Origin of the sequence: uncultured Microbulbifer sp. (assembly GCF_947498635.1) — a bacterium.
In the GTDB taxonomy this organism is placed as follows: Bacteria; Pseudomonadota; Gammaproteobacteria; order Pseudomonadales; family Cellvibrionaceae; genus Microbulbifer; species Microbulbifer echini.
In genome coordinates this window covers 57,672-98,872 of record NZ_CANMKV010000017.1, presented here as the reverse complement: position 1 = coordinate 98,872, position 41,201 = coordinate 57,672, and the positions used below count along the sequence as shown (strand labels likewise).

Sequence of the window (41,201 nt, the reverse complement as noted above, 5' to 3'; positions counted from 1 at the left end):
TTAGCAGGGTGTTGCAGAAAAGTAGCGTCGACAGTCGCTTATGCCATGTACCCAACGTTTATCGAGTTGCCTGCAAGCGTGTCGTACGGCCTCAGCAGATCCTACCAAACCTTTAAAGCGACTTTCAAAGTTGTGGTTGAGATAGAGCCAGTGTTTAGGTGAAATACCCAGCCGTTTAAGTATGGGAGGAGTATTTTCGGCAATGGCTCCGCGCTTTCTAGGGGCTAGATGTCGGCCACTCCAGTCCACTAACTCCAAATAGTGATCTAACTGAAAGGGTAAACCCTTTGGCATATTTAGACGTTCGCCACCCACAAACGGCAACAAACTTTTGGGCTGCTCGCCTGAGATTGCTGCGCGAATACGCTGCCGAATGGAGGTGTGATCAGAATCTTCTGGGGTTTTTGCCATATTGGCGCGGATGGGGTTGAGGTCGACATAGGCCATACAGGCGGCAAGGGCCTTTTCATCCAATAAAGCTTGGGATTTAAAGCGTCCTTCCCAGAAGCGACCTGTGCACTTGTCTTCAGCGTTAGCTTGGCGAGCGATAGACTCATTTAAACAGCGCATAAACCAGCTGATATCCGTTAAGCGTTCTCGCCATATCGAAGCGACACCTTCTAGTGCCTTAAACTCGCAGGGATCAAGAGTATCGCCGTTTAGATAGCGCTGGGCCAAATTAGAGGCTCTGAATATTTTTTGCCAGCGATCAATCACCTCGAAAAGAGACCACTTATCAGCAGATTTTTTGTCAATGTAGAGTACCACATGGTAGTGATTGCTCATTACTGCATAGGCGGCAAGATCCAGGGCAAAAACCTCAGACAAATCATGCATACGATTTTCAATCCACTCACGCCGATGCTCATAATCTTTCGCGGATACACTATCCCGACCACAAAGGAATGCTCGCCGTACACAGCGGGATACGCAGTGGTAATAAGGTGTTGCGTCAAGAGATATCTGGGTACTTCGCGGTAGAGTCATTGATTGTAGGCGCATTGATATGTATGAATATCCAGTGTTTTGTGGGTTTGCGCTCTTTTGTCAATGGTGTTGGCGGTTTATACTTTATGTTTGATGGCTGTCCAGTATGTTTCCAGTTTCATTAACCGGCGGCTTCCGAGGCTCTGTCGAGATTCAGAAAATAAGGCTTTCAAACGATGGCATAGTTTCCATGTCTGGCTATCTATTGAGCTATCACTGCGCTGACACCACTCGTAATAGCTACTCTTATTTACCCGCATCACTCGGCAGAACGTCCTAACTGGAAAGCTGCCTTGCTGTTCTTTGATAAAGTTGTACTTTACTTCATTTCTTTCGCAAAGAAGGCACTGGCCTTTTTTAGGATTTCTTTCTCCATCCGCAACTGCTTGTTTTCGTGTCGTAACCGATCCAATTCAGCGCGCTCGCCGGCATCAAGCCTTACACCGCTCTCTTCCTGCTTCAGCTCCTTTATCCAGCGTCGCAGGTTGTTGGCAGTGGTTCCTGCAGCCTCTGCAGCCTTGGAAATCGAATACCCTTGCTCAGAGACTAGGGCTACGGCGTCTTTTTTGAACTCCGGCTTGAATTTCCGGCGTGTAACTTTTGTTGTCATACTTCACCTCGCTTGGCAGTTTTACAATCTTAGCGAAGTGTCCGGAAGTATTAGACCACTACAATTATTGCGATTGATGCTATGGGTTGCCAGAAATCTATCATCCAGAAGATTATAGAGCGTGGCGGTGACTGCGTAATCGCTGTGAAGGTTAACCAGGAAAAACTATACCGACAAATTTGTGCACATTTTAATAATATATTCGATATGCAGCATCACAAGCATGTCAACACCGATTGTGTTGTAGAGGTGAACCGAGGGCGAAAGAATCCCGTAAATGCCTCTCTACTAGCAGTATTGGATGGCTAGAAGGTAAAGAGCAATGGCACGGCCTGAAAAGCGTTATCGCAGTCCAAGCGAAGCGTTCTGCAGCGGAGTGCTCCAGCTGCGAAACACGCCATTATATAAGTAGTTTAGAAGCACACTCAGCAGAACTGAATTATATTATTCGATCTCAATGGGGGGCTGAAAACTCGCTGCACTGGATTTTAGATGTGGTTTTTTGTGAGGATTATAGTCGCTTTAGATCGGGTAACGCACCTGAAAATATGGCGATTTTGAGGCACTCTGCACTAAATCAGTTGCAAGCGGCAAAGCCCGCTTTTAAAAAAGATATGAGCATTAAAAGGCTTCGGAAAAAGGCCGGATGGGATAGCGAGACTTTGGACAGGATAATTACAGCAACGATTTAGGATGATTTATATGGGACAGCCCTGCCTCACTGGCCAACTCCCTCGTCAGGCGGGGGGCGCCACTACGTTCATTACTGGCTATAAAGCGCTGCTGTACCAAACCATCAGGCTGCATTCGGTACTGCTGGCGCTTGGATTGATCGGCCGATCTTGACACCCAGTCGTAAAACCCACTGCGAGATACGCTCAACACCTTGGCCATCACTTTGATGCTGAACTCATGCCTGTGCTTTTGCATGAAGGCGTACCTCATTTCAGGCTCTTTGCAAAGTACGCTGCGGCCTTTTTTAAGATCGCCAGCTCCTCTGCCTGCTCAGCCAGCTGCCGCTTAAGGCGAGCATTCTCTGTGGCCAGCTCTCTCTCGGCATCCCCTCGGCTCTGATGTAACTTAGCCTTGCTTCGCCATCCGTAAATCTGGGAAGGATGTAACCCAAGCTGTTTAGCGGCAACGCTTACCCCAACTTTGACCGCCAGTGCTAGGGCATCTTTTCTATATTCCTCTGAGTATTGTTTACGAGTGGTTTTGGTTGATTTACTTGATCGTGTCATAGGGCACCTCTGCTGCGTAGTTTATCGCTTAAGAGAGTGTCCGTCTTTTGTGGGTAGGATCAGTAGGAACCACTGCCAATAAACTGCGACACTGGATAAAAGAGCTGAAACTGGAAGAGGGTGGAGTAAGGCTGGATATCAACGAGCGCGCTGAACTGGATCGATTGCGACGCAAAAACAAGCCGTTGCGTATGGAGAGGGAAATCCTAAAAAAGGCCAGCGCCTTCTTTGCGAAATAAATGAAATAAAGTACAGATTTATCAAGAAGCAGAAAGGCAGCTTTCCAGTTAGGGTGCTCTGCCGGGTAATGCAGGCAAATAAGAGTAGCTATTACGATTGGTGTTGCCGTAGGGATAGCTCAATAGATAGCCAAACGATGGCAACTAAGCCATCGTTTGAAGGCCTTATTGGAAGAGTTTCGGAATCTGTCGATTAATGAAATTATTACGCAAAGAAGGCCTTTAATTCGGGCGCTGTCGAGTCCGCAAGCTAATTAAAAATCTAGGCTTGGCAGTAAAGCGCAAGAAACGATTTAGACTAACAACAGACAGTAAACATCAACTAGCGGTCGCAGAGAACCTTTTGAATAGGGAATTTTCACCAGGTGCTAAAAATCTAGTTTAGACTACTGATATTACGTATATTTGGACTTTGCAGGGTTGGTTGTACTTGGCGGTAGTGGTTGATCTCTATTCGCGCCAGATTTTTGGTTGGCATCTAAATCGTCAGCTGAAAACAGCTTTAGTAAGTCGTACGTTGATGATGGCTGTTAATTTACGCACGCCCTAAAAGGTCCTCTGCATCACTTTGATCGAGGTAGTCAGTATGCCAGTCATACCTACCAAGCGTTATTACAGCAGCATGTAATGGTGTGCTCAATGAGCGGTAAGGAAAATTGTTGGGACAACGTACCGACTGAACGTTTCTTTAGCAGCTTGAAGCGGAAGTGGTTAACTTGAAATCTCTACTCGACAAGGAAGAATGAAATAACAGGTGTGAGAAAATATATCTCTTACTATAACTCACGCCGAATCCATACAACTCTGGGGAATATAGCTCCCATCGAGTTTGAAAAATGTGCTTAGAGAGATGTCCGGTTAAGGTTGACCACAACACTTTTATTCCTATGTCTTTCGGTCAATCAGCAACCGCACGATAGTTCTCAAGAATATTCTTTTGGGTGTGGTGAGTACGAATCAAGTTGCGATTTATCTGAGCTATACCCGATCAGTAGAGGATAAAGGTCCGGCCACAATTGATGTAGTGGACCTTTTTGATTTAACTGATGATCTTAGTGGTTTTTCGTCTGTGAACATTATCTATGATACTGCTCCAATTCATGGAGCCTTTATAGACGCAAAGGATTGTCCTCAGTAATTTGAGTTTGCTTCTAGGCTAGAATCACCATTTGAGTGTTGGTATTAATGTGCTGAAACTGCAGCAAGCGCCCGAAGTAATCCTGTATTAGGGGGGGAAGCGGGAACTGGGCAGTTAAAGCTTTCAGAATGTCCATAGTTGTAACCATAGAGCAGGTTACAGGCCATTATCCTATGTCCGAGTGTTGTCGGGTGCACAGCGTCACCAGTGGGTACAATATTGCCCTGATCGGTAAGAAAAATCCTCTCGCTGGCCCCTATTCTGGTAAGAGTATTTTTAATTTTTGCATTGTAATAGTCGGTACAGTGATTGGAGGGATCCTGGCCATCCAGGTTGGTCCTGCGAGGTATGGTGGAGATCATAAAGGCGATATTGCTATCAGGTATTCCCTGTGCATTGAGATGGTTGTATATCTTACCCACCAAGGTCGTGTTGTCCCGTATATCTTCGGTGGACACAATACTGGCGACTACTTCATCAAGCCGTTTGGCCGTTGCACTTTCGCCTTCTGGTATTGCGTTACACTGGGTCGCGACGTTCATATTGAGGAAGGTGATATCGTTCGTCCCCAATTGAATGGGCACAATAATGGCATCAGAAGCTGACAGGTTTTGGTTTAATTGGCAGGCTTGGTTACCTAGCCATCCGGAACTATTGCCATTCTCGCGGCACAATTCGGTAACAACTGAATTAAAGTTGGCAATGGACTCTGTGCAGTTGGTAAAACTGTAACCCGTTGGCACCCGGTGCCTGGTAGGGTTGAGGAAGCACTGCATATCACTTGTCGTGGCCCCTGGGATACCGGAATGCCAGTAATTTTCGGTCTTTTTTTCTACACCATTGGGTTCGGTAGGTCCACTGATCGTACCAATGCTTTCTATGGGCTGGCCGTTATAGCTAATGGTCATCACCCGATTGGTATCGCTACTGCTCAATGGGAAACTAGACTGCCCATCTGCAGCCTTGCGAATTTGTTGCCAGATTTGAGAGCGGAAGCCCATAGAGTTATAGGGCAGGGTTGTCATACCGTAGGTGATGGAGTCGCCGATAAACCAAAGCTTGATTTTATCAGCCCCGCCTTGGGTTGGATTACCTGGATTGTTGGGCTGGGTTCCGGCTGTTGGCGGAGTATTCGTGTCGGGTGTACTGGTTTGGGGTGTGCCACTGGTCTGGCAAGCGGTGTTAATGTCAGGTTTAGCATTGACTCCGCGGTATTCTCCGTTGAATCCAAAAGCTCGTGCCTCTCCCGGTGGGATAGTGTCCTGGGCGCTGGCGGTTACAGAGCCTGCATGATCGATGACCTCCGCATTCCAAGAATGCGTTACTTTTTGATCACCGGGCCACTGCCATTGAACCTGCCAAGCCTCTAAGGGCTGGTCACCAGTATTGCGAATCACAACGTTAGCCATAAATCCACTGCCCCAGTCATTTTGAATGGTGTACTCAGCCGTACATTTTTCTGTGGCTTGAGGTTGAGGGATCGGTGTTACCGGCGTGGGCTTTGAATCAGCAATCGGATCCGTTGTGGGAGGTACCGGTGTAGGCACGGTAGGGTTTGTCGGCGGGTTAGTGTCGGGAGTGCTGCCTGTTGAAGATTCAAACCATTTCAGGGCATAAGCGCGAAATTCCGATTCGGAGGGTAGGGTACCCTGTTTGGCTTGATAGTCGCTGAGATAACTCTTGGCATCTTTGAAGAAGTTTTCGTGGGTGTGATAAATCTCTTTTTTATTTCCCTCGTTGTCGATCAGCCAATAACCGACAAATTCGTTAATCCAGCTATCGTACTCATTGCCATACATTTGCCAGTAAAGAATAAAGGGTGCTCCCCACTCTAGTGCGGTTTTAATGACATTGCGTGAAAGCATGTCCTGGGCTTCACCCGAGCGGGTCCCCCAGTCTTTAAACCAGGATTCGCCGTAGCCGTATTCGCCAATAAATACGCGCTTTTCAAAGGGGAGCCCAGGTTTAGGCGGAAGCTTTTCGTCAATAAAATCTAATGCTTTGGTTAACTCTGTGTGTAGGGTGGCAAAATCTGAATGTTTTTCCTGGGTGGTCAAGTCGTAGGCGGAATAGGAAACCAGGTCGACATTAGTATGCGGGAGTACAGCATTGGTGATGCGCTCTTTACCCTGCATCGCCGACTCTACCCGGTTCACTTCGACATAGTGATACAAGTGGATATTGGCGTGGGGGATATTGGCTTTTGCATCATCGATGGCCTTTTGGCGAATATTGAGCCAGTCGATTAGTCCCTGGATACGCAAGGGATCGAGTTTTTCCTGATTATCATCCCGTGTCCCATCGGCTTTTTGCACAAGGTTCCAGTCTCCCTCCCAGTGGCCGATCATAAAAGTTTTACCGGAGCCGTTATATTGGGTTAACAGATATTCTGCCATCGCATAAATCTTATCGTACTGCCATACAATTTCCTCTTGTGACATTCCTTTATTGTCCATCCAGGAACCAGAGTCCTCAACCCAGAACATATAGTGAGAAAAATCCATCTCCAAGACTTCACGGTAAGCTGGGACTTCTTCCAGCATCCGCTTGAATTGGTAGTCCAGTCCTGCGCCCTTCAATTCATCATATAACCCCGTGGAAAGGGCGATCTTAAGGAGGTTTGAGCCCATCGAGCGTATCGCTTTGGCAGACTCCACCAGAGAGCCTTCGCCAGTAAAGTGGTATTTGGGACTAATAGTCTGGGTGCCCAGAATGTAGTTGTAGCTGTCCAGTGCTGATAAGGGGCTATTGGCTTTTGGTGGCTCGCTAGGTGTTGGCGAGGGCGATTGTGGGATATTGCAGCTTGCATTGAGTTCGCTTGGAACCTGCATGCCGCCGGAATAGGTAATGTTGAATCCGAAGGCGCGGGCCTCACCGGCCGGAATATTGGCAAAGTCACCGTTGCCTTCTGCGCTTGCGGCGTTGCCGCTTTGGGTGACTTTAGCGTTCCAGGTATGGCCAATCTCCTGGTCCCCAGGCCACTGCCAGTTAACGGTCCAGCCATTAATGGGCTCTTTGCCGGTGTTACGCACCACCACTGAGGCCATATAACCCTTATCCCATACGCTCTGAACAACCATGCTGACATCACAGTTTGTGGCTGCCATCGCCAGGGGTGCTGAGCCAAGTAAAAGCAAGCTGAGGGAGTAAATACCCGCTCTGATGAATCGTTTGCTCATCTAAAAACCACTATTTATTCATTTTGTACAGTGTTCTAAGGCCCCGCTGCGCCAGGAAAGTTTCTCTCAAGAGGATGTGCCAGTTTTTGACCAGAGAGTCGAATATTCCCGTTGAGTGGGCTTGGGGAGGGTCACGGGATAGTGAGTAAGGAATGAATATTTAGTCATGTTTTTCGATGGCCTGCTTGCGCGCTTTCGCGGACTGGCTGTGAACCAGGCCAAGTTTTCTTGGGGTTCGAGTCATCTTATAAAACCCGATTAAAGAGAAGAGTCATTGCATGAAATTCACCAAATAAAAATAATTTTCATTTTGAGGGGCCTGCATAGGATTGTTTTAACGCTGCCATTTACTGGCTGTTGCAAACTTTGGCGGGCACAGGGCTTTTTGAAACATACCCGCTGAAAATAATCAGGTATGCTGGCACTTTCGTGCCAGCATAAATAATTAACGTTTGATGTGTTCAAGGGTAATAACCCTGCCTTCCATTCTCCACAGGTTGCTGGGAGTGATTGGGGGGAGATAAAAGTGGTGTTGTTGGGGTGTTTCACTTCGCGGCTATCTGTTGGCCAAGCCAGCTTTCCCCGCGCAGTACGAAGGTGACTTTTGAGGATATGACTGGCTTTCCAGTATTTACTGTCATGGGCACTTTACTTAAAAAAATGGAGAAAAAATGAAGATAATAATAATCCGATGTTATACCGCATTTTTTATACTGCTTGGATATGCGCCTTTCGCCTTGAGTGCAGACTGGTTATTGGGGGCGGGCAAGTTTGATATTACTGGCCCGGCCGCGGATGTGGGTATGGTTGGATACGGTGAGACCAGCCAGACCACTAAAGGAATTCATAGTCGCTTATGGTCCCGTGCCTTTGTCACTGCCAACACAGCGGACAGTCAGCGTTTGGTATTTGTTTCCGCCGATTTACAGGGCATTCCTCAGGGGGTTAAGCAGGGGGTGATGGCCAAGCTTAAAAGTAAGTATGGCGACAGTCGCTATACCGATAGCAATGTCATGCTGACAGCTACGCACACTCATGTTGGGCCCGGTGGCTACGACCATTATGTCATGCTTAATATGAGTGCACTTGGTTATGCGGAAGATAACTATAATGCGATCATTGATGGGATTTATCAGTCAATAGTCTTGGCGAATAACGGCCTAGTCGAAGGCGATATTTTTCTGGAGCAGGGTACACTGCTTGATACCAGTATTAACCGCAATCCGGAGCCCTATGTACAAAACCCGGATGCCGGTGATTACCAATACGATACCAATAAGACGATGACTCAGCTCAAGCTGGTCAGTTCAAATAATGATGTGTTGGGTATTATTAATTGGTTTGCGGTACACAATGTCTCACTCGGCACAAGTCAGCGTCAGCTGAGTAGCGATCATAAAGGCGCTGCCAGCTATCTATTTGAGCAGTGGGCAGCGAGCCAAGTAGATACAGCGGGGAATTTTGTTGCCGCTTTTGCCAATAGCAATTTGGGTGATGCTTCCCCCAATATTTGTGGCCCAGGAGATGGCTGTGGTTCTTCCGAATATGGCAGCCTTACCTTGGCGGCGGAAAAGCAAGTCGGCAAGGCAAAGTCTCTCTACGGGGCTTCTGGCACAAAGTTGTCAGCCGATCTCGATTACCGGCATCAATATATTTATTTTCCCGGCTATAGCGTAGCGGGGGAATATACCGGTGTAGGCCAGCAGAATATTTGTGAAGGTGCGGTCGGTTGGTCGTTTACCGCCGGTTCTTCTTGGGATGGCCCTTCTGGGATAGAGGGTATTTTTGAGGGTATGTCTGTTGAAAATGAGGGTACAGACTGGGATCGAAGTGAAAGCCTGTTTGAATCAGTGATTGGTGGCTTTCCACTTTTCGGGCTTATGAATGCATTCTCTGCGGCCGCGGTCTATGAGGATACACAGGATGACCCCTGCCAATATCCCAAACCTACTTTTGTTGAGCGTAAAGTTCTGGGGCAGGAATTGTATACGCCCTACCTACCATTCCAGTTGTTTCGCATCGGGTCCTTTGCTTTGGTTGCCGCGCCTAGTGAAATGACCACCATGGCTGGACGCCGACTGGAAGCACAGGTGCGGTCGGTAATGCAAGACCACGGTATTTCCACGGTGGTCATTGCTGGCTTGGCGAATGCCTATACCGGCTATGTGACCACCCACGAAGAATTTGATAGACAGCATTATGAGGGCGGGCACACAATCTATGGCCCGAACACACTAGCGGCTTACCAGCAAATTTATACTGAAATGGCTCATGCCATGAACAATGACCTGGTTGTGGATGCTGGTCCCACACCGGCGGATTTATCCGATGATCAGGTTATTCCTGTGATTGGGGTCGTCTACGATGACAAGCGGCTGTGGGAGTCTTTCGGCCAGGTTTGGAATGATGTGGGCAACAGTTATTCTGTCGGGGATACGGTGTCTGCAAGCTTCCGTTCCGGTCATCCACGCAATGATTTTAGAACTGGGGACACCTTTATCGAAGTACAGCGTAAGGTGAATGGTAACTGGGAAACTTATCTCACGGATAATGACCTGGATACCCGCTTTATCTGGACGCGGGATACGTCAGTGGATTGCCTGGCTTGCTCGTTTGCTGAGGGACGGTGGGTGATCGGTGAGGATACTCCCGCGGGCACCTACCGTATTAAACACAAAGGAAACTGGAAAAGTGGCTGGACTGGTAAAATTTCCAGCTACAGTGGAAAATCCACTAGTTTTACGGTCAAAAATTAAGCTTGGCTAGGGGGAGGAATTCCGCCTCACGCCGTTCCATTATGACAAGGGTAAGCTATATTTCTTTCTTTCGCAGTGAAATATAAGGACGTTCTAGATTCGTATTGAGCGTACGATAAGGTAAAAGATCGGGATATATCTTTTTTATTATAGGTTTGTTTAATTTATGTGAACAACCATCAGGCCACTTTAGTGGCCTGATGGTTGCGAAATTTTTCATTCAGAGGGTAACTGAAAATACCCACTTTTCTGTTTAAGAGCTAAGTAACCTCTGAATAATTCAGCAATATTAGCGCGATCGCTAAGGTGCCAGATCTTAGGCTCAGCAAGCTGTTAGTAATTTTCGTCCTTTGCAAGATTATCCCCAAAGCCTTTTTCAGTGACAAAATATATAAGTAAGAGGTTGGGAGTCCCTGCTCATAATCCTGTTCTGCCGGGTGGTTATCTTTGTAGTTGAAAGTGGGCTAAGGCCTTTTCAGCAATCTCTCTACCATATTCCTGTACAAAATGACCGGCCTCTTCAATTTTAAGGGGCTCTGGGCAATTTTTGATGATCTTCCTCATAGCTTCCATCACTTTTTCGCCGAGTACAGCATCTCTCATTCCAATTGCCATAAAACTATCGCCATCCCAGGTCTTGGACCAAAAGTCCCTAGCCCTTAACCCCAGTTCAGCACCTTCCATACCTGGATCAACCGGCACTATGGAGGGAAAGCGACGAACACCGGCTTTATAGCGGTTATCGGGATAAGGGGCATCATAAGCCACTATATCGAAGAGGTTGACTTCAGACCTGGCATCGTTGGCAATCAACCCGCCTACTGGAATTTCTGGCACTCCGACAGAGAAGTTACGCCAGTGATAGAAACCCTCAGAAGCACCATCTCCCGCGGCAATAGCGGTATTCATTACCAGCAGCCGTGTGAACCTTTTAGGCATATCCATCGGAAGCGTGAGGCCCAGTAGCCCCCCCCAATCCTGGCAAACCAAAGTGATATTTTTAAGGTCTAGGGATTCGATAAAACGCATTAGGCTGTTGCGGTGAAAATCAAAGGTGTAGACGTTGTCATCCACTGGCTTGTCCGAACGGCCAAAGCCAAAGAGATCCGGTGCAATAACTCTGTGACCGGCTTCAGTAAAAACGGGAATCATTTTTCGGTATAAATAGCTCCAGCTTGGCTCTCCGTGTAGACACAGGAAGGTTGTTTCTGCATCAGGAACTCCCTCATCAATGTAAGCCATGCGCATTGAATCGAAGCCATCCAGACTATTGATATAATTGGGCTGATAGGTAAAGCCTGGCAATACAGAAAAGCGCTCCTCAGGATTCCTTAATCGCTCAATAGACATAGTAACCCTCTCTTGTTTTAAAAGTAGGCAAATGGCCTTGCCTGGTTTTTTATGAATATAGGTGCTTCACATCTGAAATCGAAACTATAGGCCAAAATATAGTCTGTATTCAGTAATGAAGTGTATCAATTGATCATATGGGAAAGAACGGCCAGTTGGAGGTAGCATTTACTGCTTCCTTTCTGAGAGGAGATTAAGTGACGGCAGGAAGCTACAGGCAATTGATGGATAAGCAAAAGTGCCAGATTTTAACTCTAAAGAAAATTGTCGGACTTATATAACTTGGGAGCTATGATAAAACAGTTCAGGGTTCAATCACTAACGATGGGCCACTGGAGCAGCTGATCCTACCTACCAACGACGGACACTCTCTTAAGGGATGAACACCGCTAAAGAGGTACCCAATGGCAAGCCGAAGTAAATCAACCAAAACCATTCGTAAACACTACTCAGAGGAATTGATCCTACCCACTAACGACGGACAGAAGAAGGCTGGTTATACCTGACTGTAATGATAGACCTCTATAGTCGACTGGTTATGTGTTGGGCGATGTCGGAAACGATGACGGATACATTAGTCTGTGACGTCCTTCAGATGGCTCTATGATGACATAAGAAACCTACGAATGTTATCGTACATACTGACAGGAGAATTCAGTATTGCTCTAGAGATTATCAGTCTTTAATTACAGCGTATGATTTTTGATGTGGCATGAGTGTTAAGGGTAATTTAAACATAAGATATCGGGTTAATCTCCTGATCGCTGGTGCCTGCCAGATGCTTAATAATGCGAAAAAAGTGGTCTTTTTTCATGCTTCAAGTGATTGTATTGGCTATGTTTGCTGATTAATTTTAGCTTCCCAGTTTTTATTTCTATGATATTGCAATAAAACTAATCTATTTATTTAATGGGAATAGCGCGTTGGATTAATGCTAGCTGTCTTTTATGTAAGTCGGGTTAGATCTCATAAAAATCAGAGGGCTTTTTCTAAGCCCATATCCGAAAATAGATTATGGGTTATATTTTAGTGTGTTGGCTTGTTGTGCAAGAAATTCAGCTGTTTCTTTAGGTATATTTCCAATAGGTGGGGCATTTAACTGTGGTGATTTGAGCAGGTGGGAAACAAAGATTGCTGCAGATAGATATACACCATTCTGATTAGGGTGGCTTCCGTCAGGATCGTACAGATCAATAGCTTTATCTGTGGAGGTGATTTCCTCCCAAGCAAGACCAACTGGTATGATTTCTGAAGAAGTGGACAGAGCTATATTTTGATAGCCCTCTAGCAGGCGAGCTTGCATTTTGCTACGAGTGTCATCCGGAATATTTTGAATGTCACCATATTTTCGCCCCCAGGTGAGAAAAAGGAGGGGAATAGCTCCTGTCTCTCTGATTTCATTGACAAGTTTTATGGCATAGGGATAAATATCTTCACGCCTTTGCTCTTCTGAGAAGGACGGTAGCTGGCTTTGCTCCTGAAGTACTACATAATCCCATGTTCTCTCATGAATAGCTTTTAGACTCTCTTCAGACTTTGAGTGCTTGTGTAAGGTCCAGCCTCCTGGAGTTATGGATCGATAGGTGATTTTCAAGTTATTATTTTCAGCAATTGATTGAATCACCTCTGGCAGCGGTCTTGTGTAGCTATTGCCAATGAAAAGTATAGAAAGATCCTTTTTGGATCCCTGGTCGATCTGTTTTTTTGATGCTGCTAAAAAATAGCCCCCGACGATGGACAGAATTATAAATAAAAATATTTGAGCTTTCATATGGTTTTTGAGTTTTCTCATTATTTGGATTCGGCTCTGAAGAATATTATTTGTCGAGGGGGGAGGGGAATCGTTTTCAGATAAATTTGATTTTTTTCTAAAATAAAAATATGAAGTGATTATCAAAAGAACTGATTTGTAGTGGTCTAAACCCTCTGGAGACCTCGCCAAGTTGATAAACCTACCAGCCCAGACGAAGTATGACAACATAAAATAAATGTCGGCACTTCTATCTCGAGTTCAATATAGATGCCGTGTCGCTAGTTGTGTGCGAGATGTTTACGATATCTCAGGCTGTCGAGGCCGCTGGCGCCAAAGTAAATAATCTGCGTGGCTGGAAGAAAGAGCAGAGGCTGGGAAGGTAGAATTTGATTCAATTTTGATAAATACGCTGAGCTGGCTTGGCTTATAAGAACAGTCAAATAGCTGAGGATAGAGAGGGAAGACCTAATAAAAACCAGTATTTTCTTGTGCAAGATAAATGAAATAAAGTTTTCTTCATTCAGAAAAACTGCTTTCCTCTCAATGCTCCCTTCAGAATGATACAAGAAATTAAGAGTAACTACTATGGTTTGCGTCACGGTAGAGATAAGTCTTTGGATAGCCAAACATGGGAGTTGTGCCTGCTCGGCGGCCTTATTTCCAGAGCCTGGCAAAGCTTTAGAAACCGTCGGCTAATCAAGTTGCTAAACAAAGAAGGATTTAAAATTGGATGCTATCGAGTCTGTAAGCAAGCGAAAAATCTGGGTTTGATAGTAAGGAACAATGCGTGTTTCACACTGATGATCGGCAGTTAATGCCAGTTACCAGTCATGGAAAATTCCTTAAACCGGAAGTTTTTTATAACAACTGATAACCAAGTTTGGGAAACTGATATTACGTATATTTGGAGCTTGTAGGGTAGTTTATATCAATGGTGATAATCAACCTCTATTCGCATCAGTTTGCTGGCCGGTACTCAGATCGCTAGATGGAATCCGTATTGCTGAGTCGTACATTGATGATAGTCATAGTTCCACGTACACAACAAAGAGGCATAATTTATCACTCAGACCGAGGCAGTAAGTATGGAAGCCATAACTACTAAGGCTAATGAAGTAGAATACTGGGTGGCGTGCTCAATGAGTTGAAAAGGGAATTTTGGGGAGAAAGCACCGATTGAGTGTTTGTTTATTAGTCAAAATGGGAACGGTTAACCGAAAATTAATATCTGAGAAAAGAAGGTTCATAAATAGATATGAGAACCACTACCACTACCGCTTACGACACCACAGGTCGAATCTATAAGATGATGGTGATGAAACCCCCATCGAATTTGAGAAATGCGCTTAACTATGGCGTCTAGTTAGTTTGAGGACAACATCTTAGATGTGCTTTGTTCGGTCAGGTCCTGGACTTGAAAGTGCCCTAAGTGCTCATCAGTTACCCCTTGTTACTCGTAGTCACTCGGGTCAATTGACCTGATAGGTCTGATTATCTGGCTGGAGTGTTGGATGTTGTATAGTGCGCCCACAGCTGTCGTCCTGATCGGACGCTTATCAGATCATTATTAAGGTAGTAAGACGAGATGGAATATCAACCCTCGAAAAGTCCAGTATTACAACTTTGGAAGAAATTCGGAGGCTCGGCATTGGGGCGCTGGTCGGTTTCTAAGGTTGTCGCTTTCAAGGCGCCCTATTTCAGGTCTATCAAACCCTGCTTTGCCGAAGTGTCCCCTGGGCGTGTGGAAGTATTGTTGAAAAAGCGCTGGAGCGTAACGAATCATATCGGCACCGTACATGCGATTGCAATGTGTAATGCCGCTGAACTTGCCGGCGGAGTTTGTCTGGATGTCTCCCTGGATCGCCGCTTTCGCTGGATTCCAGTGGGTATGGAGGTTAAGTATCTGAAGATGGCAAAAACCAATCTGCGCGCGGTATGTGAGTATCCTGATTTTGTATCCATTGAAGGGGGGGATGTGGTGATGCCGGTGGGTGCCTTCGATACCAATGGGGAAGAGGTATTTCATGCGGATATTACTATGCGAGTATCCCAGCGCCCCGCGGCTCAGTAACCGCTGTTTGTCTGGTGAGCTTGCGATTGTCAAAAAATGCTGAATCAGAGAGTTACTTTAGCCCTCGTCGGTATTATGTCCACCGTTCAATGATATCTGGACCAAGCCATTATTGGGGTGGGTGGGCATAATTTATACAGCTTTTGAAGCCATATTAATGGATGTGCAGTGATCGCCAAAGTCGTAAAATAGTCAAACGCAGAGAAGTGATCGATCAACAGCCTGGAGGCGTTATGGATTTAGTTTGGACCTTGAATCAATCGTCAACCCCGTTTGGTTCTACTACAGGAGAAGGCCGTGAGCATGAGATACACTATGCGGAGAGCACGGCACTGACGAATGATGCGATCTATCAGGACCTTGCCGCGAGCCTGAATCTGGCCATCTCGTTGCTAGATAAAAATGTCAATGACAGCTCCCGCTATTTCTTAATTCATTGGGAATCTCAAGAGGCGACCCTAACCTTATCGGTCACAGATGATTGTAAGAAGAAGGATTCCAGGGCAGTTACTTGCTGTCACTTTGCGGAATTGGAGAAGAGGATGCTAGACACGCAATATTCCTCTGAAGAAGAAAAGCAACACTTTCTGGCCGAGTTTTCTGAAAATCTCAGATTCTGGTGTAAGGAGTTTCTATCTACAGACCAAGGATTTAGTCACTTTTCTTTAGTTGCACTTTTCACGGATACAACCAGGGATAGTGCGGTTATTTTATAGTAGCCGATTTCATTGTATTCTAAATAGAGGTGGGTATTTTTTACTACATGGAGGTAAAAATAGCCCCCACTCTCAAACTAAGTTTCTTTATAGGCGTAAGCCGTGTTGCTTGCACCAAGTGAGGCTTGGCTCTGGGAGTGTCACAAGTATTGTCTTTTCCTATATATTCGGTTGATATTCAGTATACCAATTATTAGTCTCCCAAACCTTTATCTTTTCAAATTTAACTTCAAAGGTCGGATTGATATTGGTCATTTTATTATTAATGCTCTCGTACCAAGCTTTGGCAAGGTTTTCTGAGCTAGGTTTGAAAGGAGTGATGCACAACTTACCGATTTTTGAATTTTTTATAAGAAATTGTTTTCTTTTCTGTTCTTCACCAATTACTTCGGTGTAATCAGTGGGATTGATGATTTGTTTTAGGAAGGGGTCCTGATAGTCAATGATCGTGGCATGATCACAAAAATCCAGAATCTCAGCCTTGAATATGCCTTTTAAGAAAGACATATCCAGTGGCGGGTCCTGATATTTTACTTTACATGTGCATTCCACTCGATATCTATATCCAACAAAGCCTTCTTCGAGTCGGTTCTCTTCTATATAGGTATAGTTTACTTTCTTGGTGATATTGAGATCGACGCAGTATGTGATGTTGAAATATTGAACCATATCAATAATCTCTTTATGAGTAGGCTTTCTGCTGGTTAGAGATTAGTACATTAGGGACACTATCAGTTATTGATACAGGTTAAACTTTAGGAATTTGGCGTATTAATAGCTTCGGAAGGCAGTACATGTCAGGATGTCTTTTCATATAGTGAGTAATTATTCTGTAGATGAAAAACAGTGATTAGTGGATCTGCCACCGCAAGAATAATAGGTCCTTTGGAGGTGCGTGAGCTTAACTTGCCTGCTGAGCCCACTCAATATCATCGTGTGAGCGGGGATGGATATAGCAGTCAATATACCAATCATAGGGATGATCGCTAAGAAGAAAATCAAAATTAAAGCAAGTGCTGATATACCTAGCCTGTCGCTATACTTTTGCGCCCAGTTACTATTAGAAGTGCAGAGAAAGACAATGGCCTCGAGAAAAGAAACTAAACCAGGGACTCCAGCCCAGCAGAAAAGTAGCAAAAAATCCCTCACCACGGTCCCAAGTAAAATCCATGTATACTGAATATTCCCAGGAATATGGCTAAGTTGTAATTTTCTTAATGAGGGCCATATTTACAAGGGACCTGATTGAATCCGGTAAGATTTAAGATGCGAGGCAATACTGATCTCTGTGGAAGTTTTCTGCAAGAGGCGGTAGCTTCAGATTGATTCCATGCTATGTCAGTCGTTAGGTAAGGCTTGAGCTGCCCGTCCAGCTTTAGCTTAAGCGCGACGTCCACTTTGCCCAGTGATCACTGCCGAGCCAATCAGATGGGCTAAGCGTAGGGCTTCCGGAACATTGCCGTTATCGGTAGCTTGCACCAATACCCCTGCGGCAATCTTTGGAGGGCAGCCGTGTACCTGGAAGTGAAAATCATTGTGGGTGTAAATCTTACCAGCTCTGTAAAGGGTTTCCCTGCGCATTTGGTAATCGGGGAGGTGCCGTAGGGCTTTGTCTATAGCGATCATATTCGGTGGCTTGCGCATTACAGCAATACAAGGACGCTGTAAGGCTTCAGCCAGTTTAGGTAGGTCAATAATATTGAAGCCTCCTACGGCGACACCATCCGTGAGCACCACATTTATTTGGTGGTAAAATTTGCTACCTTGAACTAATTGCGCAATAACCCCCGTGGCTTCCATACCATCTTTTCGAATTTCACCCCACAGCATTCCTTCGAAACGGGTATCCGTGCAGACAATGCCGCTGATTTTTACTGGCGAGCCTCGCTCTTTTTGAAAGGGGGCATCGTCAAATCCAATAATACGGAGCTTTTTTTTCAGGCGTAGCAGCTCTTCGAGAGATTTCATCAATTATTTTTTTAGCTGCTGGAAAAGGTAAGGAAAGAGTTGCAGTTTTTCCTCCTGGCTTAGGGACTCAACCCGGCGGATATTATTTTCTGGAATAGTTTCTGGATCAGGGTAGAGGCCAATCATATTTTCCAGGTTTTCCTCCCGCAGAAGGTGCAGGATTGGGTAGGGCGCACGATTGGTCAGGTTTTCTGCATCCTCCGGCGTTGTTCCTGCGAACTGATAGTGTGGATGGAAGCTGGCTAGCTGGTAGGTGCCGATGTAACTGTTGCGTTCCATAATCCATTCAGCTTGGTCCAGAAACTGGTTGTAGTCAGAAAAGTCGTGCAAATGTTTGGGGATAATCAGTAGGGTAGTCAGTAGCTCGTTTTCCGGGGTGGTATCGAGTAACTGAAATTCAGCGAGGAGATCCTCGAGCAGGGTCTTATCCTCATTTGCGGTACTAACCCTGTAGCGGATCTGGCCTGCGCGCAGGGGTTTGCGCGCAAAAGGGCAGAGGTTTAAACCCACCACTACATCGGTGAGCCACTGTTCCACTGCCTGTGTAACTTCTTGTTCCATGAATCGGTTTACCACATCAGATCATCGGGAATCTGGAAGTCTGCGTAGGGATCGTCTTCATCCACTGCGACGGAAATCTCTGCGGGTTTTACGATGATATCGGCATTGCGCTCAGCAATTTTGTCGGCGATCACCCGTGGTACCAGCTCAAAGCGCTCACCCTGGGCGACAATGACCAGGCGACCGGCTATCAAGTGATCACGCAGTTTTTCGCTTACATAGAGGGTTTTGATCTTTTTATCGAAGGTAAAGTTGTAAGCGGTATCACCGGAGTAGGGCTGTCGGTTATTGCTCACCAGCTGTTTGATCTGTGCGGCGATGGCCTTTTGCTGAGCTGCCGCTTCGCGCTCTGCATTCAGGGCGCGGTCCCGAGCTGTTTTCTCAGCGCGGGCCTGTTGGGCGGCCAGCTTGGTTTCATCAACTTGTGGTTGTGCCGATTTCTTTGCAACTTTTTTCTGCTTACGTTTTTCCTTATCGATTTCTTTAGCTTTCTTTTTGTCGACGAGTCCCGCTTGCAGCAGTTGGTCTTGCAGTGAGGCCATGGTGTATTTCCTGCAACAGTAAGTTGGATTAAGTGCCGCCAGTCTATTTAGTGGCCGCATGGTCAAATAGTAATCAGGGAGATGCCCCAATAGTTAATAAAGGGCATTTTACCTGAAGATAACCCCAGAGCTGTCACAGAATTTGATTTAGGGCGTCCAGGGCCTGCCGGAGGTGGCTGTGGCAATAATCTCATCGGGCTCTTTGCCATCGCTCAGCATCTGTGCGCCACCGGGAATGACCAGTGCCGAACCCGTAGCAATCGCTACACGCTTACCGCTGGGCGTATCAATATTGCACGAAGATACGCGAAGCTGGCGGCCGCGGTGGAGTACTTGGGCCTCGAGGATGAGCTCCCCGCTATTGAGCTTGGCTGGCCTGGCAAAGCGAATATGCATATCGAGGGTGGCGAAAATTGATCCCGCCGGCAGGGTGGAGTAAACCGCGCCGCCCATGGTGAAGTCTGCTGCCCAGGCCAATAGCCCTCCGTAAATGGACAGGGTGCCGTTGGAGAACCATGGGGAGGAAGGCATCGTCGAGATACAGCGGCCATTTTCTATCTCGATCGCACGGTAACCGGTGAGCATCCAGACGGGGTGAATACGGCCTTCCCCGATTGTGGTGCGCTGAAGCTCTATGGGTACTTGTTCTGGTAGATGCTGCATGTCGCAAAAGTAGGGTTTTGGTGGTGGTCGCAGGTAGGGGTCTGGAGGGTCCGTAGGTCCTAGATCTGGTAAAGGTAACTCCTGGTCAGGGTTGACTGGAAAGTCAGAAATTAGGCAGCGTGTGCTGCCATAGGCCAAGGTTCTGCCATCCTGGTCATTGATTTGAATACTGGAGAGCCCAACCTGACTGCCTGAGTGCACGGTGGTAGCCCTGCCAACGATATTTTGTGTGCTGCTAGTAATGGGCCGAATAAAGCACATATTCAATTCTGAAGTACTGAGTACCTTACCGGCGGGAAGGGTAGTCCAAATTGCGGAGGCGAGGGGCGCGTCGGCAAACATCGCGTAGATACCACCCCAGTAAATCCCAGTGCCATCTGCTAACCAGGGTGTAATGGGCATAGAGTAAGTGGCTTTACCCAGCCCTGCTTCCGTTGGCTGCATACCTGTGAGCCGCCAAAAGGGCGGGCCCGGCAAGCTTCCGCGAATGTATCGCTTGAAGGTCTGTAGACCAGGCTGTTGTAGTGCTCGCAGGTCACAAATGGCACCGCGATGAACTTCATCGGTGATATTGGTCATCCCCCGCCTCCAAACTCATGTATAGCAAGACTAATGTGTGGAAGAGGCGTAGACGAGAAATTGTGTGGTTGGCTTAGTGGCAAGTGGTTCAGGCTTGCCACTGTGTGGGGGGGGAGGGCACTATTCTGGTGAAAAATCTGGCAGAGTCAAAGTGAGGGTGGTTTTTTCTAGCGGGCGCTCCTCGATAAACTGATTAATGGTGTTCTGTATCTCGGGAGAGGCCATAAATAAATTGTGGCCAGCATTATTGACGGTTACCAGGGTGGCATTTTTCAGCCCTGAGATCACCTCGCGCTGGCTCTCTATGTAAGTTCTACCGTCTAGAGTGCCGCTCAATAGTAAAACGGGGGTATCACTACGGGGGTTGCTGCGAAAGGTATCACCCAGATCCAGCTCCTCGGCTAAGCCATCGTAATGGTAGGAAAAGTTGAGGTAGTTACCCAGCAAGGCATTTTCAGCCTGGGCCTTCACCTTTAACTTACGTTGCTTGCTTATACCTGAGGCAATATCCATTGCAGTGGGCATGGCGCTTAGGGTGATCGGGGACCCTGGATTTAAGAATCCAGCGGGAAAGTAGCGTCTGGGCGCTTGCTCAAAAGCGGGCGTCTGCCCCAAATCAATCGCGCGGTAGAAGTGCAATAAATGGGCTGCACTCTTTGGGTCAGCGATAAAAGCGGAAGCGATTTGCTGCATGTCCCTGCGTTGCAATAGGTAATCCAGATTGCCCCCCTCTCGCTGAGGAATCTGAATTTTAATTGGATTTTGTTCCAGCTTGTTATGCACTCTTTTTATCAGTGCCTTGATATCCGGGTAGGCAGCTTTGGCGGCAGGCTGTTGATCTACGGCTAGTTGCAGGCGTTCCAAGTAAGACTCAGTACGAGCTGGTAACTTAATGGTTTGGTCAAGGCCTTCTGCGCTGGATAGAATAATCCGGTCGATAGCGCCTTCCATTTGTCTCAGAGCGGCCAATGCCAGGTGGCTCCCATAGGAAGTGCCCCAGAGTACTATTTTTTCTGAATCGAGGTGTTGTCGCAGGGCCTCTAAGTCCCAGGCATTTTCCCGAGTGTTATAGCCTGCGAGATCCACGCCTTCCTCTTTCCAAAAAGAAAGACATTCCTGCAGGGCCTTGCGATGTTTTTCGATGTACTGCGTATCAGAGATTTTTTCCAGTGGTGGAATAATCTGGTGGGATTCACAGTTAGGTAGATCGTTGGAGCGACCGGTGCCTCGCTGGTCAAGGGCTATCACATCGCCGTACTCTCGCAGAGCCATAAACATCTCGAAGCGATAGTTAATCGCCATAATACCGGACCCACCGGGTCCGCCAGCTAGATAGACGATAGGTGGACCGGGTTTTTTACCGGTTGCAGGAAAGCGTACATAGTGAATTGTAAGGTGACGACTTTCCTGGAGACTGCGGTTTTCGGGCACTTGAAAAGAGCCCTTGTAGCCCTTCGCGGTCTGATTACTCCAGGTTATAAAGGTGAAAGGTTCCTCATTATGTGCCGGTTGTGCCTGAGATACTCCTGTGCTCATGAAGAGGTTGCAAAGTAAAAAGCCAGAAATCAGGTGATGTCTACGGAATAAATGCATAGATAGCTGCCCTTCCTTTGAGCGATTTTTTTGTATTTTAATTGAGGGTAATATCTGAAGAGTCCGTTGACAATATGGCGGGAAATTTATTTAGTGGAATCGGTATAGCCGAACACTTGAGGTGCTTAAATAAAGATAACAACAAAGATACCCCTATCGCATTAGGCCCAGAGAAAGCAGACCCTAGGGGGGGCTATAACCGGTAAAGTTTCGGTCAGAGTAATACCATTGCTTGTGTTAGCAAGTAATAAAAGGAAGTTCGGCTCTTTGGTGTTGGGGATGGTGCCACCACTTGACTGTTCTAAATTCATCATAAGAGGGGTGAGGAGACTTCCTGCTTGTGAATGGCGCTAATTTCTTCAGGAACATCGCTCTGTGAAAGCCAAGCGCTAGAAGTTACTTGAAAATGTCAGCGTTTGTTCCCTAACATTTTTATATGATGTTATTGAAAGTCAAGTTATCACAAAAAATCAAAATAATAGTAAGTATATAGAAATTATTTTTTGCGTGTCTTCAGGTTTCAGCAGCAGATCGTCATCTGTACCAATTTCTGGCTGGAGAATCAAGATTAATGGAAGAAAATGAAGCTAGTGTCCCTAGGTCAGCAGTTTAAGAGTTGCCTATCTCATTTATCGGGTAGTTGTAGTGATTGTTTTATTTGAATGGTCAGTAAAGGAGAAAAATATTTGCTTACTGGTGATTTCGGGGCTTTATATTAAAGTGACGTTCTGGGTCTGAATCTTCTTGCCTACTACTAGCGATACTTTTGTGAGTTCTGATCCCTGCTGCAAGAAAGGCGTACTATTCTGCTTGAATAAGCAATCTAAGCGTTTATCAATTTCCGTGGTGCGGTTATTCTGATTTTATTGATCTTTCCCAGGGTTGGTATTTTTGTAGCGTTGGTAGTTGAAGAAAATCCAGTTTAATTATGACCGAGCGGTTTTTGTCCTTTGCTTGTTATTTTCCACAAGTATTACTGATAAGAATAATAAATACTTTTATCTCTTGCCCTTGATTTAGTTATCTGTCCGGATTTTCGGCTTGTCTTGGCTTGTTAAGTTGAGCCAAGAGGGGGTCGAACAACTGCCGAACTATGTGTGTTTCACTATGGATAAATTATGCCAAAGGAATATCTCTCTCTGGGTGGATGAGTATCTCCCTGGGTTGAGACGATACTTTGCCTGCCGGGCTCATCCTGCTGATGTCGATGACCTGGTACAAGAGGTTTTTGCTCACCTATATTGGCACCTGGGACGCTCTGGAGTCGAAGTTAAAAATCCAAGGAATTACATCTACACGGTTGCTAAAAATCTACTGGTCAGCCATAGCCGTTACCAGAAAGCGCGATGTAGAGCCTATCACGATTCACTTTCGAGTGATTTTGATATTCCCGATATGATTACGCCTGAGCGCACAGTGATAGGTATTCAGGATTGCCGGTGTGTATTTAAAGCGATTTTGGGGTTGCCTCCACGTGCACGAACAGCGTTCAAATTTCATCGCTTTGAAGGTATGACCTATCAGGACATTGCTGAGCGTATGGAAATTTCCAAAGAGTCTGTAAAGGAGCTCATTCAGCGGGCGTTGATAAAAGTTAGGCGGGCACTGGAAGAAGCGTCATAGGCTTTCAAACAGTAAAAATTTCGCGGGAAAAAATAATCGATCTGTCTGGATAGAGTTTCTCTAGGTATATTTGCCCTGAAACAGTGCGCACTGGAAGGGTGGGGTAGTGCTCATGCTTTTTATTGCCGGTGTAAAAGTTATACCTTTTGATGGCTAACTCTATTGTGGAGCTGTGTTGTTCTTCTTGTGGGGTGTTGGTTTTTCTTTTCAAATTGAAAATATTGTGTTGTGTGCTTGAACTACACTGCCTAAGAGTTTTTGTATTCTCTTGCGATCATTTATTTATGACTGCTACAGGATCCCGGAAGGAGGGCTTTCCTAGTTTTGGTTTGCTTTAGAGAAGGAAGGGGTGAGGACTCTAATCTTAAGTGTAAGTTTTGGTCACTGTGTTTGGTTATTTTTAACCGTTCGAGTATAAGAATATTTTTGGTTTTGATGTTTAAGGAGGGGTCTATGTAAATAAAGATTTCTTTGCAAAGTTGAGGGGGATCCCCCCGATTATGCTGTTAATGCGTCTTTAACTTGGTTAGGCCTGAGATAAGGTGGTGTTTGGCTGACTTAAAAATAATAGAGAAAATAATATAGAGAGACTCAGTATGATGATGAGCCTTTGTAAGCAGGAAAAATTGATTGCACAAGCAATTCGTACCACTAATCCAGTCAATAATCATACCCCTTGGTATAGCGTTGCGATTGCCTGTCTGGTAATGACAGCTACGCCATTGACGGCCATATCCCAGGATGAGCAAAACGACGAGAAGGGTAATCGTTCAAGACAAGCCATTGAAGAGGTGACTGTAACAGCCCAGAAGATAGAGCAGAGCATTCAGGATGTTCCTATTGCAGTCTCTGCCCTTTCTGGAGACAACATGGATGCCTTAAAGATTGAGCGCGGAGAAGAGTTGCTGCGTGCAGTGCCGAATGTTAATTTTTCAAAATCTAACTTTAGTACTTATAACTTCTCCATTCGTGGCGTTGGTACCAAAGCAGTTTCTGCCGCCACCGATCCCGCAGTGGCAGTGAGCTTCAATAATGCACCTTTGATTCGTAACCGCCTGTTTGAGCAGGAATTTTTTGATGTGCAGAGGGTGGAAGTGCTGCGTGGCCCTCAAGGTACACTGTATGGCCGTAATGCCACAGCCGGTGTGGTTAATATGTTACCGATCATGCCGGAGGATGAATTCGCATCGGAAATTAAGGCGGAGATAGGCAGCTTTAATTCCAAACGTACCAGTGGCATGTTTAATCTGCCCCTGGGGGAAGCAATGGCATTTCGCTTGTCCGGAGCTTTGACCAAGCGCGATGGTTTCGATACCAATACTTATACCGGTAACGATGTCAACGACCGCGACCTCTATTCCACTCGTGCCATTTTTGAGTGGGAGCCTAGTGAGACTTTTAGTGCAAATTTTATTTGGCAGCACTTCGAGGAGGATGACAAGCGTTCGCGTACGGGTAAACAACTTTGTAGCACCGATCCAGGACCGTCGACAATAGGTGATACTGAGCTAACAGAAATCACCTCTATATTCTTCAGTCAGGGCTGTTTGCCTGCGTCAATTTACAGTGATGACGCTTATAATACACCGAATGGAAGGGGATTTGCATTTGTGCTGGTTCCCCAGTTTATATATTTAGACACTGGGGAGCCTGTCATTAATTATTACGGCAATCCCTACGGAAATGCAGAGCAGTCCAGAGATTTGCGTGAAATTGCCACTAGTTATGATCCGGTTTTCCGTGCTGAGAATGATTTGGTGCAGTTAAATCTTGAGTGGGAGATTGGCAATTCTTTCACTTTGTTCTCCCAGTCAACTTATGCAAAGGATGATTACTACTCCTCTCAGGATTACAATCGATATATATCCGATCCTATTTTTAATGACTCTGCAGAATTTGTTCCTACACCTGGAGGAATTTATACTGATCCACAGTTAGGTCCCTCGGATGGGATATTGGCGGTGGATGTCAGTCGTTCCGATAATAAACAGTGGAGCCAAGAGTTCCGATTGCAAACCTCTTTTGATGGCCCCTGGAATTTTTCTGTGGGCGCTAATTACTTAGATTTTAAAACCCAGGATGATTACTTCGTTTTTAATAATATGTTCAGCCTGATCGCTGAATATTTTTATAATGGTACAAGAGATCCTGATACAGGTTTATTAGTCTCTGAAAAATGTGTTGACCCGGAAGTTGGTGCAGGCGACATGGATTGTATCTATGTAGATCCAAATTCGCTCGAGAATATTGATGAGGAGGGACACAACTATTTTCTTAGCCGTAACCTGGTAGAAACTAGCTCATGGGCTTTATTCGGTGAGGCTTATTGGCAGATTACCGAAGATGTAAAACTCACTACAGGTTTGCGCTATACCGATGACCGCAAGCGTTCAACGCCGGTACCCAGTCAGTTACTGTTAGGGACAAGTTTTGATAGTGAAACAGGCGAGATAATATCAGGTCGGCGCTCTGGTGGGCTTGTCCATAGAGGGTATCCAGAGGGAGATCAGGTTACTCAGGAGTGGCAGGAATATACGGGTCGTGCCGTGCTCGACTGGCATACGGAGACGCCCTTTACGGATGACACTATGTTTTATCTATCCTTTGCCCATGGGTATAAGGGGGGTGGTACAAACCCTCCTCGAGCAAAGATTGATTCGACTGTAGTTCAGTACCAACCCCTTGAGGATTCATTCGAGCCAGAATTTGTAAATGCGATTGAAATTGGTACTAAGAACGTAATGCTAGATGGAAGTCTGACATTCAATGCAAACGCTTTCTATTATGATTATAGTGACTATCAGGTTTCCCAGATTGTTGACCGTATTTCATTAAATGAAAATTTTGATGCAGAGAACATGGGTCTTGAGTTTGAACTGGCCTGGCAGTTTACAGATAGTACCAGGGTGGATATGAATATAGGGTACTTGAAGACCCGTATTGCAGATGGAGAGAAGTCTATTGATGTGATGAATCGTACCCAAGGAAATGAAGACTGGATGTTGGTAAGGCCCAGTATTCAAGTTCCTTCAAACTGTATTGCACCCGTAGATTTGGTTGAAACAATTGCTGCTTCTGGCAATGTACTTGCGATTTGGTCGCTTTGTGCAGGTTCAGCCCTGTATGGCTCATTTACCCCAGAGATAGAGGGCTTTGCACGTTGGGATATTCTCTATGGGGTAGATCCCTACAACCCGCTTACCGATGCTCCAAATGGAGGACGTGGCTTTGCCGCTGATTTGAGTGGTAATGAACTACCAAATGCACCCCGTTTTACGTTCAACTTTGGTGTTGAGCATGTTATTCCTATCGAAGATTGGGATCTAACTTTGCGTGCAGATTACTATCGCCAATCGGAGAGTTATGCGCGGGTTTACAATACGGAGTATGACCGCTTGAAAGCATGGAGCAATCTCAATGCCTCAGTGAGTTTGAGTAACCCCAATTCTGAGCTGTATATGCAGCTGTACGTGAAAAATATCTTTGATGATGCACCTATCACGGATATGTTTACCAATAGTGATGATTCTGGTCTTACCACCAATGTCTTTACTTTAGAGCCGCGTATTTTGGGCTTTAGTATCAGTAAGGGGTTCTAAATTTTACTCACTAGAGTATTGCAAATTTTAATATTTATTTTCTCAAGTAAGCCACAGTAAGTTAGTGGGATAAGATTTCCACTGCTAACTTACTGTGGTGCTGTCGCACCTCCTGATAACCACCATTTTTGCTAGCAGTGTTCAATTTTATTCTCGGTTAAATAAAGTTGCTTGTGTAAACGCTCACAACCTTATAAGAGTGCTTAGATGCTATAAATAGAGAGAGCAAATATAGCCAGAAGAAAGGAGGTCGATTGTAGCTCAGGAGTGGGTACCGGCTTAAACCCAAATACCACCAGTGTTGCTAGTGGTATTTGGGGCTATCTATTTAGCTAGGGTTGGTTTAGGGCACAGTATAGGATGATTGGGGGTTAGTTGAGATGACACCGTTAATTTCACAATCGCTGCCTGATCCTACACTTGAAATTACAGCATTATTAAAAGTAATTCTTCCATTTGACTGATTAAAAGAACCTGTTAGGTCTCCAGCACAATCACCAGTTACTGCCTTTACTGACACATTTTTCAGGACCACGGTGTTATTGGCATTTCCTATCAGATCATATGGTAGGTTATTAAAAGTCACTCTATTGCACATGTTGAGGAAGCCACCGGACAGAGACAAGCTTCCTACCGAGGCATCTGCCCCCGTTGAATTCACACTACCAGATAATGAGCAGTTGAGGGAAATCCCTTTTTTAACGGTTAATGTGCCGACATTAGCAAGACCAATGGCACCTGCTGGTGACCAGGTTTCTGCACTCGCCAACCCGGAAAACCCTAGAGAGGCGAGACAGATAGAAGCAGCGGTAAGGATCTTTTTCATAATAATAGTATTCCTAATATCTCTGTAAATTATTAATGCAGGCGTACTACTTGTCTTGGACATTTTGTACGCCGCCCTAAGAAACATTCTTCATCGCTGGGAGATAGAGCAACTTAGACGTCCGTATTAAGGAGGTCGACTAAGTATCAATACCTTCCATTACTAAAGACGAAATGAGACGTTTGTTGGGGGGAGAGGTAGAGCCTAAATAGACGCAATTTTAGTTATGGGGCGAATATCTCATCCTCAAAAACAATCGATTATGCGTTTTTTTTCACTGGTTCGCCTTAATGTCCCCATGACTCGGCTTTTACTGGCACAAAAAAATAATTTACAGAGGTACCCAAAATCTGAACTGTTTCTGGTGTCGTTACCGGTAATGTCCGGTGAGAAGGTTAGTATCCTATTTTCTATAGCACCTATTTCATAAGTGTTGCTGCAATTCTAGCTTGGGTTAACCCTGCAAGGTATTGTGCGATTAAGGCAGCTCCCTTGCCACTTTTCAGATAGCAGATAGCAGATAGCAGATAGCAGATAGCAGATAGCAGATAGCAGATAGCAGATAGCAGATAGCAGATACTAGGTGCGGAGAAGTGCTTTTGGTTTACTTGGTTCCAGCATTTTAAGGCCTTTAAATACCACTATCGCCGAAAGCGGGTACAGCTAAGAATTTCTTTATCATAAGTTTTTTCTATGAATAGAATGCAGTCGGTAAGGTTTCTGAGACGTGAGTTTGCAGCGTCTAATGGCTACGGCTGGTGATCGCTTTTTGGAGGTTGGGTCCTCCTTCCCCGTTTGCACCAGTTAAAGCGCTATTTAACTTGAAATCTGTTTTAGGAAGTTACAGAGCAGGAGTGGATGATAAAGTGCCATCACGCTACGCCTTAGTTAGAACCCTCGAGTTAATTGAAGGATGGTGGGTAATAATTCACTGTGCTCGAAGATCCTATGAGGCATAGATATCGATCCCAATCATATAGGGATGTCTTCACTGCGTGTTTCAAGAGCCCTGTATGTATTGCTTCCGGCCCAGTCGATATAGGTTAAATCAGGTTGGGTAGGCCCGCAGGTGCTCTAGGTGGGGGGCTACTCAAGGCGAGACCCCTACCGCTGCTTTGGACTTTTGCAGGTTGTTTTAAGGTATCCAGGATGGATTTTGTTGGGTTTTTGCTCTCCCGGCTCTGGATTCATATTGCTATACTCCGCGCCCCTGAAAGCCCCCTATCTTTATACGGAGAACTTGATGTCTGATTCACAGTGCGATATTGGCTTTATCGGCGCCGGTGTGATGGGTAAGAACCTGATCATGAACCTGGCGGATAACGGCTACAGGGTCTGTGCTTTCGACCTGGATCACAATCGGCTCAATGCACTGCTGGAGCAGGACAAGAAAGAACGCGGCGAACAGCCCGCGCGGGTGGAAACTTGTAATTCGTACACCGAGCTGTTGGCAAAGGTAAAAGCACCGCACCTGATTATTCTGTCAGTGCCGGCGGGGGCGCCCGTGGATGATGTCTGTGGCAAGCTGCTGGATGCGGGCCTAAAAGCCGATGATATCGTGGTGGATACTGGCAATAGCTTATGGACCGATTCAGTTGAGCGTGCCAAACGCTATGAAGGCAAACTGATTTTCTTTACCACGGCCGTATCCGGTGGCGAGGTGGGGGCGCGCTTCGGGCCGTCATTAATGCCTAGCGGAGATCGCTACGCCTGGAGCCGGATCGAGCCTGTTTGGCATGCCATCGCAGCCAAGGTAGACAAGGCCAGCGGCCAGCCCATTGAGCGTTTTGAGCCGGGTAATCCTGTGCGTGAAGGGGAGCCCTGCGCCGCTTATATTGGTCCAATCGGCTCCGGTCACTACGTAAAGATGGTGCACAACGGCATCGAGTATGCCGATATGCAGATGATCTGCGAGGCTTATCATGTCATGCGCAGTGCACTGGCGATGTCTCCGGCAGAAATTGCCGAGGTGTTTTGCGAGTGGAATCGAGGGCCGCTGAATAGCTACCTGATTAGTATCAGTGCGGAAGTCCTGTCTACCCTGGATTCGGTCACTGAGCAGCCGCTGGTGGATGTAATCCTGGATCGTGCCGGCCAAAAAGGTACCGGGTTGTGGACGGCAATAAGCAGTCTCGAGGTTGGCTGCCCTGCGCCGAGTATTGCCGAGGCGGTCTATGCCCGTTCACTATCTACTCGCAAAGCCCTACGAACTCGCGCGGCACAAAAACTGAAAGGCCCGGAAATTTCCCCGGTGGCTGCGGAGCAGCGCGAGGAAGTGATTCAGCAGCTACATGATGCGCTGTACTGCGCCAAGATTTGTGTGTATGCACAGGGATTTGATTTGATGAAGCTGGCTGCACGGGAGCAGGGCTGGCAGCTGAACTTCTCTGAGATTGCCCGTATCTGGCGTGCCGGCTGTATTATCCGAGCGGTATTTCTGCAGTCGATTAGCGATGCTTATGAACGCGATGCCAAGCTCTCCAATCTGTTGCTGGATGACTTCTTTACCCAGCAAATAGCTGAGCACCAGGCTAACTGGCGTCAGGCGGTGGCGAGTGCGACGCTGAATGGTATACCGGTGCCGGCGCTATCCTCTGCATTGAGCTACTACGATGCTTTCCGCACAGAATCACTGCCGGCGAATTTGTTGCAGGGGCAACGGGATTTCTTTGGTGCCCACACATTCTCCCGAGTGGACCAGCCAGAGCAGCGCAAGTATCACGTCCAGTGGAGTGAGCCGGGTCGCCCCATTACTGAAATATAAGGCTCTGATCAAGCCGGGTTCCCCGGCCCCGATCTGGGAGAATCCCCGCAGGGAGAGTTGATATAGTGCTCTCCCTGGCGGGCTTACCTGGCACATCGTGCCGGGTAAGTGATCAAAACACCACTTCTTCCACTTCTCGTGCCAAGTTATCGACTTCTGCACGGGAGGCTTTGGCCACGATTTCCTCTACGCTGACTGACTCAGTGTTTACTCCACCGAAAGCAGCAAGTAAGTCCTTGAGCAGGGCAGAGATTTCCAGGGTCATTACGGCAAAATCCGCATCGAAGCGCAGAGCTGCGTTATCCGCATCGGCGCTGTCAGCCTTTTCCAGCAACTCATCGCTGAATTTTACCCGCTTCAGGGATAGCTGGTCGTCGACCAGGAATTCCACTCCTCCGCGCCAGACGAGGCCCAGTTTGTGTACCTGCATTCCAGCCACCAAGTGGTTGTGGATTTCTTCCGCACACAGATCCTGGTTTTTACAGCGAATCACACTGCCGCTGTCTTTAGGGTCACGCAGTTCACATTCGTGGCCAAATTCGAACTGTGCGGGGGCCTCGGGTGCGGTAAGCCAATGGGTCATGGTGTGCTGTGGCAGATTCTTGGCAGAAAGCGGTATTACCGCAAGGCTGCTGATCGCTTCGCGCAGATTTTCCAGTAATTCCTCCGCGGCAGAGGCTGAGGAAGCATCCACTACTACCCAGCCATCCTGCGGGGCGATGTAGGCGTAGTGCAGTCGCGAACGGGCGAAGGCTTTTGGGCGCATCTCTAGTAGCACTTCATCCTTGAGGTTTTGCCGCTCCTTGCGGCCAACCTGGCGGGCTTCCTTTTCGGAGATGGCTTGGGCAAGCTCCTCCACTTTTTCATTCACGACCGTTGCAGGCAGTACCTTTTCCTGCTTTTTTGCACAGATCATTAAGTGGCCATTGGTGGCGTGCACCAGTTGGCTGCCATGGCGCCCCAATGGAGGGACCCAGCCGTAGCGGGCGGAATCCTGGCTACCACAGGGTACAAAAGCCTGTGTCTCCAGCAATTCGTTCAATTTTTCGGCGTCCAGGCTAAATTCTTTGGTTAAGCGGTAAATACGAAGGTTTTTAAACCACATACATCAGGCCATTTATATTCAGTTGCGTGTGCGGCCGTCAATTATGCGGAAACTGAGGCGAAGCAGCTAGTGAGCTGTTTCCAAATGCCAGATTGTCTTCTCTCAGGTTGCTTCTTTTAGGAGATGATTTGGGAGTTTTGAATAGAGATCTCCCAAGCTTTGCGTCACTTCAGATGGTAGGATCCGGCTACCTTGACAAAATCGGCGGGAGTCAGGTCCTGGAACTGTCATGCAACAGTAATCTGCTTCATTGAATAAAGCAGCACCGTTCGGATACGTCACTGCGTCTTTTGAAAGCTAGGCCCAGGAGGGTAATCAAGATCTCATCGGAGTGGGATGCCTGTGCGTTGTGGCGGTAGCTTCCCTTGCCGAAGAATCGGGTCGGAGTTCTATAGCTGGTGCGATGTGTTCAGAAACCAACAGTCTAACCTCGCAATGGTAATTAAGTTGAGGTTGTCCGAGCGGTCACTCATTGACTGGGGAGCGTTCGATCGTAGTGCAGAGAGAATAGGTATCAGGTATTTGCGGTGTTACTTATTGTTGGGAAGGTCATCACATCAAGCGGGAAAACCAGCAAGTTAGCGGCTTAATGTGGCACGAGGGTTTGCTGCTACAGTCCATTGGGCGGCATTGGTGGTAATGAAATTGATAAGGGCTGACAGATTGCATTCTTAAGTGAATATGAGGATGCCAAAAATGCCGATTCAAACAAAAATGACCACCGGACCAGGACTTTGTGCCTCCATTCTATAAGGTCCAAAGACGCCATGCCTCTGATGTTAAGTGTAGGAATTTTTAAAATTAACTGTTTCTAAAACAAGAACATTAAGTTTCAAAATGCAAGATTGTGCCTCTTTTGCCAACACTTACAATGGAACCCACGTTTCAAATGTACTTAAAGAGGTTTTTAAGATGAAAATTAAACAGGTGATAGCGGCTGCAGCCCTGCTATTTAGTCCGGTAGCATTCGCCGACAATATTTTGGTGGTTATGTCTGATGCATCTGAGATGATGTTAAAAGGAGGCACCAAATATGAAACTGGTTTTTACAGTAATGAGTTAATGGAACCGGTTAAGATTTTTCTGGATGAGGGACACACCCTGACCTTTGCGTCCCCAAAGGGAATGGCGCCCACTCTCGATGTAAACTCTGATATTCTCGATCATTATAAAAAGGATCAAGAATATTATGACGCGCATAACTCATTGCTTGAGGAATTAAAGATAACTGACCCGAACAACTCTCCAGTTGTTAGTTTCTCACGTATTGAACAAATTGGTATTGAGAATTTTGATGCGATATTTGTTCCCGGTGGACATGCCCCTCTGGCTGATCTTGTCGCCAATGAAAAACTGGGTAAATTCCTGATCCACTTTAACAAAAAGGGAAAGCCAACAGGACTGGTTTGTCATGGTCCAGCCGCATTATTGTCGGCACTGCCTAATAGTAAAGAATTTGAAGCCAGTATGAAACGCGGTGAAGAACCGAAGTCTGTGACTGGCTGGATTTACGAAAACTACGATCTTACGTCTTTCAGCAATACTGAAGAGGCAACGGCAACTAAATATTACTTGAAGGGAGATGAGTTATTCTATACCCCGGAAGATGCGCTGACTTATGCCGGCGGCGATTACAAGCGCTCAAAAGCTGACTGGGGTGAGAAAGTTGTTGTTGATCGCGAGCTGATCACTGGTCAAAACCCTGCATCAGCAGTGGGTGTGGCTAATAAAATGCTAAAAATGCTGAAATAACCTGCATACAGGTTTATATTTTAACCTTCTGTAAGCCCAGCCTTAATGATTGGGCTTATTTTTAGGTTGTACTATGTATGACCTCTGCATTTTATCCTCCCCATTCACGATATTTGTTTTGTAGTTTTGTAGTTTTGTAGTTTTGTAGTTTGGGGGTTGATCAAAAAATTTCTGGTGAAGCTTTATTCATCGGAAATTTGGGGTCCATAAGGGGTTTTCCAGGTTTGAGGTATTACTGTTTTTTTGCTAAGACAGTAGATCTTTCCCATACTTCTTTTACTGCTAAATTTATCGCTTGGTGATGCTATGAATGGCTCAATATTTCAGGAAGGTCATGTTGCAATTATTAGTGGCGGCGCTGATGGAATTGGCTTGGCCGCGGCAAAGAAATTTGCATCCGTGGGGATGAAAATCGGTTTAATCGATCTGAATGAAGAAAAACTTTCGAAGGCTCTAAAGGACTTGCCTGACTCTACGCTTTCATTCGTTGTGGATGTCGGAAATGTTCAATCACTGGAGAAGGTTAAGGTTGAAGTTGTTGAGCAATTTGGTCGAATAGACCTTCTTATGAATAATGCTGGTGTTGGCTACCCAACCAAGAGTTGGGACAATTTAGACAGCTGGGAGAATATAATCAATACTAATTTTTGGGGTGTTGTTAATTCCATACATGTATTTGTACCACAGCTTATTTTACAGGAACATGCCTCTTTAGTGATTAATACAGGATCTAAACAGGGTATAACAACACCTCCAGGCAATCCCGCCTACAATGCGAGTAAAGCCGCAGTAAAAGTGGTAGCTGAAGCACTTGAATATCAGCTCAGAGAGCTATCTTATAAAGGTGGGCCTCGCAGTAAAAATAATAGGATTGCATCACACTTGTTAATACCAGGGTTTACCTATACGGGGATGATTAGCAGCCCGCAAAAACCCAAGTCGGCCTGGGCCCCAGATCAAGTTATTGATTTTATGTTAGAGCGAATTGAACAGGGCGATTTTTATATTCTTTGCCCTGATAATGACGTAACTCGTGAGGTGGATAATAAACGTATAGCTTGGGCCGCTGGTGATATCATTGAAGATAGGCCACCCTTATCCCGCTGGCACCCAGATTATGCCGATGCCTTTAAAAAATATATGGAGTCCTGATCGCCTAGTGGTAAAAATTGAGAGGTTTGATTTTTTCCTTAATGCAGATGAGCAGGGTAAGTCACATCAAACGAATAGGGATGAAAAGTTCTGTGTAGTGTCAATGAGAGTCGGTGATTTCCCTAATATTCCTATTGGCAGCCCCAAATTTTGAACAAAAATTTCCCTTAAAGAAATCAAGTTCAATAGAGTTGTAGACTACAAAGAAAGCCCGGTAGCACATTAGAGTGAGCTACCGGGGAGAGGCCTCGGTGATTAAGAGGCTACTTTTAGTGATATCCCCGTGCAGGCCTCTATTGCTGACCAAATGACCCCAATTATCGCATTCCAGACTTTCTCAATAGTGACTGCCAGCAGACCTCGTAAGGTCTTGGCAAAGTTCAGGGCCATATCCTCAAGGGAGTCCAGGAAATAGTCCCTTAAGTCTTCGTCTATTTCTTCCGTCACGATAGCTTTGGCGATGAGCTTTGCCTGAAGAGCCAAAGCAGACAGCTGACGTTCTGAGAAACCGCGTATCTCAGTAACATCGTGGCTGATAATTGAAGAGGCTGCATCTTTGATATTGGAAATCAGCTGGTTTACGTCAAGTGACATGTCGAAGTCCTTAGCGGTTCAAAAAAGTTTCGTAGGTCAGTGCCTGGTCCATGGAAATCACAATCTCATTCTTGAAAAGAGCAACAGCGGTAGCACGCAGCCCCTTATCCTCATCTTCTTCACGCATCCGATTGAGGCTGCTGGAAATTCTCTCTAGAGAGGCAACGCTGGGAGGCTCAGCTTCAAAGACAATATTGGTTCCTTTGGAATTCAGGTAGTTATTGATTTCCTCCAAAGTGTCTTTGTTGGGGATTGGGCGGGTATTGGATTGCAGGGCCATCGCATCAATTTTACCAATCAGGGAATGATAGTTTTGGTTCCTCTCTGTGTAGGAATCTCTGCTGGTGCCATGGGAAACTGAGGAAAAGAACTGCATGAGTTCTGCATTCACTTCGGTGAGGTCTGAGTAGAGCTCCGCATCATATCTGGGGGCCAGCTGGGTACAGCTACTGACTAGAATTGCCAGAAAAACACTTAGGGCCGAAATAACCTTCATTGGCTGGCTGGGCGACATCTCTATTCTCCTTGCTATTGGCGTATTGTTGATATTCGAAATGCTCCGCTATTTTCTCCGGAGCAATTAATTTACGTTATTAATGGATCAAGCTGTCTCCAGGGTGGCTTTGTCGCTGGGAATGTTTGCATTATTTTGCCGCTCAAAGTACGAAAGTAAAAGCCTTACCGCTTCTTGATTGTCGAAGTAGCGGGAGTGTACCTTAGCGGCAATTTTGTCTGGGAAAGTGCCGTAGGAGCCGATAATTCGCTCATAGCAATGGTGGGTCTCGGGCACAGCGGAACCACTGGCAAACCAGTCTGAGTCCGATTTAATATCGATCCACTCAATGAGATCTTCGCGCTGCGATAATGCCATAACTTCGTTTTGTAGCCAGGGCGCCTGTTTGCCCAGAACCTCGATCAGAGAGCCCATGGTCAGTATACGCACGGGGATCCCGAAGGAGGGCAAGTCGGCAAATAGGTCTACCGTCACCACGCTACCAAAGCTGTGACCAACGATAGTAACCGACTCATAGTCTCCCAGTGCCAGGCTGCTCACCAGTTGCTCGCGGACCCGTCGAATAATTTCAAAGCGTACAGCTGGTTTCCCGCGCGCAGCGGGTTCATTGGTAAGATAGCGCTTACAGAAATCGGAGATATCTACCAACAAGGAAACTGGTATTAGAGCCACAATAGCTGTGGCCACGGCCCAGATCCGCCAGCCACCGATATATTCTACTGATCTTTTAAGTTCCTTCACGAGAGGAAATAAGGGGTTATCAGCGGCGGGCTCAATGGCTTCCACGAACAATATAATAGTACCTAGGTACCAAACTAGAAATGCCAGTGCCGATAAAGTCAGTCCAAAAGTTAGGTACTTACGACCCAATACCCCCTTCCAGATATGCAGGTTCGCTAACCAAAACCAGATGAGTGAAAAGCCGCGGGTTAATCGGGTCTTCAGTGTCTGTTGGGTAATACTGGGTACCAGGTCATTCCAGTAGGCTTCAACGAGATCGAGTTCAAGCTCCTGCCCGGTGGCGGTTACGCGTAGGCGTTGTACACCTGGAGGAATCAAAGGGTCTGCAATAGGGGTAAGCGGCATACGTTCGCTTGCGGCGATCAGCCCTTCACTAAATTCAGATAATTGTGCGGTACTGGTAACCCTGGTAAGCCCAGGAACCAACATAATTAAGCTTCTTTTCATAGTATCTTCAAATGGTTGTGTCGAAGCGTGGGCTTCACCACCAGTGGAGCTGACGCCCATAGAGCTATTGCTATAAGGGGCTGGTTACTATTTCGACTGGTATTGCGGTAAGAAATAAACTTCCTTTTATGCGGTTACACGCCAGCGTTGAGCTGGCAGTGGCACATTCCATTGCTGAAAATTTGATCTGTGGTTAGATTTAACCGGATCAAGAGGCGTGATAGGTGTGTAATTTGGTACTCATATCGCGATTCTTATTCGATTTATATGTGATAGTCGGTGAGAAGTAAATACCATTTTTTCAAGAGTAGGATTTATTGCTTGGTAACAGAACGAGAAACTGATTTTGAATATTGAGATTGCAGATAAATGGTAATCGCCGGAGTAAACATAGGTTACACAGCGGATTTTTTTGAAGAGTGGTAGTAATCAGCAGCGACTGTTTTGAGTTCCACGAGTACAAATTCATTGCCATATAGATCTACAAAATGCCCAAATTCGGCATTTGTATCCGCGCAGCGTGGCTTAGTGAAGTGGACCCCATTCTCTGAAAGGCGCCTATAATCAAAATCAAAATTATTTGTATAAATCACGGCGCAGGGTTCACCTGCAGTCTGCCTGCCGACTTGATCCCGTTGTGCGCTAGATGAAGCTTTTAAAAGCCAAATTCCCATATTCTTTTGCTGAGGTAGGCGAAGGTGAACAAATCTTAATGATGATTCCTCTGAGTCAACAAAAACTTCAAAGCCGAGTTTGTCCCGATAAAATGTTATGGCCTCTTCGTAATCCCGAACAAGAATGACGAGCCTACCTATGGTATTCATATGAAATTCTCCTAACGATGAAGTCTCACTTTCTTTTTGGCATATGGATTCGCCTTGTTGGGTATGGATTCTACCTGAAATGCTGAAAGATTAAATTCCGAAAGCGTCTATAGCGCCAAGTTCTTAAGGAGATGCCCAGTATCTAAGGTCGGTGAGGGTGTAATGGCGCGATACTTTTTATTTAAAAGTAAAGATTGAGACTATCTGTGTGTTTTTGCCCAAAGTTAGCCGCAGCGTTTACCTAAGAATGAGTATTTAGGTGCCTTTCCTGGGGGGCACTCAATTAGTATCGCTTCCTTCTTTGTAAAATAGCTTTTTCTTTATCCCTAAAAGCTAAAGTTACCCCATACAGATACCCCAATATATAGCCTGTCGAGTTGTTTGGCGGGTTTGGGTATGCAAAGTGGTTAGTAAAAAAGCTCAAAAGGAAGCTTGAAAATGAACGTTCAGAAGCATACGAACACTATAAGGTTTATTCCCCGTCTCCTAGCTAGTACTTTGGTGATGATACTCATCCTGACTCAAGAGGAAGCTCGTGCTTGTACCCGGATTTTTTATGAGGCTGGCGACGGGTCATATATTACTGGCCGGAGTATGGATTGGAGTGATGCTAAAGCGGCAATGAATTTTTGGTTGTTTCCTAAAGGGATGCAGAGAAATGGTGGTGTAGGTGAGGGCTCCATAACCTGGACTTCGAAGTACGGCTCGGTAGTGATTAGTATTTATGAGGCGGCAACGTCAGATGGCCTCAATGAGGCTGGCTTGGCCGGGAACCTACTCTATTTAGCGGAAGCCGATTATGGAAATGCAAAAAAACGTGGTAAGCCAACGATATCTGTGGGGGGCTGGCTACAATATATCCTTGATAATTACGCAACTGTGGATGAAGTAGTTAAGGCAATGGAGGCGGATCCATTTACCGTAGTGAGCGCCAACCTTCCCGATGGTAAACCAGCAACGGCTCATATTGCGATTTCTGACCCAAGTGGAGATTCGGCAATATTTGAATATATCAATGGAAAGTTACAAGTGCACCATGGTAAGCAGTATAAGGTGATGACGAACTCACCCGTTTACAACCAGCAGCTTGCAATTAATACCTATTGGAGCCAAATAGGCGGGGATAATTTTTTACCAGGCACTATTAGTGCGGCAGATCGTTTTGTCCGCGCTAGTTATGCCCTTAAATCATCACCAAAATTTAAGGATCACAGGACCGCAATCGCTTCTGTGTTCTCCCAAGTGCGTGCAGTCAGTGTGCCTTTGGGGATGAGTAATCCGGCTAAGCCCAATATAGCCTCGACATTGTGGCGCTCGGTAATAGATCAAAAGAGGATGCGGTATTACTTTGACTCAGTTATTAATCCCTCAGTGGTATGGTTGGATTTTAATAATCTAAATTTTAAAGAAGGTTCAAAGGTTTTATCCATGAAAATGGATGCTCCCAATGATGCTGGGGGGGAAGTATCTTCGCAGCTTAAGCCTGCACAGCCTTTCAAATTTCTTGCAGCAAAAAATTAAAGAGTGCTTGTAAGGCATTCCTGTCGCTGAATGAGGAGGCTGACCTTTGATTTAGGCAGGGGAAGGTTTTTACTCTGCTGATCTTTTAAGTTGGGAGTGATGGTGAAAGATATACTTGCAATAAAAAATATGTGTCGATCAGAGATCGATATTCTAGTTGATTGGGCAGATCATGAAGGGTGGAATCCGGGAAGGCACGATGCGGAAGTGTTCTGGGAAACTGATCCTGAAGCATTTATAGCCGCCGAAGTTCAGCAAGGTTTGATTGGTGCAGGTTCTATTGCCTCTTATGGAGGTAACTATGGGTTTATGGGATTTTTTATTATAAAGCCTGAGTACCGCGGATTTGGATTTGGCCGTAAACTTTGGTATCTCAGGCGCGAGCGAATGCTTGAGCGGCTTAGGCCTGGGGCAAGTGTTGGTCTCGATGCCGCATTTCAGATGCAGAATTTCTATGCCAAGGGTGGTTTTGTATTTTCCCATCGTAATCTACGGTTTTGTATGGAAATACCGATTGAAAATAAATTAAATGATATCCGAAATCATGAAGTGCTGCCTCTTACTGAAATTCCTTTTACGCAATTGCTTGAATACGACACTACCTGCTTCTCAACACAAAGAGCGCGCTTCCTGAGAGCCTGGCTTTGCCAGAAAGACTCTCGTGCATTAGGCCTAGTGCAATCAGGAGAGTTGCGTGGTTACGCGTTGATTCGTCGCTGCAGAACAGGTTTTAAAGTGGGCCCCTTATTTGCGAACACTATTAAAGTGGCGGACTCTCTTCTGGTTGAACTGGCAAGCTTTGCTTCAGGTAACTCGATATTTCTGGATGTCCCGGAAAATAACCCGAAAGCTATGGAGTTGACACAAAGATATAATATGAAAGAGATTTTTGGTTGTGCGCGTATGTATCTTGGTTCTATACCTAATGTCGCTCATGAGCGAATCTTTGGTGTGACAACTTTTGAGTTAGGTTAATGACTTACCGCGCTCTAAAGGGTTGCGCTGGAAAACCGCCTGCACCTGAGTGGCCAAATGGAGCTCGGATAGCCGTACAGTTTGCCTTAAATGTTGAGGAAGGTGCAGAATCCTGCACTCTTAATGGCGATAATCAATCTGAAGCTTACTTGCATGAACCCTCTGGTCGAGGGGCACGGCTTGGGGAAAGAGACCTAACTGTTGAAAGTATATATGAGTAGGGCAGTAGGGCAGGGGGAGTGGCGTATTCTCGATATTTTTGCACCGAAAGGCTTACAGATAACTGTATTTGCAAGTGGATTGGCCTTGCGTTAAAACCCATTCTTGCTAAGGAGTTAGTCAACCGGGGGCATGAAATCGCTGGGCACGGCTATCGATGGTTAGATTATCAGAATATTTGTGAGGCGGTGGAGCGAGAACATATTCGAATTACCATTAACTCTATTGAGAGGTTAACAGGAAAAAAAGAAATTAGCTGGTACACAGGTCGAACCAGCAAAAATACTCGAAGTCTTTTAGATGAAGTGCCCGAATTGCTCTACAGCTCTACAGCTCTACAGCTCTACAGCTCTACAGCTCTACAGCTCTACAGCTCTGATGCCTATAATGGTGACCTTTCTTACTGGTGTTTGGAGTCGAGGTGGAGGTTGATTATCCCTTATGCACTGGTAAATAATGATATGCGTTACCATTCTCCCAAATGGTTGTGCTTGTGCTGAGGGTTTTTTCAGATTCTTAAGAATAGTTTTGATCTTCTTTGGGGTGAAGGTGGGGTCATGCAAAAATGATGACGGTTGGTTTGTAAGGCCGAATCAGTG

General features: G+C 46.0%; 33 protein-coding genes and 2 pseudogenes. 16 read left to right on the top strand and 19 right to left on the bottom strand.

All coding sequences use genetic code 11. The features are described from left to right. Together Q1A69_RS10920 and Q1A69_RS10915 are read right to left on the bottom strand one after the other, a co-directional pair. Nucleotides 1–837: a transposase gene (locus tag Q1A69_RS10920; RefSeq protein ID WP_299585114.1), complete on the bottom strand. Its 837-nt coding sequence runs from the start codon at nt 835–837 to the stop codon at nt 1–3. Nucleotides 838–1,306: 469 nt separating this feature from the next. Continuing rightward, nucleotides 1,307–1,597 (bottom strand): transposase, encoded by a 291-nt coding sequence (locus Q1A69_RS10915; protein ID WP_299585112.1) that lies wholly within the window; start codon nt 1,595–1,597, stop codon nt 1,307–1,309. A gap of 236 nt (nt 1,598–1,833) precedes the next feature. Between Q1A69_RS10915 and Q1A69_RS20380 the strand changes: the two genes are divergently transcribed. Continuing rightward, the gene (locus tag Q1A69_RS20380) at nt 1,834–2,289 is read left to right on the top strand and encodes an ISAs1 family transposase (protein ID WP_366525573.1); all 456 of its coding nucleotides are present in this window, start codon (nt 1,834–1,836) and stop codon (nt 2,287–2,289) included. Here Q1A69_RS20380 and Q1A69_RS10910 read toward each other — a convergent pair. Further along, complete coding sequence (locus Q1A69_RS10910) at nt 2,273–2,542, bottom strand: hypothetical protein (protein ID WP_299585110.1); 270 nt, start codon at nt 2,540–2,542, stop codon at nt 2,273–2,275. The two genes, Q1A69_RS20380 and Q1A69_RS10910, sit on opposite strands and share 17 nt — an antisense overlap. Then, nucleotides 2,539–2,838 (bottom strand): transposase, encoded by a 300-nt coding sequence (locus Q1A69_RS10905; RefSeq protein ID WP_299585108.1) that lies wholly within the window; start codon nt 2,836–2,838, stop codon nt 2,539–2,541. The genes Q1A69_RS10910 and Q1A69_RS10905 overlap by 4 nt, the downstream gene beginning before the upstream one ends. 47 nt (nt 2,839–2,885) lie before the next feature. Between Q1A69_RS10905 and Q1A69_RS10900 the strand changes: the two genes are divergently transcribed. The 3 genes and pseudogenes from Q1A69_RS10900 to Q1A69_RS20370 all read left to right on the top strand — a co-directional run. Next, nucleotides 2,886–3,077, top strand: coding sequence for a hypothetical protein (locus Q1A69_RS10900; protein WP_299585107.1), 192 nt, complete (start codon nt 2,886–2,888; stop codon nt 3,075–3,077). 394 nt (nt 3,078–3,471) lie between these two features. After that, nucleotides 3,472–3,627: a DDE-type integrase/transposase/recombinase gene (locus Q1A69_RS20375; protein WP_366525574.1), complete on the top strand. Its 156-nt coding sequence runs from the start codon at nt 3,472–3,474 to the stop codon at nt 3,625–3,627. Nucleotides 3,628–3,818: 191 nt separating this feature from the next. Continuing rightward, nucleotides 3,819–3,923 (top strand): annotated as a pseudogene (locus Q1A69_RS20370) (IS3 family transposase); the annotation flags it as partial. 336 nt (nt 3,924–4,259) lie between these two features. Here Q1A69_RS20370 and Q1A69_RS10895 read toward each other — a convergent pair. After that, on the bottom strand, nt 4,260–7,394 hold the full coding sequence (locus Q1A69_RS10895) for a cellulose binding domain-containing protein (RefSeq protein ID WP_299585105.1): 3,135 nt from the start codon (nt 7,392–7,394) through the stop codon (nt 4,260–4,262). Nucleotides 7,395–8,065: 671 nt separating this feature from the next. Here Q1A69_RS10895 and Q1A69_RS10890 point away from each other — a divergent pair. Continuing rightward, the gene (locus Q1A69_RS10890; protein WP_299585103.1) at nt 8,066–10,150 is read left to right on the top strand and encodes a neutral/alkaline non-lysosomal ceramidase N-terminal domain-containing protein; all 2,085 of its coding nucleotides are present in this window, start codon (nt 8,066–8,068) and stop codon (nt 10,148–10,150) included. A gap of 441 nt (nt 10,151–10,591) precedes the next feature. Here Q1A69_RS10890 and Q1A69_RS10885 read toward each other — a convergent pair whose 3' ends face one another. Beyond that, nucleotides 10,592–11,500: a haloalkane dehalogenase gene (locus tag Q1A69_RS10885; protein ID WP_299585101.1), complete on the bottom strand. Its 909-nt coding sequence runs from the start codon at nt 11,498–11,500 to the stop codon at nt 10,592–10,594. 481 nt (nt 11,501–11,981) lie between these two features. Here Q1A69_RS10885 and Q1A69_RS10880 point away from each other — a divergent pair. Next, nucleotides 11,982–12,203 (top strand): annotated as a pseudogene (locus tag Q1A69_RS10880) (DDE-type integrase/transposase/recombinase); the annotation flags it as partial. Nucleotides 12,204–12,512: 309 nt separating this feature from the next. Here Q1A69_RS10880 and Q1A69_RS10875 read toward each other — a convergent pair. Further along, nucleotides 12,513–13,292: a hypothetical protein gene (locus Q1A69_RS10875; protein WP_299585099.1), complete on the bottom strand. Its 780-nt coding sequence runs from the start codon at nt 13,290–13,292 to the stop codon at nt 12,513–12,515. Between the two features lie 1,546 nt (nt 13,293–14,838). Between Q1A69_RS10875 and Q1A69_RS10870 the strand changes: the two genes are divergently transcribed. After that, a complete protein-coding gene (locus Q1A69_RS10870; protein ID WP_299585097.1) occupies nt 14,839–15,324 on the top strand; it encodes a hotdog fold domain-containing protein in 486 nt (161 codons plus the stop codon). Between the two features lie 233 nt (nt 15,325–15,557). After that, a complete protein-coding gene (locus Q1A69_RS10865; RefSeq protein WP_299585095.1) occupies nt 15,558–16,040 on the top strand; it encodes a hypothetical protein in 483 nt (160 codons plus the stop codon). Nucleotides 16,041–16,199: 159 nt separating this feature from the next. Here Q1A69_RS10865 and Q1A69_RS10860 read toward each other — a convergent pair whose 3' ends face one another. The 6 genes from Q1A69_RS10860 to Q1A69_RS10835 all read right to left on the bottom strand — a co-directional run bounded on the left by Q1A69_RS10860 (nt 16,200) and on the right by Q1A69_RS10835 (nt 21,889). Beyond that, a complete protein-coding gene (locus Q1A69_RS10860) occupies nt 16,200–16,709 on the bottom strand; it encodes a 6-carboxytetrahydropterin synthase (protein WP_299585092.1) in 510 nt (169 codons plus the stop codon). A 711-nt stretch (nt 16,710–17,420) separates the two neighbouring features. Continuing rightward, on the bottom strand, nt 17,421–18,008 hold the full coding sequence (locus Q1A69_RS10855) for a DUF99 family protein (protein WP_299585090.1): 588 nt from the start codon (nt 18,006–18,008) through the stop codon (nt 17,421–17,423). A gap of 3 nt (nt 18,009–18,011) precedes the next feature. Further along, on the bottom strand, nt 18,012–18,569 hold the full coding sequence (locus Q1A69_RS10850; protein ID WP_299585088.1) for a DUF1415 domain-containing protein: 558 nt from the start codon (nt 18,567–18,569) through the stop codon (nt 18,012–18,014). 8 nt (nt 18,570–18,577) lie between these two features. Further along, nucleotides 18,578–19,111, bottom strand: coding sequence for a DUF2058 domain-containing protein (locus tag Q1A69_RS10845; RefSeq protein ID WP_299585086.1), 534 nt, complete (start codon nt 19,109–19,111; stop codon nt 18,578–18,580). Nucleotides 19,112–19,258: 147 nt separating this feature from the next. Continuing rightward, entirely contained in the window at nt 19,259–20,353 is a 1,095-nt protein-coding gene (locus tag Q1A69_RS10840; RefSeq protein WP_299585084.1) for a PaaI family thioesterase, read from the bottom strand. 120 nt (nt 20,354–20,473) lie between these two features. Beyond that, nucleotides 20,474–21,889, bottom strand: coding sequence for an alpha/beta hydrolase (locus Q1A69_RS10835; protein WP_299585082.1), 1,416 nt, complete (start codon nt 21,887–21,889; stop codon nt 20,474–20,476). 1,098 nt (nt 21,890–22,987) lie between these two features. Here Q1A69_RS10835 and Q1A69_RS10830 point away from each other — a divergent pair. After that, nucleotides 22,988–23,569 (top strand): RNA polymerase sigma factor, encoded by a 582-nt coding sequence (locus Q1A69_RS10830; protein WP_299585080.1) that lies wholly within the window; start codon nt 22,988–22,990, stop codon nt 23,567–23,569. A 596-nt stretch (nt 23,570–24,165) separates the two neighbouring features. Next, nucleotides 24,166–27,168: a TonB-dependent receptor gene (locus Q1A69_RS10825; RefSeq protein ID WP_299585078.1), complete on the top strand. Its 3,003-nt coding sequence runs from the start codon at nt 24,166–24,168 to the stop codon at nt 27,166–27,168. A gap of 343 nt (nt 27,169–27,511) precedes the next feature. Here Q1A69_RS10825 and Q1A69_RS10820 read toward each other — a convergent pair whose 3' ends face one another. Then, nucleotides 27,512–27,994 (bottom strand): hypothetical protein, encoded by a 483-nt coding sequence (locus tag Q1A69_RS10820; protein ID WP_299585076.1) that lies wholly within the window; start codon nt 27,992–27,994, stop codon nt 27,512–27,514. A 1,243-nt stretch (nt 27,995–29,237) separates the two neighbouring features. Between Q1A69_RS10820 and gndA the strand changes: the two genes are divergently transcribed. Continuing rightward, entirely contained in the window at nt 29,238–30,758 is a 1,521-nt protein-coding gene (gene gndA, locus Q1A69_RS10815) for an NADP-dependent phosphogluconate dehydrogenase (protein WP_299585074.1), read from the top strand. Between the two features lie 112 nt (nt 30,759–30,870). On the opposite strand, the gene rdgC is transcribed toward gndA, so the two are convergent. Beyond that, on the bottom strand, nt 30,871–31,863 hold the full coding sequence (gene rdgC / locus Q1A69_RS10810) for a recombination-associated protein RdgC (protein WP_299585072.1): 993 nt from the start codon (nt 31,861–31,863) through the stop codon (nt 30,871–30,873). Between the two features lie 912 nt (nt 31,864–32,775). Here rdgC and Q1A69_RS10805 point away from each other — a divergent pair. Continuing rightward, nucleotides 32,776–33,615 carry a type 1 glutamine amidotransferase domain-containing protein gene (locus Q1A69_RS10805; protein WP_299585070.1) on the top strand — a complete coding sequence of 280 codons (840 nt, stop codon included), beginning with the start codon at nt 32,776–32,778 and terminating at the stop codon, nt 33,613–33,615. Nucleotides 33,616–33,921: 306 nt separating this feature from the next. Next, nucleotides 33,922–34,767 carry an SDR family NAD(P)-dependent oxidoreductase gene (locus Q1A69_RS10800; RefSeq protein ID WP_299585068.1) on the top strand — a complete coding sequence of 282 codons (846 nt, stop codon included), beginning with the start codon at nt 33,922–33,924 and terminating at the stop codon, nt 34,765–34,767. A 255-nt stretch (nt 34,768–35,022) separates the two neighbouring features. On the opposite strand, the gene Q1A69_RS10795 is transcribed toward Q1A69_RS10800, so the two are convergent. The 4 genes from Q1A69_RS10795 to Q1A69_RS10780 all read right to left on the bottom strand — a co-directional run bounded on the left by Q1A69_RS10795 (nt 35,023) and on the right by Q1A69_RS10780 (nt 37,887). Beyond that, nucleotides 35,023–35,361 carry a hypothetical protein gene (locus tag Q1A69_RS10795; protein ID WP_299585066.1) on the bottom strand — a complete coding sequence of 113 codons (339 nt, stop codon included), beginning with the start codon at nt 35,359–35,361 and terminating at the stop codon, nt 35,023–35,025. A 10-nt stretch (nt 35,362–35,371) separates the two neighbouring features. Further along, nucleotides 35,372–35,875 carry a hypothetical protein gene (locus Q1A69_RS10790; protein ID WP_299585064.1) on the bottom strand — a complete coding sequence of 168 codons (504 nt, stop codon included), beginning with the start codon at nt 35,873–35,875 and terminating at the stop codon, nt 35,372–35,374. Between the two features lie 87 nt (nt 35,876–35,962). Beyond that, nucleotides 35,963–37,063, bottom strand: a complete 1,101-nt coding sequence (locus tag Q1A69_RS10785; RefSeq protein ID WP_299585062.1) for a hypothetical protein — start codon at nt 37,061–37,063, stop codon at nt 35,963–35,965. 395 nt (nt 37,064–37,458) lie between these two features. Further along, complete coding sequence (locus Q1A69_RS10780; protein ID WP_299585059.1) at nt 37,459–37,887, bottom strand: VOC family protein; 429 nt, start codon at nt 37,885–37,887, stop codon at nt 37,459–37,461. Nucleotides 37,888–38,325: 438 nt separating this feature from the next. Between Q1A69_RS10780 and Q1A69_RS10775 the strand changes: the two genes are divergently transcribed. The 3 genes from Q1A69_RS10775 to Q1A69_RS10765 all read left to right on the top strand — a co-directional run bounded on the left by Q1A69_RS10775 (nt 38,326) and on the right by Q1A69_RS10765 (nt 41,102). After that, a complete protein-coding gene (locus Q1A69_RS10775) occupies nt 38,326–39,408 on the top strand; it encodes a linear amide C-N hydrolase (protein WP_299585057.1) in 1,083 nt (360 codons plus the stop codon). A gap of 102 nt (nt 39,409–39,510) precedes the next feature. Next, nucleotides 39,511–40,383, top strand: a complete 873-nt coding sequence (locus tag Q1A69_RS10770; protein WP_299585055.1) for a GNAT family N-acetyltransferase — start codon at nt 39,511–39,513, stop codon at nt 40,381–40,383. Nucleotides 40,384–40,622: 239 nt separating this feature from the next. Beyond that, the gene (locus Q1A69_RS10765; RefSeq protein ID WP_299585053.1) at nt 40,623–41,102 is read left to right on the top strand and encodes a polysaccharide deacetylase family protein; all 480 of its coding nucleotides are present in this window, start codon (nt 40,623–40,625) and stop codon (nt 41,100–41,102) included. The last annotated feature ends 99 nt before the right edge of the window (nt 41,103–41,201 follow it).

Excerpts from the sequence above, each read along its gene's own strand:
- Q1A69_RS10825 (WP_299585078.1), top strand. The coding sequence starts at position 24,166 with ATGATGATGAGCCTTTGTAAGCAGGAAAAATTGATTGCACAAGCAATT.
- Q1A69_RS10885 (WP_299585101.1), bottom strand. The coding sequence starts at position 11,500 with ATGTCTATTGAGCGATTAAGGAATCCTGAGGAGCGCTTTTCTGTATTG.
- Q1A69_RS10850 (WP_299585088.1), bottom strand. The coding sequence starts at position 18,569 with ATGGAACAAGAAGTTACACAGGCAGTGGAACAGTGGCTCACCGATGTA.
- Q1A69_RS10865 (WP_299585095.1), top strand. The coding sequence starts at position 15,558 with ATGGATTTAGTTTGGACCTTGAATCAATCGTCAACCCCGTTTGGTTCT.
- Q1A69_RS10870 (WP_299585097.1), top strand. The coding sequence starts at position 14,839 with ATGGAATATCAACCCTCGAAAAGTCCAGTATTACAACTTTGGAAGAAA.
- Q1A69_RS10910 (WP_299585110.1), bottom strand. The coding sequence starts at position 2,542 with ATGAGGTACGCCTTCATGCAAAAGCACAGGCATGAGTTCAGCATCAAA.
- rdgC (WP_299585072.1), bottom strand. The coding sequence starts at position 31,863 with ATGTGGTTTAAAAACCTTCGTATTTACCGCTTAACCAAAGAATTTAGC.
- Q1A69_RS10855 (WP_299585090.1), bottom strand. The coding sequence starts at position 18,008 with ATGAAATCTCTCGAAGAGCTGCTACGCCTGAAAAAAAAGCTCCGTATT.
- Q1A69_RS10895 (WP_299585105.1), bottom strand. The coding sequence starts at position 7,394 with ATGAGCAAACGATTCATCAGAGCGGGTATTTACTCCCTCAGCTTGCTT.
- Q1A69_RS10905 (WP_299585108.1), bottom strand. The coding sequence starts at position 2,838 with ATGACACGATCAAGTAAATCAACCAAAACCACTCGTAAACAATACTCA.
- Q1A69_RS10835 (WP_299585082.1), bottom strand. The coding sequence starts at position 21,889 with ATGAGCACAGGAGTATCTCAGGCACAACCGGCACATAATGAGGAACCT.
- Q1A69_RS10775 (WP_299585057.1), top strand. The coding sequence starts at position 38,326 with ATGAACGTTCAGAAGCATACGAACACTATAAGGTTTATTCCCCGTCTC.
- Q1A69_RS10820 (WP_299585076.1), bottom strand. The coding sequence starts at position 27,994 with ATGAAAAAGATCCTTACCGCTGCTTCTATCTGTCTCGCCTCTCTAGGG.
- Q1A69_RS10805 (WP_299585070.1), top strand. The coding sequence starts at position 32,776 with ATGAAAATTAAACAGGTGATAGCGGCTGCAGCCCTGCTATTTAGTCCG.
- Q1A69_RS10840 (WP_299585084.1), bottom strand. The coding sequence starts at position 20,353 with ATGACCAATATCACCGATGAAGTTCATCGCGGTGCCATTTGTGACCTG.
- gndA (WP_299585074.1), top strand. The coding sequence starts at position 29,238 with ATGTCTGATTCACAGTGCGATATTGGCTTTATCGGCGCCGGTGTGATG.
- Q1A69_RS10790 (WP_299585064.1), bottom strand. The coding sequence starts at position 35,875 with ATGTCGCCCAGCCAGCCAATGAAGGTTATTTCGGCCCTAAGTGTTTTT.
- Q1A69_RS10845 (WP_299585086.1), bottom strand. The coding sequence starts at position 19,111 with ATGGCCTCACTGCAAGACCAACTGCTGCAAGCGGGACTCGTCGACAAA.
- Q1A69_RS10800 (WP_299585068.1), top strand. The coding sequence starts at position 33,922 with ATGAATGGCTCAATATTTCAGGAAGGTCATGTTGCAATTATTAGTGGC.
- Q1A69_RS10890 (WP_299585103.1), top strand. The coding sequence starts at position 8,066 with ATGAAGATAATAATAATCCGATGTTATACCGCATTTTTTATACTGCTT.
- Q1A69_RS10875 (WP_299585099.1), bottom strand. The coding sequence starts at position 13,292 with ATGAGAAAACTCAAAAACCATATGAAAGCTCAAATATTTTTATTTATA.
- Q1A69_RS10915 (WP_299585112.1), bottom strand. The coding sequence starts at position 1,597 with ATGACAACAAAAGTTACACGCCGGAAATTCAAGCCGGAGTTCAAAAAA.
- Q1A69_RS10920 (WP_299585114.1), bottom strand. The coding sequence starts at position 837 with ATGCATGATTTGTCTGAGGTTTTTGCCCTGGATCTTGCCGCCTATGCA.
- Q1A69_RS10795 (WP_299585066.1), bottom strand. The coding sequence starts at position 35,361 with ATGTCACTTGACGTAAACCAGCTGATTTCCAATATCAAAGATGCAGCC.
- Q1A69_RS10860 (WP_299585092.1), bottom strand. The coding sequence starts at position 16,709 with ATGGTTCAATATTTCAACATCACATACTGCGTCGATCTCAATATCACC.
- Q1A69_RS10780 (WP_299585059.1), bottom strand. The coding sequence starts at position 37,887 with ATGAATACCATAGGTAGGCTCGTCATTCTTGTTCGGGATTACGAAGAG.
- Q1A69_RS10785 (WP_299585062.1), bottom strand. The coding sequence starts at position 37,063 with ATGAAAAGAAGCTTAATTATGTTGGTTCCTGGGCTTACCAGGGTTACC.